Source organism: Erythrobacter crassostreae, from assembly GCF_019204045.1.
Taxonomy (GTDB): domain Bacteria; phylum Pseudomonadota; class Alphaproteobacteria; order Sphingomonadales; family Sphingomonadaceae; genus Erythrobacter; species Erythrobacter crassostreae.
On the sequence record NZ_JAGSPC010000001.1, the window covers coordinates 281695 to 338632 of the forward strand.

Consider the following 56938-nt stretch of genomic DNA (forward strand, 5'->3'; position numbering starts at 1 on the left):
ATGGTCGTGATCTGGCAGGCCATGCTCCGCCAGTTTCGCCCGCAGCAATTCGCGAAAGCGCCGTTTCATCCGGTTGCGCACCACTGCGTTGCCAATTTTCTTGGTGACCGTGATGCCGAAACGCAGGCCCTCCCCACCATTTGGGCGCGTGAGCAAAACAAACCCAGCCCTCGCATTGCGAAGACCTTTATTGGCCTGGAGAAAGTCAGACCGTTTGGTGAGGGTTCGAAGCATGAGCATCGCTGTTTAGCGGATCTTGAAAGAATCCAGAAATACAAACGGGCCCCCGAAAGGGAGCCCGCATAGGCCAAGTGGCCGCCTGCAGCGACGCGACCTGTAGGTCGCGTGCGCGAAGAAATCGCGCGCCGGATGGCGCGCGGCTTAGCTTAAGCCGAGAGGCTCTTACGGCCGCGTTTGCGACGTGCACGGATTACCTTGCGGCCACCCGGAGTTGCCTTGCGTGCGAAGAAACCGTGCCGACGGGCACGCACTAAGTTGCTGGGCTGAAAAGTCCGCTTCATATCGTCCTCGATAAATTAATCCGGCGAGCTACCCGTGCGAATGTCGTCCGCAGAATGCTCACCAATAAAAAAGCGGCCACCCACAAAGGCAGCCGGGTCAGGCGCGCGCTATTATGATGCCCCTGCGTATGAGTCAAGCAATCTCACGATGCAAAGAGCTCTGAATGTGCAGGCTTTGCGAAGGCAAAACGCGTTACGTCAGCATAGTCGATCACTGGGGCGATATCGAACGCAATCGCAAGTGTGACTGGTTCGACAATAATCTTGGGTGTGGCCAGCGGTGATGCCGTGACCATAAGCATCGCCGGTTCACGGATGATTGCAGGGGCGCGTTCCGGCGCGATCCAATTTTCCATTTCATTGGCACGAAGCCATAGAGCGCTCGAATGCGGCACAGAATTTGTCATCGCATAGAAGTCCTGGGCGCGCTCTTCGCTCATGCCCATCTCCTTATAATAGTCGAGGTACAGGCGGTTTGCCGGAGCGTCAGGCGCGAAATCTGCAGGCTCGCGGCCATAATTGTCGAGCCACGAATGCACCGCAAACTGTGCGCCCGATGCCATGGTGCGATTCTCCCCCGCAAGGAACAGTTCCACACCGCCGGAGCGAGCCGATCCTCCATCGGGGACATGGGTGGTAAGGCCCGCAGCGCGGATGCGGCGACCAACTTCGAGATTGGCGATGTCATGGCTTGTGCCGCCAGCATCGACCAGTTCGAGAACTTCAAGCTGCGGGAAATCGCGCATCATCGCATCGAAATGCTGCGGGGACTGCGGGCCAGTCGTTCCGACCACTACGGCGCGCTTTCCATCAACAACGCGAAACGGCCCGTAATGGGCAATTGCCAGCGATTCGGGCTGCGAACGCAGCGGCACAGCGTAACGTGTCGCGGCAGCTTTAGTCGTCTGGGATACCACTTCGCCGTTGACGATATGCGTGGTGACGGTTGTAACCGCCTCTGCGGCCCTTTCACCGCGATCCGCCACACGGACCCAGCTTTCGCTGGCAGAATCCCATTCCTCAACCCAACTGACGGTCGAAACCGAGCGCGCACTGGCATAGTCCTGAGCTTGCGCGGCGGCAGGCATCATCAGGAATTGCAGTAGGGCGAACAAGGCAGCGAGTTTTTTCATGCTGCATGGATTACAGGTCCAGCGCTTGAAAATTTGCCAAGGTTTATACTTGCGATTTTCTTTAGTAGTTGGACCTAGACGCTCGACAACTCGCTATTAACCTTGCACAATCGCGTTCCGAGCATGGTAAAAATGCGTCTGTTTCCAATAACTAGGGGCAATTAGGGATTGCCCCGTAGTTTGCGATAAATTTCGGCGGGGTGGCCGCCGGCTTCCGGGGGGATTGTAAATGGTCGCATTGGTGCGCACAGTTGCCTATCTCGGCCTCGAAGCGCGGCGCGTGGAAGTGCAATGCCAAGTCGCCTCTGGCCTGCCGCGATTTTCGATTGTCGGCCTTCCAGACAAAGCCGTCAGCGAAAGCCGCGAGCGGGTTCAGGCCGCTTTGTCCGCGATGGGTCTCGCGCTGCCGCCAAAGCGTATCACGATCAATATGTCGCCCGCCGACTTGCCAAAGGACGGATCGCATTTTGACCTTCCGATTGCATTGGCCTTGCTCGCTGCGATGGGCGTGACCGATGCAGAGCAGCTGGGCGATTGGATTGCGGTCGGAGAATTGTCTCTCGACGGCAGGATTGTTGCCAGTCCCGGTGTACTGATCGCCGCTTTGCACGCAAGCGAAGCCGAAGCAGGATTGATTTGTCCCGCCGAACAAGGGGCAGAGGCGAAATGGGCCAGCGGTGTGCCGGTGCTTGCCCCGCGTGATCTATCTGCGCTGCTTGCCCATCTGAAAGGCAGTCAAGTTCTGGGAGAGCCCGCGCGCGGTGATGTCGCCGAAGCACCGCCCGTGACCGACCTGAAACAGGTGAAGGGGCAGGAAACGGCCAAACGCGCGCTCGAAATCGCGGCGGCGGGCGGGCACAATCTTCTAATGGTTGGACCGCCGGGATCAGGCAAGAGCCTGCTAGCATCGTGTATGTCGGGCATCCTGCCTGAGCTCTCTCCTTCCGAAGCGCTTGAAGTCTCCATGGTCCAATCTGTCGCTGGAATGCTGGAGGCTGGACGGATCAGCCGCGCCCGGCCATTTCGTGCGCCGCACCATTCGGCCAGTATGGCTGCGCTGACCGGCGGAGGGCTGAAAGTTCGCCCTGGTGAGGTTAGCCTTGCTCACCTTGGCGTGCTGTTTCTGGATGAACTGCCTGAATTTCAACGCTCGGTGCTGGACTCTCTCAGGCAACCTCTGGAAACCGGCAAAGTCGATGTTGCGCGCGCCAATGCGCATGTCAGCTTTCCGGCCCGTGTACAGTTGATCGCAGCGATGAACCCATGCCGATGTGGTCACGCTGGGGAGCCTGGCCACACCTGTGCACGCGGGCCGCGCTGTGCGACCGAGTATCAGGCGCGGCTTTCCGGCCCCTTGCTCGACCGGATCGATCTGCATGTCGAAGTGGCCGCGGTTAGCGCAATGGACCTCGGCCTGCCGCCCTCCGCCGAAGGGAGCGAAGACGTGGCAAGACGGGTGGCAGGCGCACGGTCAATGTGCGAAGCGCGAGGAGTTAGGTCCAACGCGGAACTGGAGGGCGAGACGCTCGAACGCTTTGCCGCGCCTGACGATGCGGGACGCACACTCTTAATGCAGGCAGCTGAGAAACTGCGTCTTTCCGCACGCGGCTATACTCGCATGCTGCGCGTGGCCCGCACGATTGCCGATCTGGCCGGTTCAGACAATGTCGGGCGTGAACATATTGCAGAGGCGCTTTCTTACAGGCAAACGGTCGGAGTGCGGTAAGGCACCGCAATAGAAAGAAGTTTGCTCGATGCCGTTTGATCCATCATGGCTTATCCATATCGGCGCTGCGCTCCTGCTGCTCGCCTATGCGATCCGTGACGAGCTGAAGCTGCGGCTGCTCATCATCGTTTCGACATTTATCTACATCGCCTATTACTATTTGGCCGCCAATCCGCCGCTGTGGGATGCGATCATCACAAGCTCGCTGATGGTTGTAATCAACGTAATCGTCCTGACCCAAATCCTTCTGGAACGGACAACTTTTCGGATGACAGAAGATGAAAAGGCGCTTTTTGACGCGTTTGAAACACTCACCCCCGGCCAGTTCCGCCGAATTGCGAAACTGGCGGCTTGGCGAACATCGGGCGATACAGAAGGCGTCATTCTAACGCGCGAACAGGAACCTTCGGATTCGCTGTTCTATATCTTTGAAGGCAATATCTCGGTTGAGAAAGGCGGTCGCCGGTTTCGCCTGCCCGATGGCAATTTCGTAGGTGAGGTGGCTTTCGTTTTGAAACGCAAGACAACCGCCACCACCATCGCGCCAAAAGGCGTTCGTTTTGTCGAGTGGGACAGCACAGCATTGCGCAACCTCAGCGACAAGCACCCCAACCTTGGCAATGCCTTGAATGCGCTGCTCACCCGCGATCTCGCGCGAAAGATCGGTGCCAGCTATCGCCCACCAGACGATGCTATCCCGGCTGATAGCCAAGCCGAACGTTTATTGGAAAGCGCACAAGCAGCCGAATAAACTCGGCGTGATCGCCTCGCATTCATTGCAGTGCAAGCATCGGGCGGCTTACACAGCGCTACCCACGTCTATCCAAGGCCGCACCAAATTCCATGGCAGATACAGTCACGCCCACGCCTGCCATGGCACACGAACAGCGTGGCTGGTCAGCGCGTGTTTTTGACGAGAAGCTGGGCACGCGCGCGGTCAGCCTTATAATTGCAATCGCTTTAGAGGCGCTGATAATTCTTTTGCTGTTTCTGATTGGCTGGAACTGGCGTGAAGAAACCGACATTGCGGAAACTATCACGACATTAGAAGCTTCCGATTTTTCAGAGGATTCGCCCGAGCCCGAGGCACAGGCCCCGTCGCCCCCGGAAACTTCAACCCAGCCGGTCGCACCCAGCCCGATTGAGCCTGTGCCCTTGCCGCAACCGCTTCCCGACACACCGTTGCCAGTTCCCAATCCGCTGACCAACGAAACTGTATCGGTTCCACCTATTTCACCAGCGCCGACGCCATCGGCTGCGCCGCCTCAGAACCCTGCACCTGCGGGGCCGCCCGCGCGTACCTATGGCCCGCCCAATACAGGTGCGAGTTCCGGACGGAATGATAGCAAGCGTGTCGGAACCGCTCCCAATGGAGAGCCGCTTTATGCGGCGCGCTGGTACCGCGAGCCAACGCGTCAGGAGCTCGCCGGATACCTTTCTACGGCTTCGAACCCGAGCACAGCCTTGATTGCGTGCCGCACAGTGGCGAATTTCTATGTCGATAGCTGCGAGTTGATCGGGGAGAGCCCGCAAGGCTCCCAAATCGGGCGCGCGGTGCTCTCCGCAGCGTGGCAATTCCGGGTTCGGCCTGCGCGGGTCGGAGGGCGCTCTCAAGTCGGATCATGGGTGCGGATCAGGATCGACTACACCCGCGAAGTGCGCCGGTAATCAGTCTTCGAATTCGCGCACGACGGCGCAGAAGTCTTCGCCATATGTATCAAGCTTGCGCGCTCCGACCCCCTGAATACTGCCAAGGGCATCCAGCGTCATCGGCCGCTCATGCGCCATGGCGCGCAGCACGCTGTCGTGAAAGATAATGTAGGCAGGGATGCCGCGTTCGCTCGCGAGCTCTTTGCGCTTGTTACGAAGCGCTTCGAACAGGGGATTACCGACAGGATTGGCTTCGTTCGATTTGCGACCACGGCGCGCTTTCTTGGGCGGTTCGGCGATCAGAACCGCTCGTTCGTCTCGCAATACTTCCCGCGCGGTTGCGCCCAGTGCCAAGCCGCCATGATCAGTGGTCACCAGCATTTCATGCGCCATCAGATTGCGCATTACTGGGCGCAACATTGGCGCCTCTTCCTCACCCAAAATTCCGAACACAGACAGCTGATCATGCGCGCGCTGGGTCACGCGATCATCGTCGCGGCCAAGCAGCACTTTCTCGATATGACCAAGGCCATAGCTCTGGCCGGTGCGGTATACTGCTGACAGCAACTTGCGCGCGATCTCGGTCACGTCGATCACTTGCGGCGGGTTTTCGCAATTGTCACATGAACCGCATTCCCGATCAGGGCTTTCGCCAAAATGCCGGAGCAGAATTGCGCGGCGACAGCTCGGTGCCTCGACCAATGCCGCAAGCGAATTCAGCCTTGCACCTTCACTTACCAAGCGGTCTTGATCGACTTCGTCCAGTCGCTGACGTGCCTTGGCGAAATCGTTCGCGCTCCAAAACATATGCGCTTCTGCCGGATCACCATCGCGTCCTGCGCGGCCTGTTTCCTGATAATAGGCCTCAATTGATTTCGGCAGGCCCGCATGAACGACAAAACGCACATCGGGTTTATCGATGCCCATACCGAACGCGATGGTGGCAACCATGACCATGTCATCCGAGCGGACAAATTCTGCTTGCACAGCGGCGCGTTGTTCCGGGGGTAGGCCCGCATGATAATAGCCTGCTGATCGTCCAGTCGCGGCAATTGTCTCGGCAAGCTTTTCTGTCGCCGCGCGGCTCGTGGCGTAAACAATGCCCGCGCCCGGTGTTCGAGTGATGAAATCTGTAATCTGCTTACCAGCATTCTGCCGTGCACTGATGGCGTAGCGGATGTTTGGCCGATCGAATCCTGCGACGATCAAGCCGTCATCGGGAATGCCGAGTTGAAGCAGGATATCACGGCGGGTGGTTTCGTCCGCCGTCGCAGTCAAAGCGAGGCGCGGAACATGCTCGAACCGGTCCAGCATCGGGCGAAGCTGGCGGTAATCCGGGCGGAAATCATGCCCCCATTCGGACACGCAGTGCGCCTCATCAATCGCGAACAATGAAATGTCCGCCGCGGTCAGCAGTGACTGAAAACCGCCCGTGTTGGCACGCTCTGGCGCGACATAGAGCAGGTCGAGCTCACCGTTGCGCAGGGCTTCGGCTGTCGCGGCATTGTCACTATCCGCCGATGTCATCGAGGCGGCACGGATACCGACGGCAGTGGCCGCGCGGATTTGATCATGCATCAACGCGATGAGAGGCGAGACGACAATCGCCGTGCCTGATCGTGCGAGCGCGGGGATTTGATAACAAAGCGATTTACCTGCGCCGGTGGGCATCAGGGCGCAGGTGTTCTCTCCCGCCATGACGCGATCGATCACCTCTTCCTGACGGCCACGAAATCCGGAATATCCGAAGGTCGTGCGCAGGATGGAATGCAGATCGGCGCGGTCGGCGACCGTCATGATTGGGGTGACCCTTGGTGAATTGCGGTAAGCGGGCAACCTACCCGCAGGCGGAAAGCCTATCCAGCCGCCCGTTTCTTAGCTGCGTCGATATCAACAATATCGCCGGTGCCAAGCGCTTCGCCTGCTCTAGCCACAGTTCCATCAGCTCGTTTGCCAAGATCGTCGCGTTTCACCAGCCATAAATCCTCATGGCCCAGAATGCGTCCGTCATGCGCCAGCATGGATACCGGGCCGACCGGCAACCGGTCGCGCACGTCCACGAGCACGGGATCTTCGTTTACAAAATCGCTGCCATACTTCTGACCCCATTGGCGCAATGCAACCATGGCAGGCAAAAGGTCAAAACCCTTTTCAGTCAGGCGATATTCGATCTTGCGGCGATCATCTGCGCAGGGTTCACGCTTCAGAATTCCATGCTCGACCAATTTGGCAAGACGGTTGGAGAGAATATTGCGCGCAATACCAAGCTCGCTGAGGAATTCCTCAAAATGCTTAAGTCCGTTGAAGCTCGCGCGCAGGATCATGAATGACCAACGTTCGCCCATCACTTCAAGCGCTTGCGGCAGCCCGCAATCGATCAACTCGCGCAGTGGTTCTCTTAATTCGCCCATATCAGTCCCTTCCGTGAAACCTTTCTAGCGCGTTTTGTCCCAAGCGCAAATTTGGCGGTCAGGCGGTCGAAACCAACACCGAAAAATAATTTCAGTTTTAAGTTGCAACTTGAAATCTAATCACATAGGTAGTGATTCGCAACTGGTTTCGATCTGAAACTTAATGCCTCCAGATGCAAATGATTTTTGTAACCGCTCAAATAAGGATACCGACGATGACATTCTCTCTTCCCCGCACCAGTCGCCTCTCAATTTTCGTTGTAGCCCTCGCCTATACCGGCCTAACCTTTGGCGCTGCCACTGCGTCGGCTCCCCTCGCCGCCGCAAAGACCGGCCCATATTACTCGGCGACGTTCTCCGCTCCGGTTGATGACAACCGTGCAGTCGCCGGCGGTGTCGCCTGGGCATGCAAAGACACCAAATGTGTCGCCAACAAAGGGACCTCGCGCCCGGTGAACGTCTGCCGCGGCATTGCCCGCGAATTCGGCGAAGTCACCAGCTTCACTGCACGTGGCAAAGAACTGGACGAGAAGAAGCTGGCGAAATGCAACGGCAACTAAGCCGCTAACGGATACTGATACGCGGTCTATCCCCCGCGTCCCCGCCGTCCCGATACTCTCCACCAAGGGGCGGACCCTAAAAACCCCTCGAAGCCGCGTTCCCCAGCAAGGTTTCGAGGGGATTTTTGTGGCCTTAAAGTAAGCCTGACGCCTTCAATTGCGCTTCAAGCGAATCCGCATCGGTAAACAAATGCGCATCCCAGCCGCGCGCTTTTGCAGCAGCGATGTTGTCGGGATTGTCATCGGTGAAGAACAGCTGCGCACCTTCTCGGCCGCTACGCTCTTCAAGAATCTCGTATATACGCATTTCCGGTTTTGCGACCCGCTCAGTTCCAGACACGATGATGTCTTCAAAAACATCAAACACCGGCTGTGTTGGCCGGAAACCACCCCAAAACTCGTGCCCAAAGTTTGTCAGGCAGAACAGCGGAACACCCCGCGTATGAAGCCTCTCAACCAATTCATGCGAACCCTCAACTGGCCCGGGAATGCTCTCGTTGAATCGTTCGGCATAGGCTTGGATATGCTTCGCGTATTTCGGGAACTCAGCGATCCGCGCCGGCACCATGTCCGCCAATGGCACGCCGCGATCGTGAAGGAAGTGCCACTCTTCGGTCACCACATTGGCTAAAAACCAATCGAGCTCATCGGCATCGTCGATCAGTTTGGCGAACAGGTTGCGCAGATCCCACTGGAACAGCACCCGCCCTACATCGAAAACAACTGCTCTTGCGATGTCGCTCATAAATCACTCCGCTAGAAACGGCTGCGGCCCGCTCTCCACAATGGAGGCGGGCCGCAGCGTTTGCTCGATCACCTTGCAAGGTGACCGGCCAATCACATCAGTTAACCCTGGCGGGCTTTGAAACGACGGTTGGTCTTGTTGATGACATATGTGCGACCGCGACGGCGGATGACACGGCAGTCACGATGACGGTTTTTCAGCGACTTAAGGCTGTTGCGGACTTTCATTTCGGGTTCCTGCAAATAAATAGGGCATCGAAGATTGTCTCCGATGCCGGAATATCAAGGGGCGCGCCTAAGGGTATAGTCGCGATTCGTCAACGGCTTTGGCAATAAACCCGCCTTAGCCACCTCGGATTTCGGTCAGCTTGCGTTCCCAAGCGAGCGCATGGGCGATAATCTCGTCCAGATCAGCGTGTTTCGGTTCCCACGGCAGTGTCGCACGAATCCGCGAAGGGTCTGACACCAACGACGCGGAATCGCCTGCGCGGCGATCCTCGAAACGGCGATCAATTGTCATGTTGGTCACGCGGTCCACAGCATCGAGCACTTCGAGCACGGAGAAACCGCGACCGTAACCGCAATTCATTGTCAGGGACCGATCCGGTTGCTCGACTAAAGCCTCCAGCGCCAAAACGTGCGCAGCCGCCAGATCGCTGACATGGATATAATCGCGCACACCGGTGCCGTCCGGCGTGTCAAAATCGGTTCCGAACACGCCCACAAATTCGCGTTTGCCAAGTGCGGCCTCAACCGCGACCTTGATCAGGTGTGTCGCGCCAGCAGTCGATTGACCAGTGCGTGCACGCGGATCTGCTCCGGCCACATTAAAGTAACGCAGCGCGCAGTAATTTATGGCATGTGCCGCCGCCGTGTCTCCCAGCATCTGCTCGGTCATCAATTTGGACCAGCCATACGGGTTGATCGGAACCCGCGGTGTTTCCTCTGTCACCGGCGAAACATCCGGCGCGCCATAAGTCGCGGCTGTCGAGGAGAAAATGAAGTGCGGAACGCCTGATTTCACTGCAGCTTCGATCAAAGCGCGGCTTTTTACCGTATTGTTGTAATAATATTTGAGCGGATCAGACACGCTTTCGGGCACAACGATTGAGCCTGCAAAGTGCATGATCGCACCGATGCCCTGTTCAGCCACAATCCGGGCGACCAGACCCCCGTCCTCAATATCGCCTTCGTATAAAGGCACGTCGTCAGGAACCGCAAAACGGAACCCGGTTGTAAGATTGTCGATAACAGCGACCGGCCAGCCTGCATCTTTCAATGCGAGAACGGCGTGGCTACCGATGTATCCGGCGCCGCCAGTAACCAGGACGCAAGGTTTACCTGCTTGATGTGTTGCTTCAGACATGGCGCCGTCTTTAACAGAGAATGGCTGTAAGAAAATGAAGACATTGGGTCTCGTATGCAGGTTTTGGCCTCATTCGCACGTTAAGCAGCAATTCGAGCATTAGAGAGAGGATACCGTCATGACACGCACATACCACTCCATGAAATTGGCCTTAGTGCCGATTGCTGCACTGTCGCTTAGTGCATGCGTGACCCCTTACACTGGTCCGGTTGAGGTCACACGATTTGTCGCAGAGGATACCAGCGCGCTTGGTACCGGATCGATATCTGTCGCCATCAGAACAGGCGAAGATGATGGCGCTGAACGCCTCGATACCACATACCGCGATGCAATTATGAGAGAGCTTGAACGGTTGGGATACTCCGCAAGCGCTGCCGGTGAGCCTGATCAACAAGCCCTCGCCAACATTACGACAACCCCGATTGAAACAGTTCAAGGTCGGTCCGGCACCAGCGTGGGAGTCGGCGGAAGTACCGGCTCGTTCGGCGGCGGCGTGGGTCTTGGCATCGGTTTCTCGCTTGGCGGGAAAAACAAGAACCGCGAAGTGACCCAGATGGAAGTCCGCATAACATCGCAGAATACTGGCGAAACGCTGTGGGAAGGACGCGCAGAAATCGTCACCAGCACAGATTCGGCGTACAATCCGCCAGCCGAAAATGCCCGCGCGCTGGCCGCGGCACTGTTCAGGGATTTCCCCGGTGGCAATGGCGAGACAGTGCAGCTAACGGTCGATGAGCTTGAAAGGACACCATGACTTCTACCGGCAATTCAATTGGCATCGATTCCGCATTTGATAGCGGCAATATCAAAACCCTCTCGATCAACGGCAATTGCGCCCGGCTTGCGATCCCGAAGGATCATATGGCCGAGTTTGCGCAGTGGTTTCATTTCCGCGTGACCGGCGCGGCTGGTGAAGAGGTCGAGCTAAAAATTACCGGCCTTAGCGGGAGTGCATTTCCCGGCGGCTGGCCGAATTACGATGCCTGCGTTTCTGAAGACCGCGAGTTTTGGGCGCGCACGGCCAGTTCGTATGATCAAAACGAAGAAGGCGGCACGCTAACGATCCGCTACACATTGGCATCCAACACCGCATGGTTCGCTTACTTTGCGCCGTATTCGATGGAGCGCCATCACGATCTCTTGGCAGAGGCGGCCTCATGCGAAGGTGTTGAACTGAGCCGCCTGACGCAAACGCTGGATGGTCAGCCGCTCGATATGCTCGAAATGGGCGAAGGCGAGAAACAAGTTTGGCTCTATGCCCGCCAGCATCCCGGTGAAACCCAGGCCGAATGGTGGATGGAAGGCGCGCTCGAATGCCTGACTGATCCAACCGATCCAGTCGCGCGCGGTCTGCGCAAACGCTGCCGATTGCATATTGTACCAAACTGCAACCCCGATGGATCACGCCGGGGTCATTTGCGCACCAACGGTGTGGGCACAAACTTGAACCGCGAATGGTCCGAACCCAGTGCCGACAAATCGCCTGAAGTTCTCGCCATCCGCGCCAAGATGGACGAAACCGGCGTCGACTATGCGATGGATGTGCACGGTGATGAAGCGATCCCTGCTGTATTCCTTGCCGGATATGAAGGCATTCCAAGCTGGACCGATGCGCATGGCGAACAATTCTATCGCTACCAGCGCATCCTTGATCGCCGTACGCCCGATTTCCAGACTAAACTTGGCTATCCCAAGGCACCGGCGGGCAAAGCCAATCTCGGCATCAGCACCAATTTGGTCGCAGAACGGTATGGCGCCTGCGCAATGACGCTGGAAATGCCGTATAAGGATCTCGCGGATTTCCCTGAGCCTGAACAAGGTTGGTCACCCGAACGCTGCAAGCTGCTGGCCCGCGAATGCCTCGCGGCTCTGCTGGAATGGCTGGAGACCGAATAGCCGGTGGCCACGCGGGTCGCACCGCTATTCGATACAAAGTCTGCGGCGCAGGTCTATTTTGACCGGCACGCCGCCGAATGCGCTGAGCTGAATTGCAGTGCCTCCGATGTCGGCGCCGAAATTGCGATCAACCAGATTTTTACGCCTCTGGTCGTCTTGCTCGTTGCGCTAGCCTTGCACCGGTTGGGTTTCTGGCAAGCGAGCTATGGCAGGTTAAGCCGCTGGCTGCGCCGGTCGGTCCTCGCATCCGCTGCGTTCGGCGCGATGGTCATGGCGCTGTTTGTGGCCATGCTTTTGCCATTCAAATACTACATTGAAGTTTGGCTCGGAAAGACAAGCGGAAGTATAATCACCATTGTCAGCGACGATCCTCGCTTTGCGCCGCCCACTTTCTTGCAGCGGAACTTTTCGTTCTTTTGGGATCAGTTTGAACTGGCTTTGATGCTTGGATTAGTCGGAGCAATCATCGCTCCGCTCGCATTTTGGCTCTTTCGAACACGTCCCCGGACGCTGTTTGCTATTGCGGGGGCATTGTATCTGTCGTGGGTGTTGGTGCCGACAATCGATCCATGGGCGGAGACCTTTCCTCTGGCTGAAGGGAAATTGCGGGATGATGTCGAGCAAATTGCCGACCGCGCAGATATTGACATGGGCCGCATCCGGACAGGCAATAAAAATCGCCTTGGATTAGGCCAAAATGAAGCCCGCGCAGAATGGCATGATGGCGGGACCAAAGCGATCATGAACGAGGCGATGCTGAACATCATGCAGATTAACCCCAAGGCTTATTCTCCGCCATTCAAACCTTTCACGGCCAAAGAATTCCGCGCAGTTGTGGGGCATGAACTGGCGCATCTAAAACAGTACCATTGGCAATGGTTGATCGGATTCAGAGCCATTCTTGCATCGTTCTTAACTGCGCTCGCAGCTTGGATTGCCTTGCGCCTCAGCAGCCGGCCATTTCTGACAGGCCCGCAAGGGCAGCGACATGCTCCAACCGTCTTGGCTCTGTTTGCGGCAACGGGTTTCGCTTTCCATTTTGTGGCGCTCCCGCTCTTCAACAATGCGATCCGGTGGCAGGAAAACAGCGCGGATCAGGTAGCGCTTGATCTGGCGCGTGACCCCGATGGCGCGGCCGAGCTTGCCTATCGACTTGCTCGCGGTGGCCCCTTGGAACATCGCAGGTGGTATAACACGCTCTATCGCTCTCACCCCGACGCAAGAACGCGGATCGAACGGGCGATGAGGTGGAAAGCCAACAATGAACCGGCAAAATATACCGCAACGGGATGGTCAGGGCCGGTCCGCAACCGGTGGATGGATGATCTTGACCCGATTGATGGCTGGTCAGAGCACAGCGAATAGGCTCCGCCGCACACGATTTTACACCCGGTTCAGCAAACGCAGCGACCGGTTCATGTTACAGAGCCTCCAGCAAGAGAGAACGGGAGCTTATTCATGACGCAGCAAATCCAGTGGAACCGTCGCGGTATTTTGGCCGGCGCAGGCGCGCTTGGGATCGCGGGTTTTTTGCCCACCCAGGCTGCGGCGCAGGGTCTCAATCTTGGTCTGGGCAAAGGGCTTGGTCTCGGCTCACTCCTTGGCAAGGCCACCGACGGTGCGCTTGATAAGCTTGCGCAGCCCGGTGCGTTCTACGGCGATGAAGACATCCGTATCGGCCTGCCGATTGTCGGCAATCTGGGCGGGCGCAGCGGCGGATTGTTTGGCCGGTTGATGAATGCAGGCAATCGCTTAGGTGTCCTTGGCGATGTGACCCGCACTATCAACGACGCCGCCGGACTTGCCGCGGGCGAGGCCAAGCCAATTTTCCGTGACGCGATAAATGGCCTGTCATTCGAAGATGCGCCTAGCATCATAAAAGAGGACGATGGCGGCACGCAGTATCTGCGCAGTTCGTCGAATGAGAGGCTTCATTCGCGCTTTGAGCCGCTGGTCGATACCGCGCTTGAGAAGCTGGGCGTCTATAAGAGTTTTGACGGGCTTGCTGAAAAGCACAGCTTTATACGTCAGGCCGGATGGAACCGGCAGAGCATCAATCGCTCTGTGACGGACCAAGGCCTAGACGGCATCTTTTCCTATGTAGGACAGGAAGAGCGGGAATTTCGCAAGAACCCTGTCGGGAATATTGGCGGCGCGCTGGGCGACCTGCTCGGCAAATAGGCGTCAGCCCAAATGCTCTGGACCGAAAGCATGCGGAAGCAGCGCGGAAAGCGCCACTTCGCGGACCTCTTCGGCACCAACGCAGAGCACGCGCGGGTCTGTTCCGCCAAGCTGGGCAATCTCATTGAGCACCTGACGGCATCGGCCACACGGCGTGATGGGCGCACCATCGCCCTTATCCAAAGGGCCAACAACGGCGACTTCGACAAGGCCGCCGCGGCGCCCCTCGCCAAGCGCTTTGGCCACGGCGACAGTCTCAGCGCACAGAGCCAATCCATAGCTCGCATTCTCGATATTGGTGCCGGTTATAACAGCGCCATCGTCGAATTTGAGAGCCGCACCAACAGCGTAGTCGGAATAGGGTGACCAAGAATGTTTGGCGGCATCCCGGGCCGCTTGGATCAGGTTTTCATCGCTCATTTTTGTACCACTACCCATTCGATTGGCTCATCCGAGGCTTCGGAAACAAGTTGGCTATTGGCGCTCCATAGCAGCCATGGCCGTCCGGTATAATCCGGGCGCGCACGGTCACGTGACAGCCAAAGATCACGCTCCATGCTTCTCGCAGTGCCATAACGATTTTCAAAATCCTCGCCCAGCTTCAGAATGACAGGCTTGCCTGAATGCATTTCAATCTGGTTGATAAGGGTCAGCAGTTCACTCTCAACCGCCGCATCGCTGACAGGTTCAACGCAATTTTCACCGCTCGCCTCCAATTCAATGGCGGGCGGCAACAGATCTTCGCTGCGCGGTACCATGCGGGTAAAACGCTTTGATTGAAGACCGGCGCGAAGACACGGATCAAAGCGCAGAACAACGCCCATATTGATGCCCGACTGTTTCGCCTGCGCAAACCGGCTGCCGAAATCATCATCAAGAGCGCGCGAGGCCGGCTGCAGCTCCAGATAGGCGAACTGCCCGCCGATCGCTTTCAATGTGTCGAAATTCATCCCATTGATCTCGCTCGGGATGACGGCCCCCTGCTCGGGATAGAGCGCCTCATCGGGACGCCATTCGCGCATGTCCCACCAGAACCACGCCGTGAAGATGATCCCGACAAGAGCGAGCAAGGATATCAGCCGGAATGTCCAGCGCCCCATACTGCCTTTCTTGCGCCGCGAACGGCCGGAGGTTTTGGCACGCGCCATCTCTGCCATCAGCCCTTTATATGAAGCACGCAAATAAGCGTGAAAAGCCGCCGCGCGGTGGCAAAATCAGTCTCGACCTTGCCTTCGAGCCGCTCTTGCAAAAGCTCGGCTGCGTGGTTGTGCACTCCGCGGCGCGCCATATCGATAGTCTCGATTTCCGATGGCGTTGCCTTGCGGATCGCCTGATAATAGCTGTCGCAGATGGCGAAATATTCGCGAATCGGCCTGCGAAACCGGGCAAGCCCGATCATCAGAGTTTCGAGCTCTTGATCGCTTTCATCGCTGATTCGCATCATCAGCCGCCCATCCCGCACACCAAGGTTCAAACGATACGGACCCTTCGCGCCGCGTTCCAGGCTGCGAACCGGCTTAAAGGTGTTTTCCTCAATCAGATCGTAAATCGCTACGCGCCGTTCTTGTTCGACATCGGCGTTGCGCCATAGAATCGTCTCTTCATCGAGAGCGATATGGGCAATGCGAAACGTGGTCGCGGAATCGGGCGGCAAATCGGCCATGCGCAATGCCTTCGCAGATCGCGGGGGCCATGTTCAAGCACTTCGCGATTCCATCCCCGCTATCCACAAGCATGCGTGGTGATTTTACCGCTTTTTGCAGTTGCCGTTTGGGCCAGCCGCGCTCATCAAGCGGCTCATGGCTGATCCCACTCCTCTTTCACTTGTCGATTCAGAATCGGAAACCGCGCGCAAACTGCCTTCTAACCTAGAGGCGGAAGCTGCGTTTCTTGGCGCGATCCTAAGTGACAATCGAATACTCGAAGAACTCCAGGTCCCGATCCAACCCATTCATTTTTTCGAGCCGTTGCATGAACGGATATTCGAGCGGATCAAGACACTGATTGACCGCAATGCGACTGCTTCACCGGTTACCCTTCGCCCTCACTTCGAGGCAGATGAAGCCATGAAGGAGTTGGGCGGGCCAAAATATTTGGCTCAGCTATCTGCAAACGGTGCAGGTATTTTGATGCCGCGTGAGCTTGCGCAGCAGATATATGACCTAGCGCTATTGCGCGAACTCGTAAGCGTCGGGCGCGGCCTCGTCGAAGGGGCGTTGGACACCTCCGAAGAAACCGATCCGATGGACCGGATTTCTCAGGCCGAGGCGGACCTGTTCAAAGTGGCTGAGGGCGCTGCCACAGGCAACGAAGCCTCTAGCTTCCGCGATGCTGCGCTGACCGCGATCAAGATGGCCGAAGCCGCAATGAATTCGGGCGGCGGCCTGTCGGGCAAGACAACCGGCCTTTCGACCATGGACAGCAAAACCGCAGGCCTGCACGAATCCGATCTAATCATCCTCGCCGGGCGTCCGGGCATGGGCAAAACCTCGCTTGCGACCAACATCGCGTTCAATTGCGCCGAGGCGCATCTGGATTGGGAGCGCGATGGCGGCGAGTTCAACTATGGCGGGCCAGCTGCATTTTTCAGCCTTGAGATGAGCGCTGACCAGCTTGCCACGCGTATTCTCGCCGAGCAGGCCGAGATCAGTTCCGAGGCATTGCGGAGCGGTAAATTGAGCCGCGAAGATTTCCAGAAACTGAGTTTCGCCAGCCAGCGCCTCGCCGAGTTGCCTCTATACATTGACGATACGCCCGCCCTGACAATTGGCGGGTTGCGGACGCGTGCGCGGCGCCTGAAACGGCGGTATGATATTGGTCTGATTGTGGTCGACTATCTGCAACTCTTGCAGGGGTCAGGCCGCGCCAATGATAACCGCGTAAACGAAATTTCAGAGATCAGTCGCGGATTGAAGACGCTCGCGAAAGAGCTCTCCGTTCCAGTGATCGCGCTCTCGCAGCTCTCGCGTGCGGTCGAGCAACGCGAGGATAAACGTCCGATCCTTTCCGATCTCAGGGAGTCGGGCTCGATCGAGCAAGACGCCGATATGGTCTGGTTCGTTTACCGCGATGACTATTATCTCGAGGCGACCCGCCCAGACTTCCCGACAGAGAGCAGTCCGCCCGACGCGGTCGAAAAATATCGCGCATGGGAAGAGCAATACGAGCAGGTTCGTAACAAAGCGGCGGTGAATGTCGCCAAACAGCGTCACGGCTCCACCGGCATCGTCCCGCTTCACTTCCAGGCCGAGTTCACCAAGTTCACCTCGCCGAATATCAAAGATTATTCGGACTGGGGCGAAGGCTAGGGCGTAGAAGGCTTATTGAGGCTTCGCGCAACCCGGTAGTCGGCAAGCGCGATCCAGTAGCTCAATGTCCATCGCATCCGATTGAACAATCCGGCCTCTTGCGCATACCATTCTCGTGTGACCGGCATGCTCGCTGCTTCGAGGGTAGTGATGAAATCACGAAGTCGGTCGGCAAGGTCGCCATCTTCCACACGAACCATCAGCTCGACATTGATACGAACCGATCTTTTATCGAGATTGGCACTGCCAAAGTAGCTTACATTGTCGGCAATCAGCAGTTTCATATGCAGCTTGCACGGCTGAAATTCGAAAATCTTGGTCCCTGCCTTGAGCAGCTTGCGATAGAGCAATCGCGCAACATCAATCGTTGCGTCGATATCTGACTTGCCAGCCGTGATCATTCGCATACGGCCCCGCCGCGCTACACGCGCCATAAGGCGCCGCATACTGCTTGGCGGAGAGAAATAGGCGCTTACGGTATCAAGGCTTTGTGCATGCACCAGATCGGTTTTGAACTGCCAGGCCCAGTGGCTTTTTCGCACAAGCGGCCCGCCGACGAGCAACCGGACTGGACCTTCGCCCGCATCCCATTGCTTGACCATCCGGCGCATCCGGCGAAGCTGCGAGCCTTCGCTTTGAACCCAATCGCGCAAAAGGATGAACCAGTCAGCGAACTGATCAACCACTTTGCCTTCAATAGCGACGCCTAGGTCGCACCAGCCGTTATTCTCAGGCGTGTCGTAGTAATGATCGGAAACATTGTTACCTCCGGTCAGGACCCGCGCGTTGTCGGCAATAACGAATTTCTGATGGTTGCGGATCAGATAGCGGACGTTCCATTTGGCCGCGAACACGTCAAACCGGCCGCCCGCCTCTACCAGAGGATCAAAGAAATGATCCGGCGCATCGCTGCCAAATGCATCGATGATCAGGTGAACATCGACACCGCGCTCTACCGCTTTGACCAAAGCGGCGAGTATCTGGGCTCCCGCATGGTCATGTTGGAACATGTAGTAGAAGATCGCGAGCGACTTTTGCGCTTTGTCGATATGGTCAACGAGCGCCTCAAGACGGTCGGACCCGCGCGGATAAAACGTAAATGCGTGGCCTTGTGCCTTAACCTGAAAGCTATCGGCGTCCTGATAATCGCTGGTGGGCGTTTCGGAGGGATCGGGGCAATTGTTCTGAGTCACAACGGCCCCAATGCATCGCTGCGGTTTCAGTTGCAAATTCTTGACTCTTCGCCGCCGTGACCCTAGGTGAAGCGATCTTTCAGACAACCAGAATTTATGAGGCCCGCTGATGGCACGCGTTACCGTTGAAGATTGCGTCGACAAGATTCCAAACCGTTTCGACCTTGTATTGCTCGCTGCACAGCGCGCGCGCGAAGTTTCGGGCGGTAGCGAACTGACGCTTGAGCGTGACCGTGATAAGAACCCGGTTGTTGCCCTACGCGAGATCGCCGAACAGACGATCAAGCCGAAAGAGCTGAAAGAATCGCTGGTAACAAGCCTGCAGAAAATCCTGCCTGACGATGAAGATGATGCCGATGAAATCGGTTCGCTGAGCCAGTCGGCTGAAGCTTTGCGGATCACCGCGAGTGCGCCAACCCGTTCGACATCAATCGGTGCCGATTACGAAGGTTAAGGCCTACGGATAACGCAGGGACAAATTGTCCCGTATTGAGAAGGGCCGCCAGTTTGGCGGCCTTTTTCGTTTTGGTGCTGTATCCCAAATCACAGAACGGTAACTTACCCCGCCTAACAGCGGACCTTTGAAGCGAGACAACGGACAGCCATGGCATCGATTGCGGTTTACAGTGTCAAAGGCGGTGTTGGAAAAACGACATTCGCTGTAAACCTCGCATGGTGCGCCGCGACGGTCTCTCGGCGACAAACCCTGCTTTGGGATTTGGACGCGGCCAATGGCTCCGGCTTCCTGCTGGGTATCGACCCCAAGAAGAAACGCACGGCCGGTTCTGTTTTTACGGCGGATCGCAGTCCATCAAAACTGATCCAGAAAACCGCCTATCCCAATTTGCACCTGCTGCCTGCGGACGAGAGTATTCGTACACTCGATAGGCAGTTTGACCGGATCGGGAAGAAGAAGCGGCTTTCCAAACTGACCAGCGCGCTTGCCAAGAATTACGACCGGATCATCTTCGATTGCCCACCAGTTTTGAATGAAATCAGCGCGCAGGTCATGCGCGCAGCGGATATCGTGATTGTCCCGCTCCCCCCGTCCCCGCTTTCTTCAAGGGCATTCGATCAAGTGGTTGAGGAAGTGCGCGGCAGCGGCAAAGGCCATCCGCCAATCCTGCCAGTCCTGTCGATGCTCGATATGCGCCGGACGCTGCACAAGGAAGCACGCGCGGCCAATCCCAATTGGCCTGCTGTTCCGCTGGCCAGCGCGATTGAGCAATGCGCGGTCGAGCGCCAGCCGGTGGGCGCGTTTGCACCCCGCTCACCCGGTGCGCGCGCCTTTGCGCAAATGTGGACCGCGATCGAGCGCAAACTGGCTTCGAAAAAGAAACGATAGAGAGCTTTCCCACTAACCCCGCCTTCGCTTATAGCTTCGGCACCGAGACGGGGGACTCATGAGCGATATCACCGATGGCATTGGCGTAGCGATTGAAGGCGCGCTTTCAGGACGCGCTGTTGAACCCAAGCATGGCGAAGGAGCAGCGAAAAGCGACGCAGCTGATCGTTCATGTCTGAACTGCGGCGCACGGCCGACAGGTGATTTCTGCCAGAACTGCGGACAGAAATTGCACGTCCATCGTACCTTGTCCGCCATTGGGCACGATCTCGTCCACGGCGTGCTGCACCTCGATGGAAAGTTTTGGCGCACGATCCCGCTATTGTTGTTCAAACCGGGCAAACTCACGCGCCGTTACATCGATGGCGAACGCGCAAAGTTTGTCAGTCCGATGGCGATGTTTCTTTTTGGCGTCTTCGCAATGTTCGCCGCCTTCCAGTTTGCGGGTTTGAGCGTTCCGACCGATCTGGAAGGCGACACCGGAGCGCAATTGCGCGAATTGGCGGTGGCAGAGGTCGAAGGACTGCAAGCCACGCAGAAAGAATTGATTGCCGAGCTGGAAAAAGGCGATTTGGCCGCCGATGCACGTGATAAGCTTCAGGCAGAACTCAACGAAGCCAACGCCGCGCTAAAAGCGCTAGAGCAGGCTCAGGGGGAAGTTCCATTTCTTGAGGGATTGTTCGGCAGCGGGCCGGATACAGCAGAAGGTGGTCAGGGAACCGCTGATCAGACGGATGATGACACAACACAAATACCGCTGACAGAAGACGGGAAAAGCAATTTCAATCTCGCTATCAAAGACAACGGCATCTTCGATGTCGGGCTTGAGAAATGGCAAAAAGACCCCAGCCTTATGCTCTACAAGCTGCAGACGAATGCCTATAAATTCAGCTGGTTGCTAATCCCGATTTCCATCCCTTTTGTGTGGCTGCTGTTCGCGTTTCGCCGGCGGTTCAGAGCGTATGATCACGCGATCTTTGTGACATATTCGATCTCGTTCATGTCGCTGCTGTTTATCGCGCTGTCATTGGTGACAGCAGCGGGCATTGGCGGCGGCTGGGTGTTTACCGCGTTGGTCTTTATCCCCCCGCTTCACCTCTACAAACAACTTCGCGGCACTTACGAAGTCGGCCGCTTCGGTGCGACCTGGCGGTTGCTGGCTTTGAGCATTTTCATCTGGATTGTAATTGTACTGTTTCTGCAGGCCTTGCTGCTTCTGGGCGCGCTTTAGAACCTGCAAACAGAACGGGCGCAAAGACCAAACATCTTCGCGCCCGATTTATCGACAGTTGCAGTGGTTTAGATCAAGCGCCTTGCGGAGCCTCACCACCATTTGATCCGCCGAAACGCTTGCCCGCTTTCGGGATTGCGCTGCCGTGCGTTGGTACGACTTTCGCCGGGCCTTTCGGCTCATCAGGGCGATCCAGCTTACCGTCTTCAAGCAGCCGGGTGATCTCATCACCTGTTAGCGTTTCATATTCCAGCATGGCTTGCGCCAGCAGGTGCAGTTTGTCTTCCTGCTCGGTCAGAACATCGGTCGCACGCTTCAATCCGCCTTCGACAAGATCGCGGATTTCGGCGTCGATCAGCTTGTTGGTTTCAGCACCAGCCATCGTCCGGCTGGTTTGGCCCATACCAAGATAGCCTTCCTGTTGGTCTTCGTATTGAAGCGGGCCGAGCTTTTCGGACATGCCCCATTTGGTGACCATGTTGCGGGCCAGATCGGTCGCGTATTGGATATCGCCCGAAGCACCAGACGAGACTTTGTCATGACCAAAGATAATCTCTTCGGCCACACGTCCGCCCATCGCAACCGCTAGGTTGGCGTGCATTTTGTCGCGGTGATATGAATAATTGTCCCGCTCCGGCAGGCGCATCACCATACCCAGCGCACGTCCGCGTGGGATGATCGTTGCCTTGTGGATTGGATCAGATGCAGGCTCATTGACGCTGACGAGAGCGTGACCGGCTTCGTGATAGGCGGTCATTTTCTTCTCGTCGTCGGTCATCACCATGGAGCGGCGTTCCGCACCCATCATGACCTTGTCCTTGGCATCCTCAAATTCCTGCATCGCCACGAGGCGCTTGTTCCGGCGCGCAGCCAAAAGAGCTGCTTCGTTGACAAGGTTGGCGAGGTCCGCACCGGAGAAACCGGGCGTACCGCGCGCAATCGTGCGCGAGTTTACATCGGGTGCCAGCGGCACTTTCTTCATGTGAACGCCGAGGATTTTCTCGCGGCCATCAATATCGGGAATCGGAACGACAACCTGACGGTCAAACCGGCCCGGACGCAGCAGCGCAGGGTCAAGAACGTCAGGGCGGTTGGTCGCTGCAACGATGATGATGCCTTCATTGGCTTCAAAACCGTCCATCTCGACCAGCAATTGGTTCAGTGTCTGCTCGCGTTCATCGTTGGAGTTGCCAAGCCCGCCGCCACGTGAGCGGCCAACCGCGTCAATCTCATCGATGAAAACGATGCATGGAGCGTTTTTCTTGGCTTGTTCAAACATGTCGCGGACACGGCTTGCACCGACACCGACAAACATTTCGACAAAATCCGAGCCCGAAATTGTGAAGAACGGTACACCAGCCTCGCCAGCGATTGCGCGGGCGAGAAGCGTTTTACCCGTACCGGGCGAGCCAACCAGCAGCGCGCCTTTCGGGATTTGGCCACCAAGTTTGGAGAAACGCTGTGGGTCTTTCAGAAATTCGACAACTTCTTCCAGCTCTTCGCGCGCTTCATCAATACCTGCGACATCCTGAAATGTAACTTTGCCCGAACGCTCTGTGAGCATTTTGGCTTTCGATTTGCCGAAGCCCATCGCGCCGCCGCCGCCGCCTTTCTGCACCTGACGCAGCGCAAAAAACGCGATGCCAAGGATCAGCAAGAATGGGAGCGAATTAAGAAGAATATAGAGCAGCATATTAGGCTGCTCGCGCGGCTTACCAGTGAACTTGACCTCGTTCTCTTCAAGCAGGCGCGTAATGTCAGGATCATTCGGAACCGGGACAGTTTGGAACGCGTTGCCGTTCTTGAGTGTGCCAGTGATGACATCCTCACCCAGCGCAACCTCCGCAACCTGACCCTGTTCAACCTGATTGCGGAACTCCGAATACTGCACCGTGGTGCCAGCGGTTTGGCCCGCATTGTTGAACAGCGACACAACCAGAAGCAGGGCGAGGAAAATACCGCCCCAAATCATCAATTGTTTCACCCAGGGGTTCTGTCCCTCAGGTGGCTGCTGTTGCGGATCGTTCGGGTCACTCATCAGGGGAATCCTTTCTCGGTCCTACAATGTAGGGTTCGGGCGATGAATGACAAGATAATGTGGCGATTGGGCTTGCATGCTAATTTTCGAACACAGTGGTGCGTAAAATCGATCAAGAGTGCTCGACGCTTTTCGAACCATAGGCATTGAGAAACACGTCGACCGCACCGGCAATGCGGCGATCCCTATCAGACTTGGCAACATCTGCGCCGAATCGACGTTCAAGATCACCCATACCCTTGCACATCGAGACGAATTGCTCGGCCGCAAGATTTGGGTCTTCGACATTGAGCTCACCGCTCTGTGTCGCATGAGATAGAAACGCACTAAAGCTTTGTTTCATCTGCCACGGACCGGCCTCCAGAAAAGCCAAGCCAATCGCCGGCTCTGATTCTGTCTCCGCCGCAATCCGGCGCTCGAACTGGATCATCTCAGGGCGCGTAAGGAAAGCATCCATCGCTTGACCAATGGTGGTCAATCGCTCCCTGATCGAACCCTTCGGCATTTCATCGAGAGAGAAATAGCCGCGCATCTTTTCACATTCGACCTCAACCGCAGCCATGAACAGCGCGCGCTTGTCGCCGAAATGGTTATAAATTGTGACTTTGGAAACACCGGCGTGGCTTGCGATCTGTTCGATTGAACTCGCGGCAAATCCGACATCAAAAAAGCTCTGCGCGGCCGCGTCTATAATTGCCGCGCGCTTGGTGACATCAGAAGGTCGCCCCAACTTCTTTGCAGGCGTTCGGGAACGCTTATCTGTATTGGCAGTTGACAAAATGAACGGCTCCGTTCAATTAAACGCTACCGTTCAATAATGATCTGATTCCCTCACCGAAGCAACCCCCGCTTCCGACAAAGGTTCCGCCCCGATGCTCTGGATCGCCATCAGAATGCTCACCGGAGACGCACAGAAGTTCTACGGGCTTTTGTTCGGCATCGCGTTTTCGACCCTGCTCATCACGCAGCAGCTCACCATTTTCGTGAACCTGATAGAGCGCGGTGCAAGCGGCGTTTACAACGCTCCAGAAGCCGAGGTTTGGGTGATGGACCCCGTCAGCCGGACCACCGACGTAAACTACGCAATGCCTTCGACCGCGCTTGATGAAGTGCGCTCTGTGCCCGGCGTCGAATGGGCCGTTCCGCATCTTCGCGCTGTTGCTTCCGTTCGCACAGGCACAGGGGATCTCGAAGGGGTAGCGATCATCGGTGTCGACGACGCGACGCTGATCGGCATGCCCGAAAATATGGTCGCTGAAACGAAAGAAGTCCTGTCTCAGCCAGACGCCGTCGTCATTGACGATGGCGGCGTGTTCAACTTGTTTGAAAACGGTGAAGACCCGATTGGTCAGCGGCTTGAGCTGAATGACCAGCGTGCAGTAATCCGCGGCGTCGCGGACTCGATCCCAAGCTTCACCAGTCAGGTCGTGCTCTACACCAAGTATTCGCAGGCGCTGAACTACGTTCCCGGCACCCGCAACCGCCTCACGTTTGTGCTTGCAGGGGTTACCGAGGGTGAAACCGCAGCAGGCGTCGCTGACCGCATCGAAGAACAGACTGGCCTGAAAGCGGAAACGCGTGAAGAATTTGCTCAGGCGGGCGTTGATTTCATTGTGCAGAACACCGGTATCCCGACCAATTTCGGCATAACTGTGGTGCTCGGCTTCGTTGTAGGCGTGGCCATTGTGGGGCTGACATTCAGCCTGTTCATCCGCGACAACATCAAACAATTCGGCGCGCTCAAAGCCATCGGCGTTACCAATTCCAAAATTGTCGGGATGGTCAGCGCCCAGGCCGCGTTGGTCGGTGCGGTTGGCTACGCTCTAGGCGTGATAGGCACAGTGACATTCATCTGGGCCTTTAGCGGCAATCCCTTCTTCAAAGGGTTCTATATTCCCTGGCAGATACCGCTGATCAGCCTCGCTGCCGTTGTCGTTATCCTCGCCATCACGGGCTGGATCGCGCTGCGTAGCGTGCTGAACACTGAACCCGCGTCGGTGTTCCGGTGAACGCGGAGAGCGCGATCTGCGCACGCGGCATCATCCGCGATTTTCAAGCTGGCCAATCAACCATTCGCGTCCTGCACGGCATCGATACCGACATTCGCTCTGGCGAGATGACTTATGTTGTTGGCGAAAGCGGCTCCGGCAAAACCACGCTGATCTCGATCATGTGTGGGATCCTCTGGCCGACGGAGGGCGAAGTTCAGGTGTTCGGCACCGACATTTACAGCCTTTCTGACACAGAGCTGGTAAACTTCCGGCTGAACAATATCGGTTTCATTTTCCAACAGTACAATCTGATCCCTTCAATCGACGCCGCCGCAAACGCCGCCGTTCCGTTGATCGCGAAAGGCATGGCGATTGAACCGGCGCGCCAAAAAGCGATCGAACTGCTCGAAAAGCTGAATATCGGCGATCAGGCGAACAAACTGCCCAACCAGCTTTCGGGCGGTCAGCAACAGCGCGTCGCGATTGCCCGCGCGCTCGTTCACGAGCCGCGCCTGGTCGTCTGCGACGAGCCTACCGCGGCGCTTGATGCCAGTTCGGGCCGCCGCGTGATGGACCTGCTCCGCGAAGTTGCCGTTGCACCCGACCGCGCCTGCATCATCGTGACCCACGACAACCGTATTTTCGATCTCGCCGACCGCATTCTCGTGCTTGAGGATGGCCGCGTCACCCATGACGGCACTGACATGCCGGACGACCACTAAGAAACCCGACCGCCCGAGGAAATTATGGCCCTGCTTCCCCAAAATGTGAGCTTTTCACGGCAAATCCTGCCCATCCTTGCGCTGATCGGCATCGTGATCGCGGCGTTCTATATTTTCAGCGATCTACCCGATCGCTCGACCAGTGAGCCAGAACAGCAACCGCCGAAGGCAACTGGCGCGCTTGCCGATAGCGCGCGCGTCGCGGGCACAGGGCTCGTCGAACCGGCGAGCGAAATTATCGACATCGGCTCAGCATTATCCGGCCTCGTCACCGATCTGCGTGTCCAGCCGGGCGACCGCGTCGAAAAGGGTCAACCGCTGTTCCTCGTCGACAGCCGCGCTGCCCGTGCGCGTCTGACCGAAGCGAACGCCGCCATTGCCGAAGCGCGCGCGGCGATCAACGAAGCAAGAACAGCGCAATCGACCGCCAGCCAGCAGCTCGCGCTGTTCCGCAGCATAGATGATCCGGCAGCCGTAAGCCGCAGCGAAGTGATCCGCGCCGAAGGCGAAGCCGCCGCAGCCAAAAGCCGGCTTAACGTCGCCCGCGCGCGCCTGTCCGCTGCGCAAGCCTCTGCCTCCAGCGCAAACACAGAAATCGGACGGTTGACCGTACGCGCTCCGATCAGCGGTGAAATCTTGGCGGTGAACATCCGTCCGGGCGAGTTTGTCGCCACGCAAGGCGGCGGTGGCGGATTGCCCTTCATCCAGATGGGCGAAACCAACCCGCTGCATGTGCGAATCGATATTGATGAAAACGAGGCTGTGCGTCTGCAGATGGGGGCGGAAGCAACCGTATCGCCGCGCGGGGCCGCAGAATTGCAAGTGAAGGCGAAGTTTGTCCGCGCAGAACCGCAAGTCGTGCCCAAACGACAGCTTACCAACAGCGCAGCGGAACGCGTCGATGTGCGCGTTTTGCAGGTGATCTATGCTTTGCCGGAAAGCGACGATTTCCGCGTCGGCCAACAGGTTGATGCGTTTATTCCGGCGGTTGACAATGGTCCGCGTGCGCCAGTCCAAAGCACCGAAGTCGAAGAGCAGGAGTAAGCCAGATGCGCAGACTTCTAGTCCTTTCTCTGGCAGTATCGCTGGGCGCGTGTGTCGCAGGCCCGCCGCCTGAAATCGCAACACCGGTGCCGCAATTGCCGCAAGAATTCGCCTATAAGGGCGATGCAGCGACCAACACTTCGGTGGCTGACCTGCTGCCTGAGAGCGACCCCGCTTTCCAGGCGCTTTCAAGCGCCGCCCTTGCCGAAGGCCCCACACTTGCCGAGGCCATAGCCCGCGTTGAGGCCGCCCGTGCCGGTGCACGCGGCGCTGGTGCGCAGCGCCTCCCGAATGTCAGTGCAGAAGGATCGGTCACAGGCACGCGCACCAACCCCAATCAATTTGGCGATTTCGGTGCAACCGGCCTGATCGATACCGAGCAAGTCGCCTACGGCGCGAACCTTGTCGCCAGTTGGGACCCGGACCTGTTCGGCCGGTTGAAAGCGCAGGAGCGAGCCGCCCTTGCCCGGATCGACAGCGCGAGCGCCTCGGCAAACGCGGTGCGGATCGCCCTGCTCGCGGAAATCGCAGGCAGCGTAACCGATTGGCGCGTTCTCGAAGCGCGCGGCGAAGCTATTCAAAGCGATGTAGATGCAGCAACGCAGCTCGCCGGATTGGCCAAACAGCGCGAAGATGCCGGGATTGCCCCAGGTTTTGACCGGGTGCGCGCGGAAGCCACCGCGAGCGCGTCGCGGTCTCGGCTCGCTGCGCTCAACAGCGAACGTGTGCGCATCGTGGGCCGTTTGATCACCTTAACCGGACAAAGCGCCGCGCAAGTGAACGCTGCGCTTTCCCGAACAGGCTCTGGCCTCCGCCAGACCGCAGCGCCCGCTTCACTGCCTTCCGATCTCCTCACCAACCGGCCCGATGTTCTGGCCGCCGCAAGCGAGCTTGCCGCGACCGATGCAGAACTGGCCGCCGCTGCACGCGCGCGTTTCCCGAGCATCACGCTTTCGGGAGTGATCGGCCTGCTCGCGTTCAATCCGGGCAGTATCTTCGATGAAGACTCGATTGTCGGGACACTGGCTGCGAGTGTTGCCGCGCCTTTGCTCGACTTTGGCCGGATCGAAGCGGAAATTGACGGCGCAGCGGCGAACAAGAAAATCGCCTTTGCGGCCTATCGCGGCGCCGTGTTTCAGGCGCTTGGCGATGCGGAAGCCGCCTATGGCTTGATCGAAGCGAGCGACGCCGAAGCGGCATTGGCCGTGCAGGAGCAGAGCGAATTGGAACGCGCCGCAAGGCTGGCCGATACGCGGTTTCGCGCTGGTCTTTCTAACTTCCTCGAAGTGCTTGAAGCCCGCCGTGCAGCCGATGCCAGCGGTGAACGAGCAGCCGCAGCGTTGGGCCGTGCCCAACGCGCCCGTATCCTGCTGTGGCAGGCATTGGGCGGCGACAGTTCCGAGAGCTAGCCCAGCAGCCTTTCAAACAGCCAGAAACTGCCAGTGATACCGATTGCGTAAGTCGCAAAACGGATCGCAGGTGTCTCGGCCATTGGCACCGCGCGTTTGAGCACAGCGAGCAACGCCATAAGTGCCGCGATGACGATCAACTGCCCTGCCTCGACGCCAACATTGAACGCCAACAGCGCGCTTGCAATCTCGCCTTGCGGCAGACCGATATCGGCGAGCGCACCGGCAAAGCCGAAGCCGTGGAGCAGACCGAATGCAAAGGCGACCAGCCACGGCATCCGCCGCGTCCATGTGTGATGGTTCGGTTCACGAATGGCGCGGATCACTTCGACCGCCAGAAACACAATCGAAAGCGCAATCAAGGCCTCGACCGGTCGGCTTGGCATGCCCGCATAGCCTAAAGTTGTCGCAACCAGAGTGATGGAGTGGGCCACCGTGAACGCTGTTGCCGCTTTGACAACCGCCCATCCGCTACGGACAAGAAACACAAGCGCGATCACAAACAGCAAGTGATCCCAGCCGAACAGGATATGTTCCGCGCCGATCACGAAATAATCGCGAGCGACGGCCCATGTATCGGGTTTCGCAGCGATGGTGGCTGTGGGTGTATCGCTGGTGAGCCGGAATGTCTGGGTGGGCCGTTCCAACGGCGAAACGCGCGCAATTGCGTCTGCATTTCCGATAAGGTCGCTTAAGCCGAAGGTCTCTTCCGCTAGATCGCCTTTACAAAGGAGCGTGGCACTCCCGAGCAATGCCAGCGGCGCGGCTCGCTGCACGGCATCGCCATGCATTTCGCAGCTTTTGGGAATGACGGGCTGCGCCAGTATTCGCGGCCCGCCGCGGGTGTTTGCGGCTACGGGGATCTTCCATTCGAGCGACCACTGCCCTGCACTGCGCTCGGTCAATTCCACCACTGCGGGACGCAGTTCATCGGCGGCGAGGGGCGCAGCGAAAGCCGCGAGCACTGATATCAGCAAAGCCCGCAGCGGTAGTTTCACCGGTCAATCTCGATGCGGTATGCATCGCGGAGTAGGTCGAAAGCGCGCTCTTTCCGCTCGGCTACCTGCGCGCTTCTCCAGTCGTTTGAGAGTTGCTGGCGCAGCGCATCAAAGCCGGTTTCGCCCGCGCTGCGTTCACGCAGGCGCACAATGTGCCAGCCAAATCCGGATCGCAGAGGCCCCCGCCAGTCCTCGCCTGTTTCCAGCGCGGCCAATACTCCGCTAAATTCCTCGCCAAACTGCGCGCGAATGTCCCGCTGCGAGGCTGATTTCATGGTGGGAGGCAGGCTGATCGCCTCTCCAATGCCCTGCCAGCCGTCCGACCCTAAAACCCGCCCCAAAGCAGCTTCAGCGGCAGTCTTGTCCGTGAAATAGAGCTGATCAAAGCTGGAATTGAGCGCGGTTTGATACCGCTCTTTGTTGTCGTCCAAAAACGCCTGCAGCGTCGCGTCGTCAGGCTCCGCCATTTCGGCGGCGGCGCCCGCAGCCATATCCATCTTGCTAACCAGCCGCCGCCGGACAATTGCGTCGTCTTGATCCAGTCCAAGCCGCAACGCTTCTCGGTAGAGAACTTCATCACGCACATATTGCTCAATCTGCGCGTCAAGCTCGGCATCTGTTGGCGAGCGGCCCATCGTCCGCTCAAATTGCAGCGCAAGCTCCGCCTGAGCATTTCGATCCACGTCGATCACGCGCGATGAAGGATCGACTGCCGTGCCGCCCGTCCACGCGAAAAATGCATAGACCAGTGCGCCTGCGATCAGGAAATGGACCAGAGGTTCACGGGTCCAGCGCGGCATTGTCATGGGGCCGGCCTCAGGCGCTTGGTCTGAGCCAGATCGGCGACGTATATGCCCGTTCCTGAGCAACGCTATCGGCCATTGCCTCGTCGCTCAATGTGATCCCGAAACGCACCGCATCGAACAGCGACCAGCGCGGCGTCGGGATCTCCAGAACGCGAACATAATAAAACGCACGCTGACCTTCCGCAAAGTCGGGATCGGTCCAGACACTGCGCAATTCCGCCGCGCCAATATCATTGGTGTATGTCGCCGCTTCGCGGTCCACTGTGTCGCCTACTGCGGGAACTTTGCCGCCAAAAACAGCGCGGCTTTCCATGTCGCTCCACACGACATCGTAAACCTGTTCCTGCATTTCGCCTGCGCTATCGAGATAGCCTTTGACGATCTGAACGCGGTCGAGATTGGCACCATCTGGGTCCTTCAGCGCGCTGATCATAAAGCGCGGTGCATCTGCTCCGCTGGTCAGTTCGCCGCCCATCGGCACGCCCTCGCTGTAGCCTTTGCGCACCCAGTCGCCGTCCCAATCCGCGTCTTCAAATCCGAAACCGCCGAACACTCGCACGCTCATGCGCGGGCCGGTGGTGGCGTAGACCTCCCGGCGCTGGAACGCGTCGAAGATTTCGGCCCGTGTGTTGCCCCGTGCCCAAGCCGCAGCATAGCCGCCAGCCAGATAATTCCAGCCGAAACGGCCAACGCGCGTGCCAAGGTTCTGCGCAGCGACCGCCCGATCTTCGGATGCTGGTTCGTTGCCGGTATGCTTGCCCCAGAAATTGTCCTCATCGCCGGTCGCCAGTGATGTGTGGCTGTCGGTCGATCCGACCATGCCGAACGCATAAGGGTTCGCGCCCAGTTGCTCTTCGAGCGAAAGCCCGCGCTTCAACGCTTCGCGGACATAGGAGCCTGCGAGCATATCGTCGGTGGTTTTGGCGGTTAGAGGCAGGTTGCCCAGTTCCCAGCCCTTCACGCCAAATCCGGCCATCTCATCATTGGGCGAAAGGAACGGATGTGTTTCGCTGTCACCCTTGATCTGGGTTACCTCCACAACCGGCTCGGCAGCGGCCCGCTTTGCGGCATAAGCAGCCGTCATCGGCGATCCATCCGGCATTGTCATTTCAAACATCAACCCATTGGACAGGTTGGAATTGTGCGGAATGGCGAGCGCCTGTCCGCCAGTGTCTTTCGCGTAAGCTGCCATGTAATCCCACAGCTGCTCTGCCGTCGTGCTCAGGCCGGGAAACGGCAAAACCTGACTGGTTCTGTCGCTGCCATCGCGGAACATCACCACACGGTGGAGATTGTTTCCGTCCGGCATCAGAGTCCATTCAAAGCCCGCAATTGCGCTGAATTCGCCCGGAGTGTTGTAACGATCAAGCGTGCCCAGATGCGTGGTCCAGATGTCCCGTGTGTTCTCTTCGCTTGCCTCGGGATCGCGCAGGGCCTCGGGCAAATCACCATTCGCCGCTGCGGTAATCAGTTCGGCAATGGCGAGCTGTGACTGCTCGGGGCTTTCATGCATCATGTCATGCCAGCGCAGCAGCGTTTCGTCCTGAATCAGAAAGCGCGGTGCATCATAAAGCCGGCGCGTGGCACCAAGACCGTCAGAATGGTCGGCGATCACAAGAAAATCGAGCGGCCGCGCGAGCTTCGCCTCCGCACCGGTTGTCGCCGTAACAGTGTCACCGCGCGCGAACTGCAAGGCTTCTTCAGGGCCAAGCCGTACGCCGAAACCAAATGCGTCAATCGAGTTATCAGTATGGAGGTGGGTATCGCCCCAATATGGACGGTCAGGAAACTCGGCGAGTTCAATCGTGCCCTCACCATCGCCGCTTTGCGCTTCATCGACCGGCATCAGGCTGTCACAAGCAGATAGAGCCAACGCAGAAATGCCCGCTAGCGCGAATTTCGTCCAATTGCGCATCATGCGCTCCTCCCTCTCAAATCCCTCCAATCAACCCTGCGCCCGAAACTTACCGTTCGTCAAGTAGAGCGGCGAAGCAAAGCTGATCTCTCGCAGCGGCACACCACCTCATCGCGCTGGTTCAACAACTCATGCGTGAAGGTGACGATGCCCGCTTCAGGACGCGATTTGCTTTCCCTGAGCTCCTTCACCTCGCTTTGCGCGTGCATGGTATCCCCGATGAACACCGGTTTCGGCGTCACAACTTTATCAAAGCCAAGATTGGCGACCAGCGTGCCCAGCGTCGTATCGCCGACCGACAGACCGACCAGCAATGAAAACGTGAAAGTCGAATTCACAAGGATCTGGCCAAAGCCGCTTTCTTTCGCAGCTTCGACATCCAAATGGAGCGGCTGCGGGTTGTGGGTCATGGTCGAGAACAGAAGATTATCCGTCTCGGTCACCGTGCGGCGGATTTCGTGCTCGATCCGGTCACCCACCTGCCATTCGTCAAAGAATTTGCCTGCCATGGTTCAGCCTTTCGTCCAGCCAGCAACGGTTTGCGCGCCATCATCCGCACTGGACCGCACGGCTCCCGGCGTCCGGCTGAAACGCGGCGCCGGAGCTGTGTGCCATGCGCCGTCATGTTCGACGAATGCGCCCCGCGCTTTCATATGCGGGTGCTCACGCGCTTCATCTAGGCCCATGACAGGCGCGAAACACGCGTCGCTTCCTTCTAACAATTCGCACCACTCATCGCGGGTTTTGGTGACGAACAAGGCCGCCATTTTTTCAGCGTAGTCATCCCAATTCGCGGGGTTCATCTGGCCTTCGGCAAGCTCTGCCGGAGCGCCCGATTTGGCTAGCAATTCAGCGTAAAATTGCGGCTCAATCGCGCCGAGCGAAACCTCTTTCCCATCTGCACATTTGAAGCAGCGATAGAAGTGCGATGCTCCGCCCAACAGACCTTTTCCGCGCTCTGTCGTGCGAACCGCCGATTTGGGTAAGCCGAAGAAAAAACTCATCAGGCTGGTCGTGCCATCAATGATAGCCGCATCAACAACCTGACCTTTGCCGGAGCGTTCGCGTTCATACAAAGCGGCCATGATGCCGAACGCGCAGTACATTGATCCTCCGCCAAAATCGCCGACAAGGTTTTGGGGTGGTACGGCGGTTTCGCCTGCTTTCCCGATGGCGTCGAGCGCGCCGGTAAGCGCGATATAGTTGATGTCGTGCCCGGCCGTCTGAGCCAGCGGCCCGTCCTGCCCCCAGCCGGTCATCCGGGCATAAATGAGCCGCGGGTTATCAGCGAGCAGCTCGTCCGGCCCTAGGCCAAGCCGCTCCATTACGCCCGGTCGCAGACCTTCGATCAAAACATCAGCCTTGCTCGCGGCCTCGCGGCAAAAGGCCTTGCCCTCTTCGCTTTTCAAATCAGCCGTCACACGGTTTCGCGCGCGTTCGACAACAGGGTTCATCACGCCGCCGCCGGGCCGATCAATCCGCACAACTTCCGCGCCGAGATCGGCGAGCAGCATGGCCACATGCGGGCCCGGGCCAATGCCTGCAAATTCGATCACTTTGAGGCCGGTAAGCGGGCCGGTGGGGTTGGTCATGAAAAGCTCTCCTCTTGGGCCGGACTTCTGACGCGAGACGCCGATGAGAGCAAGAGGCCGCACGACATTCGCGCGCGATTGACAGCGAAGCCTCGCGCGCAATACTGCCTGCAAAGCGCAATTGTGCGGGCAAGCTGACAGGTGTTGGATAGTGGGCAGAGCCACAAAACGGGTCTTGGCCGCAGCATCAGGCGGCGGACATTTCGAACAGCTAATGCTGCTGCGAAAGACGCTGGAACTGCACGATATCCACTTTGCCACGACAGACCGCGATGTGGCCGTCCAGCACGGAATTACAGGCGCGGCGATCTTGCCCGATTGCAACAAAAACCGCCCTTTTCGCTCGGCTTGGTGCGGGATTGTCGCGCTCTGGCTAGTAATAAAACTGCGACCCGATATTGTCATTTCGACCGGAGCAGCGCCCGGTTTTTTCTGTATTCTCGCGGGCCGTTTGGTTGGAGCGAGAACGCTCTGGATCGATAGCGTTGCCAACGCAGACAAACTCTCGATGTGCGGGCGGCTCTCTTTGACGTTTGCCCATAAATGCCTGACCCAGTGGGAACACCTTGCCGGCGATCCAGAACCGGTATTCCGCGGGGCCCTGCTGTGATCCTCGTCACCGTTGGAATGCAGCTCGGTTTTGACCGGCTGATATCGGCGATGGATGCCCTTGCCCCGACGCTTGGGATGCCGGTTGTCGCACAAACCGGGCCAAGCAGATTTACGCCTACTAACATGGATGCGCACAACCGGATCGCGCCGGACAAATTTGAAAAACTTGTCCAGCAGTCGCGGCTGATCGTAAGTCATGCCGGGATTGGCACGGTGCTGACCGCGCAACGGTTTGGAAAGCCGATCATCCTGATGCCGCGCCGCGCCGAATTGGGCGAGCATCGTAATGATCATCAGTTGGCGACGGCGAACAAATTGGATGGCCGATCAGGCATTCTAGTAGCCATGGATCAGACCGAATTGGCCGACCGGATAGCAGATGGTTTGGCGCTGAAAGCCTTCCGGTCAAATCCCGATTCCGGATCGCGGCAATTACGTTCTACAGTCGCGCGGTTCATCGAAACCGGGCATTTATGACCCTTTCGGCCGCTTTAGGTGCCTTTCTGCCCCTTTTGTAAAAACGGTAAAAATCGCATCAAGGATAACGTGATTTTAAGGGCTTTGAACGCATGAAACCCGCGTAATTTCGGGAAATTCGAGTTCATGAACGCACCTTTTGATACTTCTACCGCCATCGGCCTTGATGCGGTCAGTCAGCCAGCGCCAGATCATCAGATCGCGGTAATCGGGCTGGGCTATATCGGCCTGCCGACCGCCGCCGTCCTTGCCAGCTATGGCTGGAACGTATGCGGTGTCGATGTCTCTGAAAAAGTTGTTAAAACTGTCAATGCTGGCGGTGTTCACATCGAAGAGCGTGATCTCGATCAGCTCGTACAAACCGCGACAGATACGGGCCGCCTTACAGCATCCACATCGGTGCCAACCGCGCATTATTACATGATTGCTGTCCCAACCCCGTTGGGCGAGGATAACACCCCCGATATCGCCTATGTAGAGGCCGCCGCACGCTCCATCGCACCGCAAATTCTGCCGGGTGCCTGTGTGATCGTGGAAAGCACTTCGCCGGTTGGAACGATGGAGAAAGTCGCTGATATTATTGCCGAATTGCGGCCAGACCTAAAAGTACCGCGCTTTGGAGATCATGAAGGCGGCGACATTGCTCTGGCCTATTGCCCAGAGCGCGTTCTTCCCGGCAAAATCGTGCATGAACTCGTCGCCAATGACCGGGTTATCGGCGGGGTAACACCTGCCTGCGCAGAACGGGCGGTCAACCTCTATGCAAGTTTCGTAAAAGGCGATTGCCTCAGCACAAATTCGCGCATCGCAGAAACAGTCAAGTTAGTCGAAAACAGCTTCCGCGATGTGAACATCGCCTTCGCAAACGAGCTGTCGATGATCGCCGACGAAATCGGTGTCGATGTCTGGGATGTCATCCGCCTCGCCAACCGGCACCCGCGCGTTAACATCCTGCAGCCCGGCCCCGGCGTCGGCGGACATTGCATCGCAGTCGATCCTTGGTTCCTAGTCGCAGGCGCCCCTAAAGCGGCACGGCTTGTCCGCACCGCCCGCGAGGTCAATGACCATAAAGCTATCCATACCGAACAACGGATTCGCGGCCTCCTGCAGGTCGCTCCGCAGGCTAAAGTCGCGGTGTTAGGGTTGGCATTCAAGCCGGACATCGATGATTTCCGGGAGAGCCCCGCCCTCGAAATCGCCGAGGCGCTGGCAAAAGATTGCGGCGACCGGATGCTCATTGTCGAACCCTTCGCCGAAGAACTGACAGAAGAGCTATCGAGCGCCGGAGCAAAGCTGACCACCCTTGACGAGGCGCTTGCTAAGGCGGAAATCGTCGTTGTGCTAGTCGATCACACCGCTTTCAAACATCTCACCCAGGCAGACCTGTCAGGAAAGATCACATTCGACACGCGAGGAATGCTCAAACAATGAGCCAAGCGAGGTCACGCCCCAAGATCATGGTCACATTTGGGACCCGACCCGAGGCGATCAAGATGTTTCCCGTGGTGCAGGCGCTGCGCGAGGCAGGTCGTTCCGACGTATGCGTCGCGGTAACCGCACAGCATCGCGAAATGCTCGATCAGGTAATGGATATTGCGGGCATTGAGCCTGACATCGATCTCGATCTGATGCAGCCAGGGCAGAGCCTCGATGCCCTGTCGGCGAGAATTATCACGCGCTTTGGCGAGGCTCTTGATGCGGAAAAACCCGACCGCGTTCTGGTCCACGGCGACACCCTAACAACAATGATGGCAACGCTCGCCTGCTATTTCCGCCGCATTCCTGTTGGTCATGTCGAAGCGGGCCTTCGCAGCGGCGATATCTATTCACCGTGGCCGGAAGAGGTGAATCGCAAGGTTACTGGCGCGGTGGCCGATTTGCACTTCGCTCCGACGGCGAACGCCGCCGCCGCATTGCGCGCAGAAAACGTGCCCGAAAGCGCTATCCACATCACCGGCAACACGGTGATCGACGCATTGCTGGTCGCTCGCGCGAAAGTCGCGGCAGATCCGTCGCTCGCGCCTGCCCTTGCGCCTTTGAAAGAGCGTTTTGCGGGCAAGCGTATCGTAGCTGTTACAGCCCACCGCCGCGAGAATTTTGGCGATGGCATGCAGCAAATCGCAGCCGCGTTGAAAAGGCTCGCAGGCCGGGAAGATATCGCAATCATCTATCCCATGCATCCGAACCCGAATGTTGTTGAAGTGATGCGTCCGGAACTCTCCGGTATTGATAATATCGCATTGATCGAACCGCTCGATTATCTTGGCTTTGTCGCGATGATGGAGGTTTCCGACATTGTGCTGACAGATAGCGGCGGCATTCAGGAAGAAGCGCCAAGCCTTGGCAAGCCGGTTCTGGTCATGCGTGATACGACCGAGAGGCCCGAAGGCGTTTCTGCCGGGACAGCGTTACTGACGGGTGCGAACACCAATGCGATTGTCCGCGAAGTGAGCAAATTGCTAAACGATCCGATCGCCTATGATGCAATGTCAAAAGCGCACAACCCCTATGGCGACGGCACTGCAAGCCGCCAAATCGCCGAGATCATCGCAAAAGCGCACTAACTTAGCGCGCGAACCACTTTGACGTAATAAACCGCAGCCGCGCCGACCGCCAAACTCAGGCCGAGATCTCCGATCCAGTTCAGTTTTAGCGGTCCGTAAAGCAACGCATCGATCGAATGGAGTGAGATCAATCGGAGCGCGACAAGTACGATCATCGCTCCGCATGCTGCAACGGCTGCGCTCAATGCCAAATCGCGCCGACCGCGCTCAGCGCGCAAACGTCTGAAAAAGATGACTGAGGCGCCCACCAAACTTAGCGCAAAAACTCCGGCTGCGATCATTCTCTGAAAGTCCCTGCGATCACCATACTTCGCGTCGTCTACCAGCAGGGCCCGCAGTTCATCTCTCACTATATTTTCGATGTCGAATACCCGCAAGGCGATCAGTGCCGCGAAAAGAAGAGCGATCCCAAACCAAACACGGCAATGCAATGCCGCTTGTGAGAACTTTACCGCAGTGATCGCTGCGAAAACGGCCATCGCGACTACAGGCGCATATATTCCAGCGGCGAATAGGCTCAACCATGTCGGTCCGGCGGACATATCAGATGCTCCCTGAAACTGTAGATCGCTGCAACAAGCCTGCCTTAGCTTTGTTGGCGCACGTTGCCGAGCGCACATTCTAGTGCACCGCGACAAAAGGTTAGATTAGCGGGGCGCAGACACGAGAGTTTACCATAAGCTGTATTGCTCCCGCCAAACCAAGCCCCTAAACCGGTCATCTTCGGGAAAAGGGACAGCTGCAATGGGCAGTTCGGGATCAATTGCGAAAACTGCCTTAGCTGCGCTCAGCCTGTTCATGTTGAGCGCCTGCGCCTCCACGCCCGGTCCCCGGATAGGATTGGCTGCATCGGACCCGATCAGCGAGCTCGGTCAGGATGAGTTTTCGAATTCGCGCGCGGTAATTTACCTGCTGCGTCCGTCAGACAAAATTTCAGTCAATGTCTACCGCGAGCCGGACTTGACGATGGAAGCGGTGCAGATCGGCGTCGAAGGCAATGTGTCTTTGCCGCTGCTCGGATCGATCAAGGCTGCGGGGATGACCGCCGAGCAATTTGAAGACGACGTGACCCAGCGGCTGGCAGCGGTTGGCCTTAGGCAACCAATGGTTAGCGTCAATATCGCAGAATATGCCTCGCATCTTGTGACGGTAGAAGGCGCCATTGGACAGGCCGGTGTCTACCCATTCCAGCCGGGCGCACGATTATCTTCAGCCATTGCGATGGCCCGCGGCCCCAGCCGCACAGCCAATACGCAGCAGGTCGCCGTGTTCCGGGAAACCGATGACGGCGTGACAGTGGCAAAGTTCGACTACCAGCAAGTGAGTCAGGGCGTCATGCTTGACCCTGTGCTGGAGCCAGGTGACAGGGTTGTGGTGGGAACCGATGGCCTTTCCGTTTTTTGGCAGGATTTCCTTCGCGCGCTTCCTGCCTTTGGCATTTTTGCCAGCCCATCGAATTTCTGATTTAGACCATGAGTGATCAAGCTATAACCAACCCTCCAGAGCCCGAAAATCGCGGAACGTGGCTTGATAAATACATGCCCGAAAATCGAATGGCTACGCAGTCGCAGCAAGGCAAATTGATCAGTCTACCTACGATCCGCGGAATTTTGTTCCGCCAACGTTGGCTGATTGCCGGAATCATGGTCGCTGCTGCAATCGCGGGCCTGATCGTCACTCTTCTGGCAACGCCGATGTACGAAGCACGATCGAGCGTCAGGATCGAACCTTATGGTTCCTACATTGTCGAAGGCCAAAATGTAGAACAGGGCATCTCCTCAAATCAGGTCTATGACCTGCTCTCGACCCAGATCAGCATCATCAACAGTCGTAGCCTCGCCCAGACTGTCGCTGAGAATTTAAATCTCGGCGAGCGCTACGATTTGCTCGGCGGTGATATCGATGAGAACCGCCCGCCGAACCTCTCAGATGAGGCTTGGGCTGAATCCAAGCAGGGGATGGCCGCCTCGATCCTTTACGGTTCTGTCGGAGCCGAATTGCCTTCGGACAACTGGATTATCGAGATCATCTACCGCTCCGAAAATCCAGTTCTCGCGGCCGAAATGGCCAACGCTTACGCAGAAGCATTCGCTGCGTTTGAAACGCGCGACACGCTCGACGGCAATGAATACGCCCAGACCGTGCTACGCGAGCGGATTGAAACTGTGCGGCAGCGGCTGAAAGATGCCGAAGACAACGCCAACACGTATGCCCGCAAGAACGGCATTGTTGTTCAAGCCACTCCCCGGGAAGATGGTGAAGGTACGGTGACCGTCACATCCAGCAATCTGGCCAGCATCAATGCCAGCGCCTCCGCCGCGACAGCAAACCGTATCGCAGCGGAGCAACGCTGGCGGTCCGTTCAAGGTCTGCCCGCAAGCCAGCTTCCCGAAGTACAGGGAAATCCGGTTCTTCAAGAATTGATCGCAGAGCGCACGAACAAGCAGGCCGAACTTGTCGACCTGAGACAGCGCTACACCGACGAATTTCCGCGCGTTCAAAACTTGCTCGGCCAAATTTCAGCGCTTGATGCACAGATCGATCAAAGCAGCGGTGCGATCAAAGCCGCCGTGCGCAATGCCTATATTGTCGCGAGAAATCAGGAACAGGCGCTGCAGCGTGAACTGAATTCTGCGACCGGCGACACGTTGGCCGAACAAGATCGGCAAGTTCAATACAGCGTACTGGAGCGCGAAGCGCAGGCATTGCGGGATCAGTTGCAGGCTTTGCTGACCCGGTTCAATGAAGTCAGCACTGCTGCCAACGTACAGTCCGGTTTGATCAATCCGCTTGATATGGCGGTGGTGCCGGGATCACCCTATGCGCCCAGTTTGATGCGCAATTTGGGGCTGTCGCTTGTTTTAGGAGCGGCGTTTGCCGCGGGCCTTGCGGTGCTGCGTGAAACGCTGGACGATTTGGTTCGCTCTTTCGAAGAGGTCGAAGACAAGCTCGGTCTCCCCCTGCTTGGGCATACGCCATTTGTTGCCGAAGCCGATTTGGATACGGAGGGGGAAAACCGGTTCAGTGCTCTCATTGAGGCCTATGCCTCCATCAGGTCCACAATCGACTTTGCGATTCCGCGCGATAAGAACGTCATCCAGCTAACCAGCAGCCAAGCCGCTGAAGGTAAATCGACGACCGCTGTCATTCTAGCCGAACTTTTTGCCGGTGTCGGACGAAAAACTTTGCTGATCGATGGCGATCTCCGCCACCCGACAGTTGCCCAGCTTGTGGGCAAGGAGCGTCCCGAAATCGGATTTGTTGAGGTTTTACTCGGTCAAGCCGATCTCAAATCGGCAATTATCAGCGGCGTTCACGAGAACCTGGATATTTTGCCGGTTGGCAAAGTTCCGGGCAATCCGACTGAGCTTTTCGCGTCCAAACAGCTTGATGATTTCATCGCGAAGTATCGCCAAGAATATTCTTTGATCGTGTTCGATTCCTCCCCAATTCTGGGTCTGGCTGATGCGCCAATGCTTGCGCGCAAAGTCGATGCCACGATTTTCGTGATGGAGGCCAACCGCGTTAACTTCGGTCAGGCTCGCTCCGCCATTAAGCGGCTATCGGCAAATGGCGGCAATCCGGTCGGCGCGATCCTTACAAAGTACCGCGCGTTGGAGGCAGGCCAAGACTATAATTATCAGTACGGTTATTACGAGTATGAAAGCTCGAAATAGGCTGTCTGTCAGGAACGACAATGTTGAACCTAGACAAGCACTGCACGGTAATCATCCCGGCCTTCAATGAAGAAGCAGTGATCGCGCGCTGCCTCTCAAGCCTTTTGGATACCGCGCCGCCTGATCATAAAATGGAAGTCATTGTCGCAGCGAATGGATGCGTGGATTCGACTGTCCAGATCGCTGCGGAGACTGCGCTTGACGCCACCATACTGGACATCAAAAAACCGTCCAAAACAGGTGCGATCAATGCCGCCAACGCGCAGGCCAATCACTATCCGCGGATATATCTCGATGCTGATATCGAATGCAGCTACTCGGTCATTGTCGCATTGGTGAACGCGCTTGGCGAGAGTGGGACCATGGCAGCGGCGCCGGCCATTCGTTTGGACACCGATCACTCCGATCTGCTTGTAAAAGCCTATTACCGAGTGTGGTTGAAACAACCTTATGCCAGCAGTGGAAATGGCGGTGCAGGTTGTTATGCGCTGTCGCGAACTGCCATCAATGAGGCGGGAGAATTCCCGGATATCATCGGTGACGACATATGGATTCACACTCGTTTCGAGCAGGCTCAAAAACGCTATGTCAGCGAAGACAAGTCGGGCAACCCGGTCTTCACTATTGTCCGCCCGCCCAAAAATGTGTTGGATCTGATCAAAGTCGAGGCCCGGAAACAAGTTGGAAATGCCGAGATCACCCGGCTCTTCCCGAGCCCGCATGGGGCCCAACTTAGAGGTACTGGAGGGATCAGTGCTGCATTCAGAAGTGGCAACCGACTGCTCGATATTTTCGTGTTTTTCGCCATCAAGCTAAGCGCGCGATTGCTTGCGCAAGTAAACAGGTTGCTCGGGCGAGGCTCTGCGTGGTCACGAGATGTGAGCGCTCGCCAACCATGACCAAGCCCGAAACTTCGTCGCCTCGGATTAGCATTCTGATCGTCGGCTATAATTCAGCCGCGCTTATTGCGGTCTGCATAGGCTCGATTGCTGAAGCTAACACGAAAACCGCCTGCGAAATCCTGTTTATTGACAATGGAGACGGGTCAACGGAGTCGCTTGTTGCCGCGACATTTCCCAACGTCATTATTCTACCAAGTCGAGGGAATATTGGGTTCGCCGCAGCCAACAACCTGCTCGCAAAGCAAGCAAAGGGAGACTTCTTGCTGCTGCTGAACCCAGATGTTGAACTGCAACCTTGCGCGATTGACGCATTGATGCAGGCCACATTGGATCACAGCGCAGCATCAGCATGGGGCGGCGTAACGCTGGACGCAAACGGAGCTCCTGACCTAGGCAATCGAGTGCATATCCCATCGATAAGCGAATTGGCGAGTCGGCTGACGGGCAAGTCACAGGCCAGCATCGGCGAGGCAAGAGGCTGCATTTCGGACGCCCGTGTGGAAGTTTTAAGCGGCAGCTTTGTTATGCTTGCGCGGGAAGCATGGGACCAGGCAGGCGGGCTGGATGAGCGTTACTTCCTGTATTGCGAGGAAGTGGATTTGTTCGTCCGCCTTGCATCCAAGGGCCACTCATTCTGGCGCGTTGCAGCAGCGCAGTGTTATCACAACATCGGCCATGGAGAGGTCATCTCCCCAATACGAATGCTCTATCGCGCGGCGGGAACGATGCAGTTTGCTCGGATTCATTGGAGCCGTTGGAGGCAGGAACTAGCGTTCTTGTTACTATGGGCTGGTGCGCTGCAGCGTTTCCTAATCGGTCGAATGCTCGGTCGCTGGCGCCCGAAATGGCCAAGAGTGGCAAAAGGGCACAGGGACATCGCCTTGCGCCCTTCATCTTGGCGATACGGCTATGATCCGGAGCGCGGGTTGCTCTCCAAGGTTAATCCTGAACGGCCAGCGAACGCGAAGAACGCCGCGCAAAAGAGCGACACAGTATGACCGCAGTTCTAGACCCCTCAAATGTTCTCGAGGGCAAATATGTAATTTCCAAGTCGCGTGATTGGCCCGAGGGGCTAAAGGAAACTCGGCTAACTCCTATTTGGTCTTTGGCGACCGATGATGATCTGAACATCGTGGAGATTCAAAGCGGCGGGCAGCGCCGGGGCTGGCTTATCGGCGTTGTGGTGGATCTCGACGCGAAGTCGGTGTGTATGAATAGCCTTGTGCTTGAGACAGGCGAAAGCCTCGAATCTATCTGGGAAGCGATCTGCAGGCGATGCGCAGGCAGTTGGCTATGCATTCTGGATCACGGTCACGAGATCGAGGTCCGACCGGACGCGAGCGCAACCATTGGCGCGGTCTACGACCCGGACAAGCGGCGCATCGCGTCGCATGCCTTTCTCCTCACAGGTGACGCATATTCGGCGCGCCTCAAAGAAAGTGAGCGCAGTGTCAACGGAGTAGACCGCGATGGCTGGTTCACAGGCGGATTGACCGCGCATTCAGGCATCATGCGCTTACTTCCAAACCACTGCTTGGGCACAATTGATTTCGTCCCGGTCCGTGTGCCTCAGAACATGCCGGACTATCAAATTGATGTTGGCGCAATTCTTGATGAAATTGCATCAGAGATCAGCGACACCGTCACTGCTTTGGCGTCTGATAAACCGACGACAGTCTGCCTTACAGGCGGAAATGAAACGCGCGCATTGCTTGCATCATTGCGTTGTTCGGCCAAGTCACTTCCGTTCATGACAATCGACTACCCGCAATCAATCGATGCTGTGTTAGCGGGAAGACTGGCAGTGATCGCCAATCTGGATCACTCAACGAGATCTCGCATCGAGGCCACAGAGCAAGAGAAGCAGGAATGGCGCATCGGTGCTGGTCATGCGATGGCTGGTGCGAACAAAGATTACTTCCCATCAGTATCACCTCTAGCAGGTCAATATCTGGTCGGTGGATTGGGCGGTGAAGTCGGTCGCGGTTTCCTGTGGCCAACTGAGCTTGAAGCCGACGACAACGTTTCGACCGACCTTATTCTTGCGCGTCTCAAAATGCCGCGAAGCCAATCAAATTTCGATGTGGTGCGAAACTGGCATGCGAACCTACCGTCAGGGCTCGACGCTTTTCAGGTGCTCGATCTGGCATATCTGGAATTGAGAATGGGGCCATGGGCGTTTGGTCAGCCCAGAATGCGCGCAGCACCTCGATCGATCCATCCGCTAATCTCTTACACGCAATTTTCTCGGATGTTTTCAATTTCGCCTGCAATCCGGGCACGCGACCAGATGCTCTTGGAAATTACCAAGCGACAATGGCCGGAATTGCTGGATATCCCGATCAACAAGCACGGCGATTGGCGAGATTTTTGGAATGATTTTGTGCGGGCGGTGTCGAGCCCGTCGCGGGTTCTGCGAAAGATCAAGCACGTATTGCTGTCTAAGCTTTAGCTCAATTTAGCCTCAGTGCGGATGGGTCTGATCACCACCCCTCCCAAGCTGACGGCGATGCCCAGCAACACGAAAAACCAAACTAGCGCAGACAACCAGAGCGACACAGAATTCACGCCCAGCGCAAAGATAGCGAGCGAAATCGCTACTCCGCGCATCAGGCGCGCATCATCGGGAGCCATGTTCCGGGAATTCAAAGCTACCGTAATGATCCCGATCAGCGTGGCTGAAATTAACAGAATGGCTTCAGGCAAACCAAATCGCAGCGCCATAATCAGCCAAAAATGATCGAAGGAATCGGACCGCATCCAAGACGGCCGGTCCCAATTGGCATACCCGATCCCGAACCACGGATTGTTTGCGATATTCTCTGTGCCATACTGCCAGATCAATACGCGGTTATACGCCGATACCGTATTGAGCGAAGCATAGCGAACGAGAAGCCCATAGGTTCCTGTGTTGCTGGTCAGCTCAACAAGCACATAGACAATGGCGGCGACGGCTAGAAACACTCGCCAAGTGAGGTTGATGATCTGTTCCGCTAACCAGTCATAGGCGCGCAAGAACGCCCCGGCCAAAACGCCGAGCAGGGCAGCCGAACTCATTGTAAAAATACCGCCGAACGATGCACCAACACCAAGATATTTGGGCCAACCGCGAATTCCCGACATCAAGAAAAGCGGGAGGAAACTCGCCAGAAAAATTCCCGCCAGAATCGGGTGGGGGAACGAGGCCGCGCCGCGCATCAAGCCCAATCGAATATCATCGCGCAAAGGGTTTGGTGCGCCCGTTAATGACGAAGCCAATGGCTGCAAAATGCGCACGTGAGTCACAGATTCCGCCACAATGATCGCGCTGATGAAGGCGATCCCTGGCGAGATCAGGATCAGGAGCATGCGAAAGTCGCGCGGCGTTTGAATGCAGACACGCGCCAAGAAATAAGCGAGCGCCATATCGACGGTGTGCGCCCCGCCTTGCACCATAGAAGTTAGCGCCGATCCGCTCGTCATATAGGACGCAAGCCAGATCCAAGCAGCTGCGAGAACAACCAGCAAATCGGGCAGCGTGAACCGCAAGCTGCCGCGCAATCCGCGGGCCGTTAAAAACAAGGCAGCTCCCATCAGGAAGATGCGGAATGGCGAAAGATATATCCCGGCCAGCGTCACATTGAATTGAGCGGGAATCAGCAGCGCGTAAATCAAGCTTGTTAGCAGAGCCACTGGCAACAGATCGGAACTGCCTTGACGCACCGCGGGTCCTGGCGGGACTATTTCAGTGGCAGATGAGGAGATAGATTGCACACCGATTGCGTATCGGTGTTTCCCTCATTTTCATAGCGTGTTCTCTGGCAGGCAAGATCATTCTTGGCCTTGATCCGACAAAAGAAGCACCACAATCGCGCAGAAAGCATTTTCCTACATATAACCCATATGGTTCATAAGACTAGAAATCTCTCACCCGAAAGGCCTTTCTATGTCTGACGAATTCGCTACTCTCGCGCAGTCTCCTCTCACCCCCAGTGAACACGCATTTGCGGTCACACCCGATGATGTCGTTGCGCTGCCAACCATTCCAAAATATCTCTATGTCGGCACTGGCGGCTCCATTGCCTTGCGGACAAAAGATGCATCGGCAGATGTGTCCTTTCTGAATGTGCCGGATGGCGGGTACCTCTACGTTCGCGCCGAATTTGTTCGCGCCAGCGGCACCACCGCAACCGACATCGTGGCCTGCGCTTAATGATTGGCCGCGCTCTTATTCAAGAAGCCCACCGAGGGGCACGCATGGCCAATGCGGCCACGCTGTTCTCAGGCATAGTCTACGGGCAAGTCGCAAGCCATGATGCGGGCACAGACGGTGATTGGTTTGTAGACGGCGACAACGGTGATGATACGAATACCGGCACATCGACCAGCAGCGCATTTGAGACAGTCGGAGCCGCAATTGGCGCCGCTGACGCCAGCAACGGCGATCAGACGGTCCGCATCATGGGGCACAATGTCCGCTACCGTGAAGAAGTTGATTATATCTGGAACGGAGGCGGACCAACTAGCCTTTCGATCAAAGCTTATGGATCAGATCGCCCTGTTATTTCTGGCGCAGAGCCGCTGACAGGCTGGACAAACTGCGGTGCCAGTGATGCAAACACAGTCGGTCCGAACTGGCCGGAAATCCACAAAGTCACCGTGAATACCGCTGATTTCCCGGCTCCTAAATATTGGCGCACTCTGATGACTGAGTCAGGATCCGCGCTAAAGATTTGCGGGCTGCGCCGCGCTGATCGCTCATTCCCAGACTTCTTCTTTGATAACATCGATCAAACGATCAGCGAGGCTGATGAAACGGATCTAACCTTCGGGCTTCGCGAAGCGACGTACTACGATACGATCGCGCACCCTTCACTGCTTGGAGGCTTCACGGATACACAGCTCGAGCAGACCACGGCCATCATGTATGCCTTTCCGAACATCGCGTACTTTCAGGAAGTGACCAGTGTCTTTGGCCAAGTCTTGCAATTGGAACAGCGAGACTTCCGCCCTAACTCAGCCGGAGAAAACGGGGCCTACGCCCTTCTCAATGTGCTGCCAGCAATGCAGCGGGGCGAGTGGGGATACCAAGATCACGGTAACGGTACGGTCACCTTCTACGTTTGGCCGCGCAAAGCAAACAATCTGACCGGCCGCATGGAACTTGCTGTCCGGACCCGCGGCCTTCGGATCTATCGCTCGCTGTCTGACACTCCTTGCGCGATTGAGGGCATAAATTTTGAGATGTTCGCAGGCGAAGAGAATGGCGGCCTCCCCCTCGGTCTAGACGGCCTCAGCGATCTCACAGGAAACACGGCCACCATCAAGCATTGCCAGCTGCGCCTGTTCGCTGGTGAAAAAGGCATGGAGATCAAATTTCAGGAACAGGGCGTCGAGATTGAGAACGTCACCTTCCGCGACGGAATTGGTTTCGGCATGCAGACGATTGCTGCGACCGATAAGCCGCTGTTCAACTATCGGATCCGAAACTGTCAGGCGCAGGATTTGTCTCAAACAGGCTTTAGGATGTTCGGTGTCCGCGATTGTGTGATGACCGACATTCGCTCCCAGCGAACAAGCGGGGGCGGCCATGCCAATGCAATCAATTTTTATAGCGGCTGCGACAAATGCGTGGTCCTAAATTATCAAGGAGGCGTGCAGGAACGCGACCGCCTCTATGAGGGATACGGTACAAACCAGCGTTCTTCGAATATCTATTTCCTACACAGCACTTTTAGCCCGGCAAGCGACGGCCGCGGCTACGTAGATCAATCTAACGCCGGCGGCATCGACCAGCCCAATATTGGCGAAGGCGGCGGTCTGATAAATTGCTGGGTGCCTGACATGCCCGACCGTCGCGGATCGCAGGGCAATGGAGGGATCGCGGTCGGCAGAGATATTATGCCATGGGCAATTTACAACTGCGTCGCCCCGGCAATCGTCAACACGGGCGGTACGGTAGAGCGCAAGGGCAACATTCTGACCAACTCCAGTGTGACCGGTGATCCAAGCGAAGCGCTGGGCGCCGCATCAGGCGAGAACGCGATTTATGCAGATGTGGCCGCATCAAACTGGCGTTCGCGGGCGGGGTCACCGCTCACGTCGGCGACAGGCACAGATGCAAGCGCAATAATATTGTCGCTTGAAGGATGGTTTCCAAACGAGGATTTCCGCCGGGACGCCAATGGTAAGGTTTGGAACCCAGCCAATCCCGGTGTCGGCCCGTTCGGTACGGCTTGGCCAGAGACTCGCGAGCAATATGCTGCGCCGCAGGTTTCGCTCGTACCGACGGAGTACCTGGTTCAGGGCTCTACGGCAGGGTACTTTGTCGATCCATCAAACGTTCCGTCTGGCACCGCACGCTTAACCTTTCGCGGAAGGTTCAGGTTTCCGACCGCATCACTCTCAGGAGGTCGTCTGTTTTCGCAGGAAAGCACAGGGTGCGATTTCAATCTGCAGAATGATGGCAGCGTGCGCGCCGGTGTCGAGGACGGCACTGGTGCGAAAATGTTGAACAATGACTTGATCCTGCCCGCAGGCACTATTGTAGCCAACCAATGGCTCGATATTGAATTCGATGTCGATCAGCTCGCGGGACAGGCCATTGTTTCCGTGAACGGATCAACGACGACAACCGCGTTCACCGGAGCGGGCAGCAATGGGCTCTTCCAAAGCAGCAGAGAGGTTTCATTCCTCGCCACGTCGGGTGGCGGTGGTGCAGTCCCCCAAGGAACCGAGATTGCCGATCTGGAAGTCGATTTCGATGGGGTCTTGCACAAAGCGATCTCAAACGCTGCGGTGAACGCCAATTCTGACAATTGGCACCGCGGCGGAGAATTTGCCGGCCAACCTTAAACGGTAGCGGCAAGCCAGCCCATTAGCTGTCGAGGTGACGAACCAGTTCGCGCGGGTCAATCGAGGGATCGGTAGCCCGCGCGAGCCTACGCCGAAGCGAGCGCCATATCCGCCACTTGCCGCGTAGGATTGGCAGGATTGAACGGGTCAACGGCGTGGTCATCGTTCTGACAGGCAAAGTGCCGCTCCATTTGTTCCGCATGTAATTCCAGGCGTCTGTGTATCCGCCACTATAGGATTGCACCGGCCTGCTGTTATGGATCACCGGGATGTCGGCGACATAGACCTTCATCCCGGCGGCGCGGGCGGTGAGAACGATGTCGGCCGCATAGAAATGGAAATGCGGCAGACCTTCATCGAATTTCAGTCCGCTTGCGCATCTTAGAATGATAACAAATTCGTCGATACACTTGGCCTCAATAGGGTGATCGAAAGGGCCACCCAACCGCTGGCTCAATCCAGAAGACCATGCGTGACCGACATATTCGCCCGATTGTCCAACTCCCCAAGCGCCGATCACGCCCCAGTCGGGATCTTCTCGCTCAATGGCAGATACAGCGCGATGCAGATTCTTTTCCCAGCCGTCCGGCAAGAATACATCTTGATGAGCGAAAACCACTATATCAGCCGAGCAATCGTCGAGACCCTGATTGTAGGCTTTCGACGCGCAAGCCGCGCCGCGATAACAGCTTAATGAAGCACCCCCACCGGAGATAATCGGCGAGCGAACCAAGTTATTGGCGAGAACGGCATCATCATTGACTGCCGCCACAAAGTGCAAGTCCAAGGCAATCTCAGGACCGTGAGTCACGCTTTGCGCCCGATGATGCAAATCTGGACCATTGTCAGGTGCTTAAACCGGTTCAAAGTCAGCAAATTGAACAGCCGCCCAGCTCTGCCTGGACGGCCCATCGGCTGCAGACTGTCAACGCGGATGCCTGCATCCTCGAACATGCTGCGATAGCTGTTCTGAGTAAACCATCGCAAATGGGTTCGATCCATCACTCCGGTATCGGTAAGCTCCCAGCGGTCAGCAATCAGCTCGCGAACAATCTTCATCTGCGCAACATTCGGCGAGCTGGCGAGGACTATAGCGCCCGGTTTAAGCTTCGCGGCGACGCTCTGCACCGCTGACCAAGGATCGACCAGATGTTCGAGCACTTCGCTCATCAAGACGGCATCAAAATACCCGTCAGGCCATGGCAATTCCAGTCGCTCAACGTCGCCTTTAATCACTTCGGTAAGACGCGTTTGAGCGAGGTCAGCCGCAGCCGTTGCGATCTCCACTCCGAAATATCTATCGCAGCGTCCTTCTGCGAGAGCAGCAGCCCCCGTCTCGCCCGATCCACACCCAATCTCAAGCACGTGCGGGGTCGCATCGCGCGAAAGAAGGTCAACAAAGTCCCTCCGCACACCGCCAAAATATTGTGGCGCTTTGCGCGCGTATGCATCGCTGCTTGAACGGCTCTGCGCCGGTGTTGAATTGGAGTTTCTAACCATCAAGCGTGCCATAGACCTTTGATACGATATTCGCGATCAATGACCGACACCTTACTCGCAAATCTTGCGAGATCAGCAAGGCAACGAAGATACCGGGAAGACTGGTAACGGCGGCTGCAGCAACGGTAAGCCCTAAATGCGCGAACGGATCAAAGCTCGCATTGAGAACGATCAGCGCAGCGGACAAGATCACGAAAATCAGCCCGAAAGTAAGGCTAGATCGTGCCGCCGCTGGCGCTCTTCGGCTCACCTGAAACAGGGCCAACATTGTGGCAGCAACATCGCCGGCACACATACAGGCCGCCACACAGACAATTCCGTATCCCCAAGACAGCGCGAAGAATGCTGCCACTAGCCCGCTAACCCGAAGGATATTTGCGGCTAAGATATCGCTCGTCCCGCCGCGGCTCAAAGAAATCACAACACACCACGATCGCAGCACAGTTGCACCAGCCAATATGGCAAGGAAGGTGACCAGCAGCGGCGGAACGGCATAATCTGCACCGAACAGCACAGCGACCAAAGGCGCTCCCAATGTGGCGAGCGGAAACAGCACTGAGGACAGCAGCACCAGGCAGGCTGCCCCGGTGGTTTTGCATCGCTCAGCATACAGTTCTGCATCATCGCGCGCTTCGGACAACAGGGGCAAGAAAAGGTTGCCGCACAGGCGAGCGAAGAACACGCTGATGCCGCCGGTAAGCGCAGCAACCGCGGCATAACCCGCTAGCTCGCGCATGCCGCTCATTGTGCCGATGATGATCCGGTCACCTTGGGTTGCAAGAAAGATGACGATACCGTTGAGCAAAAGCGGCCAGCCGTAAACGAGCACCGCGCGCATTGCTCCACCATCAAAGCCAAGCCGATATGGCGTCTTAGCAAGGACATGCGACAACACCACCGAGACAATCGAGGTCAGGACGCATCCCGCTGCGATTGCAACGTAGTTTTGTGTCGCATAAGCGAGCACAATCGTGAGCAGCACGCCAGGCACTAAGCCGCCCAATTGAACTTTTACATATGCGCCAAAATGCATTGAACGCTGCCGTGCGAGTGGGTCGAGGTGTCGGAAACCCTCGATCACAGGAATGATAGCCGCACAGGCGTAAAACCAGCCGAGTTCCGGATTGCCGAACTTTGCAGCAATCCAATGTGCGAGTAGCAATATCGCCGCCCCCATCAAAATGCCGCGCGCCGCCAGTACGGTCGCAAGCGTTGGCATTGTGTCAGCCAATTCGCGCTCTCGCGCCTGAATAAGGTACTTCTCGATCCCAAGATCGCTGATCAATGCAAATGTGCTGACCACCAATAAGAATGTGACGCTGATACCGAAAAACTCCGGACCCAAAAAACGGGCGACCAGCAAGATGCGCACGAATACGAGCGCATGTTCGGCGATGTAACCGAGCCCAAGCGTCGAGCCTGCTTTCAAGAAGCGATCTTGCGCCAAGCTGTCAGCCAGCCTCCTGTTTTGAAAGCAGTCTGCGCAAGGTACCGAGCATACTGCGTAGATTGCCGATTAGCCCGAGCAAGCGGGCGTTCTGCGCCAATTCCAGATTTTCGAAGCGCGGCGTCCGCCTGCCGCTGACGACCATTGCCGCCAGCCGTGATAGCACAAGCCCTTTCCGCCGCGCCTGATAAGGCTGCATGTTTGCGATCTCCTCAACCGTGACATGCTCGGCGATCAAATGGCCTTCGTCGATGGCACGGCTGACCAATGCCTCCCCGCGTTTGGTTCGGGTCATGACGATGCTTCTGCCCTCCGACTCTTCAAAAACAGGCTCACCACTCTCGTCGCAATACCACCCGTCTGCGCAAACTATATCGGCGAATTCTCCGACCCCGTCAGGGCAAATCTTGCATCGGAATTGCAGATGCCGGTTCAGAATGCTGCCCCAGCTTGTGTCGTAATCCATCGAAAGCTTGCTACCGCCGGACATCTGAGCGGTGGCATATCCAGGCCAGCCGTCACCGCGATACCGAAACTCTTTGATATCGCTTTCATCCTCCACACCCATCTCGCGAAGCAATTGAGAGGTTCCGTGATGGCTCGGCACGCCAGCACACATGAAGGCAATCATGTATGGAACTTTCTCATCGACACGTGGATCATGTCTGGCGAGCTGCCGCAAGGCCGCCACGTCACACGGTTTCCCAACAAACGCGAAGCGTTTTGGTCCATCCAGCCGAGCGCCGATGTCTTCCAATGGTGATGACGGCGCGTAACGTGATCCCGCCGCGTGAAAAACGTCATCCCGTCCGGTACTGATGGCAAGAGAATTTCGGATCGGGGAATGCTCCGAGACTGATGTGTGGAGCACGTAGTCGACTTCGCCATGCTCAAGCAAATGGAGCAGAATTGCCGAAAGCCCGCCACCTGATGACGCTCTATGGCGGAGTGAAACATCGCTGCTCCACCCCAATCGCGCCTTGATCAGGGGCCCCCAAATTGCATGGTATTCTGCTTCATGTTCGGCGGGCTCATGCCGGATATTCACGCCTGGGCAAGCCTGATCGATCAGGCTTGCCTGAATGGCACTGATCTCAGTCCGCTGCTCCGGACGTCTAAATCCGTTTTCGGCGTCGATCATGCGAATTGACGGGGGCTCGGTGGCGCAAAGACCGGCACACAATCCGCAACCAGAACACAGTCCGTCAGATTTGATCCGGTCGATATCAAACACCACGCGCCACCAAATCCGCTGCGACATGGTCTAGAAAGATCTGATACGTTCGAAGTCTGCCCTGCGCCTCTTTATTGGCTGCGGCCGTCTGCGTTTGAAGCGCGGGCAGATCGGCAAGCGCGGCATCGAAGCGATCAAGTACAGTTTCATTCGTTTCTGTCGTGAGATCAGAATTCCAACGGTAGCCAAGCGAGCCAAATAGCCCGCTAAACTTTCGACTATACCCAAGCGGCAAGACTGCGGTCCCAGATGAAAGCGCCGCAATGGTCGAATGCATACGGCTACCAGCGAACAGATCGAGCCCGGCAATATAACTCTTCGCTTGCGATGGCCCCGAAAAGCGCGGCGGCAGGATGACGCTTGGGAAACGGTCTCTCAGCATTTCTGCCAGCGCATAGTCATCTTCATGAGGCGTTGCCGCGGCCAGCACATGCGGGACCAAATGCAGCTCGATCCGCGGGGCATTCACAAGGCGGCTCATAATTCCATCGACCAGCGCCGGATAGTCGACTGAAAGGCGAATGCGGTCACCGGTCGCAATATCACGGCGGTACAACAAGGCGGAGACATTGAGGCCCGCCCTGATCGGACCACTTGCGAGACTTCGGGCGTCCTTGTCCGGATCGGATGTGAACGGCAGCGCGAACGCCACATCGGTCGTTAGCGACGAAGCGGAAGCAATGCCCAATTCGCCAAGCAAATCGAATGACGGCTCGTCCCGGGCAAATACGTGCTTGGCAAGCTTTAGGACACCGACCGCCTCAGCCCGCGCAGTCGCTGTATGAAATGGGCCGATTGTCTGGGGGCTAAGCACAAGGGGAACGCCGTGCAATCGAGCTGCCACCTTAGATGCAATTATCAGTTGAAACCGCCGCGCCGAATAGATGTCCGAAAAGCTATCACCGCCGCCGATATCGAAGATGATATCGCACCGCCTAAAAGCCTTGTGAAGTGCCGAAAACGGGTTCGCCAAAGCTTTGTAGCCGACATTCGTGAAGTCGGTCTCATAAGCGATTTCATGGCTGTAATCGAAGGCGCCGCGCATGCCCAGACAATGAAAAACTGGACGCCGCCCAGTCTTCTCGACTGCCGCTGCGATCAAGTTGGCGTTCGCCACTGTGAGCGCCCCAACACCAAGATTTTCGTTGAAACAGGAATGCCAGAGCAAACCGATATGAAGCGGCTTTTGCTGCAACGGGATGTCAGCCTTTCATTCGATCAGGCAAAGCCCCGGCCGCAGGATCGCTATTGCGCAATTCGCGCTCGGTAACGTCTGCATCCATGAAACGGCCAAATGCACCGACTTCGATATCGCTTTGGATGATCTTTGCAGGGTTGCCCGCCACAATCGAACGGGCAGGCACATTGCGGGTCACAACGCTGCCCGCACCAATCACGCAATTGTCGCCGATTTCGACACCTGGGAGGATCAGGCTTTCGCCGCCTATAAAGCAGTTCTTACCAATTCTAGTGTGAACATAGAGCCCTCGGGTCCGGTCGTGAGTCATAATGCGCGCATTGAATGCGACATATGTCTTTTCACCAATATGGACGCCGCGCGGAAATGTGTAATCCGGCTTTGCGCTCAGCGACATTTCCACCGAAGGATGAATGTCCATCTTCATGACTGCGCGAAATAATTTCAGGCGCGCTCCGGTGAGCAGCCTGCGAAGGAAAGAAAGCCTGCTGAGGCTAAAGCTCATCGTTTCTCTCCATTCAGGTTCAATGCTGGATCGGCATACACGATTGGATCGGGTTGGCCGATCGGGATCACTCTAGCGCGCTAGGAGCGGTCTCCACCAGTCTTCATGATCGAGATACCAACGCAAGGTTTGCCGTAAACCTGCATCGAAACCATGCCGGGCAGAATAGCCAAGCTCGGCCCGAGCCTTGGTCTCATCGATCGCATAGCGCCGATCATGTCCGGCTCTATCGGTAACGAATGCCTTCAGACTGTCGCTCTTTCCACCTTTTGCGGCTGGCGCATCCGGATAGCGAGCGTCGAGCCCTTCCACTTCCTCAAATGCGAGATCAACCTCGCGGCAGATGGCATCAATCACTGCCATATTGGGAAGCTCCGCTCCGCCACCGATATTGTAAGTTTCGCCGGGCTGTCCATCTTTCAAACACGCCTCGATCCCGCGGCAATGGTCTTCGACGTGAAGCCAGTCGCGCACGTTCATCCCATCACCATAAATCGGCAGTGGCCTGCCAGAAAGTGCATTGAGAAAGAACAGAGGGATTAGTTTTTCCGGATACTGATAGGGGCCGTAATTGTTGGAGCAATTGCTGGTCGTAACATTGAGCCCAAACGTGTGATGGTAAGCGCGAACCAGGTGATCGGAGGCTGCCTTTGATGCGGAATAGGGAGAATTTGGCGCATATGGCGTCATTTCGCTGAATGCTGGATCATTCGGACCAAGCGATCCGAAAACCTCATCGGTAGAGATGTGGTGAAACCGGTGATCTTTGCCCGCGCCGTCCAGCCACACGGCACGCGCCGCTTTGAGCAAACTGTTGGTGCCGAGTATGTTGGTGTCGATAAACTCGTCCGGTCCAGTAATGGATCGATCAACATGGCTTTCCGCTGCAAAATGAACGATCGTATCGCACTTACGCTCGTGCAGCAGCTTCTCTACCAACGCGGTATCGCGAATATCGCCTTCGACCAGTTCACATGACGGCGCGCCGTCGAGAGTTGATCGATTCCCAGCATAGGTCAGCGCATCGAGAACGATGACCGTGTCATCGGGATGGTTCGCATTCCAATAATGGACAAAGTTGCCGCCGATAAAGCCGGCACCGCCGGTAACAAGCAAGTTAGCCAAGGGCCTTTTCCTCTTTCAGCATCCTGCGAAGATTCTCCCGCCAATGGACGGGCTCGTCCGCCAAAACCATGCGTGTCTTGCTGCAATCAAGCAACGAAAAAGCCGGACGCTGCGCCGGTGTTGGGTACTCTTCAGTAGCAATCGGGCGGATGCGCGGTTTCGTATCAATCAATCCCAAAGCAAGCGCTTCTTCGGATATTGCGACCGCAAAATCATACCAGCTGGCAACTCCGGCATCGCTGTGGTGATATGTACCCTCTGCCCCTCGCCCAACCAAAGCCCAGATTGTCTGGGCCAGCCCGGTCGCGAGCGTAGGCGCGCCGATCTGATCGACGACAACATTCAGTTCATCTCTCTCCTTCATCAAACGTATCATGGTCCGGACAAAGTTTGCGCCGCCTGCTTCATAAACCCATGCGGTCCGCACCAAAAGGTCGCCTGCGCGAAGATGGCCTTCGCCCTCGGCTTTTGTCCGGCCGTAAGCGGAAACGGGCGCTTTTTGATCTTCCGGTTGGTAGGCGAGCGGCGATGTTCCATCGAACACGAAATCCGTCGAAACATGGACAAGTTTGCCGCCGGATTGGTCCAAGGCATTGGCCATCACGCCAACGGCATCGGCATTGATAGACCGGGCCAGCTCCTCTTCGCTCTCAGCCTTGTCTACCGCCGTATAAGCGGCAGCATTGATCAATATATCGGGATTTTCCGAAGCCACTTTCTCGCGCAGCGCCCCGCTATCAGTCAGATCGCACTGTTCGGCATCAAGAGCGGTGATCAGGGTACTATCAGGAGCCGTACGCCTCAACGCGCCGCCCAATTGCCCCTTGGCTCCGGTGATCAGGACCTTCATGTGAAAGCCGCGATGTTGCCGAGTGCTTGTCCGCCACGATCCTTGTCCGAGATGATCGGCTTCAAGCCATCGAGCGGCCATGCGACACCAACCGCCGGATCATCCCAAGCCAAAGTATGCTCAGCCTGAGGCGCATAGGGAGCGGTGCATTTGTACAAGAAGTCAGTGTCGTCTTCGAGGGTCAGGAAACCATGTGCGAACCCTTCAGGCACCCATAGCTGCCGCTTATTTGC

At 57.0% G+C, this 56938-nt stretch carries 57 protein-coding genes (2 of these 57 running past the window's edge); 27 read left to right on the plus strand and 30 right to left on the minus strand.

What is annotated here, in order from left to right; translation table 11 throughout:
* The 3 genes from rnpA to KCG46_RS01430 form a co-directional block, all read right to left on the minus strand.
* Positions 1 to 234 carry the 5' portion of a ribonuclease P protein component gene (gene rnpA, locus KCG46_RS01420; RefSeq protein WP_218403577.1) on the minus strand. The gene continues 153 nt to the left of window position 1, outside the view, so the window shows 234 of its 387 coding nt (coding positions 1–234); the start codon lies at positions 232 to 234; its stop codon lies off the left edge, out of view.
* 152 nt (positions 235 to 386) lie between these two features.
* Positions 387 to 521: a 50S ribosomal protein L34 gene (rpmH, locus tag KCG46_RS01425; RefSeq protein WP_142787977.1), complete on the minus strand. Its 135-nt coding sequence runs from the start codon at positions 519 to 521 to the stop codon at positions 387 to 389.
* Positions 522 to 664: 143 nt separating this feature from the next.
* Positions 665 to 1654 carry an alpha/beta hydrolase gene (locus tag KCG46_RS01430; RefSeq protein WP_218403578.1) on the minus strand — a complete coding sequence of 330 codons (990 nt, stop codon included), beginning with the start codon at positions 1652 to 1654 and terminating at the stop codon, positions 665 to 667.
* Positions 1655 to 1883: 229 nt separating this feature from the next.
* Between KCG46_RS01430 and KCG46_RS01435 the strand changes: the two genes are divergently transcribed.
* From KCG46_RS01435 to KCG46_RS01445, 3 genes are all read left to right on the plus strand, one after another.
* Complete coding sequence (locus KCG46_RS01435; RefSeq protein WP_218403579.1) at positions 1884 to 3380, plus strand: YifB family Mg chelatase-like AAA ATPase; 1497 nt, start codon at positions 1884 to 1886, stop codon at positions 3378 to 3380.
* 28 nt (positions 3381 to 3408) lie between these two features.
* Complete coding sequence (locus KCG46_RS01440) at positions 3409 to 4131, plus strand: cyclic nucleotide-binding domain-containing protein (protein WP_218403580.1); 723 nt, start codon at positions 3409 to 3411, stop codon at positions 4129 to 4131.
* 92 nt (positions 4132 to 4223) lie between these two features.
* Positions 4224 to 5048: a hypothetical protein gene (locus tag KCG46_RS01445; RefSeq protein ID WP_255551712.1), complete on the plus strand. Its 825-nt coding sequence runs from the start codon at positions 4224 to 4226 to the stop codon at positions 5046 to 5048.
* Here the strand turns inward: KCG46_RS01445 and recQ are convergent, their stop codons facing one another.
* Both recQ and KCG46_RS01455 read right to left on the minus strand, forming a co-directional pair.
* Positions 5049 to 6827, minus strand: a complete 1779-nt coding sequence (gene recQ, locus KCG46_RS01450) for a DNA helicase RecQ (protein WP_218403581.1) — start codon at positions 6825 to 6827, stop codon at positions 5049 to 5051.
* Positions 6828 to 6886: 59 nt separating this feature from the next.
* Positions 6887 to 7441: a winged helix-turn-helix transcriptional regulator gene (locus KCG46_RS01455; protein WP_218403582.1), complete on the minus strand. Its 555-nt coding sequence runs from the start codon at positions 7439 to 7441 to the stop codon at positions 6887 to 6889.
* A 215-nt stretch (positions 7442 to 7656) separates the two neighbouring features.
* Between KCG46_RS01455 and KCG46_RS01460 the strand changes: the two genes are divergently transcribed.
* Positions 7657 to 8001, plus strand: a complete 345-nt coding sequence (locus tag KCG46_RS01460) for a CC_3452 family protein (RefSeq protein WP_218403583.1) — start codon at positions 7657 to 7659, stop codon at positions 7999 to 8001.
* 133 nt (positions 8002 to 8134) lie between these two features.
* Here the strand turns inward: KCG46_RS01460 and KCG46_RS01465 are convergent, their stop codons facing one another.
* The 3 genes from KCG46_RS01465 to galE form a co-directional block, all read right to left on the minus strand.
* Entirely contained in the window at positions 8135 to 8746 is a 612-nt protein-coding gene (locus tag KCG46_RS01465) for an HAD-IA family hydrolase (protein ID WP_218403584.1), read from the minus strand.
* A 101-nt stretch (positions 8747 to 8847) separates the two neighbouring features.
* A complete protein-coding gene (gene ykgO / locus KCG46_RS01470) occupies positions 8848 to 8973 on the minus strand; it encodes a type B 50S ribosomal protein L36 (protein ID WP_011415100.1) in 126 nt (41 codons plus the stop codon).
* Between the two features lie 115 nt (positions 8974 to 9088).
* Positions 9089 to 10111, minus strand: coding sequence for a UDP-glucose 4-epimerase GalE (galE, locus tag KCG46_RS01475; RefSeq protein WP_218403585.1), 1023 nt, complete (start codon positions 10109 to 10111; stop codon positions 9089 to 9091).
* Positions 10112 to 10229: 118 nt separating this feature from the next.
* Here galE and KCG46_RS01480 point away from each other — a divergent pair, with 118 nt between their 5' ends.
* From KCG46_RS01480 to KCG46_RS01495, 4 genes are all read left to right on the plus strand, one after another.
* The gene (locus tag KCG46_RS01480) at positions 10230 to 10865 is read left to right on the plus strand and encodes a DUF4136 domain-containing protein (RefSeq protein WP_218403586.1); all 636 of its coding nucleotides are present in this window, start codon (positions 10230 to 10232) and stop codon (positions 10863 to 10865) included.
* The gene (locus tag KCG46_RS01485) at positions 10862 to 12007 is read left to right on the plus strand and encodes a M14 family metallopeptidase (protein ID WP_218403587.1); all 1146 of its coding nucleotides are present in this window, start codon (positions 10862 to 10864) and stop codon (positions 12005 to 12007) included. Before KCG46_RS01480 ends, KCG46_RS01485 begins: the two co-directional genes overlap by 4 nt.
* A 3-nt stretch (positions 12008 to 12010) precedes the next feature.
* Positions 12011 to 13372: a M48 family metalloprotease gene (locus KCG46_RS12705; RefSeq protein WP_218403588.1), complete on the plus strand. Its 1362-nt coding sequence runs from the start codon at positions 12011 to 12013 to the stop codon at positions 13370 to 13372.
* A gap of 93 nt (positions 13373 to 13465) precedes the next feature.
* Positions 13466 to 14188 carry a DUF4197 domain-containing protein gene (locus tag KCG46_RS01495; protein WP_218403589.1) on the plus strand — a complete coding sequence of 241 codons (723 nt, stop codon included), beginning with the start codon at positions 13466 to 13468 and terminating at the stop codon, positions 14186 to 14188.
* A gap of 3 nt (positions 14189 to 14191) precedes the next feature.
* Here the strand turns inward: KCG46_RS01495 and KCG46_RS01500 are convergent, their stop codons facing one another.
* From KCG46_RS01500 to KCG46_RS01510, 3 genes are read right to left on the minus strand one after another with little or no spacing between them, the layout of a single operon-like run.
* Positions 14192 to 14608, minus strand: a complete 417-nt coding sequence (locus KCG46_RS01500) for a cytidine deaminase (protein WP_218403590.1) — start codon at positions 14606 to 14608, stop codon at positions 14192 to 14194.
* Complete coding sequence (locus KCG46_RS01505) at positions 14605 to 15345, minus strand: glycoside hydrolase family 25 protein (RefSeq protein ID WP_255551713.1); 741 nt, start codon at positions 15343 to 15345, stop codon at positions 14605 to 14607. Before KCG46_RS01505 ends, KCG46_RS01500 begins: the two co-directional genes overlap by 4 nt.
* The gene (locus tag KCG46_RS01510) at positions 15345 to 15851 is read right to left on the minus strand and encodes a UPF0262 family protein (RefSeq protein WP_218403591.1); all 507 of its coding nucleotides are present in this window, start codon (positions 15849 to 15851) and stop codon (positions 15345 to 15347) included. Before KCG46_RS01510 ends, KCG46_RS01505 begins: the two co-directional genes overlap by 1 nt.
* 136 nt (positions 15852 to 15987) lie before the next feature.
* Here KCG46_RS01510 and KCG46_RS01515 point away from each other — a divergent pair, with 136 nt between their 5' ends.
* The gene (locus tag KCG46_RS01515) at positions 15988 to 17496 is read left to right on the plus strand and encodes a replicative DNA helicase (protein WP_218403592.1); all 1509 of its coding nucleotides are present in this window, start codon (positions 15988 to 15990) and stop codon (positions 17494 to 17496) included.
* Here the strand turns inward: KCG46_RS01515 and KCG46_RS01520 are convergent.
* Positions 17493 to 18689, minus strand: coding sequence for a phospholipase D-like domain-containing protein (locus KCG46_RS01520; protein ID WP_218403593.1), 1197 nt, complete (start codon positions 18687 to 18689; stop codon positions 17493 to 17495). The two genes, KCG46_RS01515 and KCG46_RS01520, sit on opposite strands and share 4 nt — an antisense overlap.
* A gap of 109 nt (positions 18690 to 18798) precedes the next feature.
* On the opposite strand from KCG46_RS01520, the gene rpoZ reads away from it, so the two are divergent.
* The 3 genes from rpoZ (at position 18799) to KCG46_RS01535 (ending at position 21265) form a co-directional block, all read left to right on the plus strand.
* Complete coding sequence (gene rpoZ, locus KCG46_RS01525) at positions 18799 to 19143, plus strand: DNA-directed RNA polymerase subunit omega (RefSeq protein ID WP_218403594.1); 345 nt, start codon at positions 18799 to 18801, stop codon at positions 19141 to 19143.
* Between the two features lie 150 nt (positions 19144 to 19293).
* Positions 19294 to 20034 carry a ParA family protein gene (locus KCG46_RS01530; protein WP_218403595.1) on the plus strand — a complete coding sequence of 247 codons (741 nt, stop codon included), beginning with the start codon at positions 19294 to 19296 and terminating at the stop codon, positions 20032 to 20034.
* A gap of 58 nt (positions 20035 to 20092) precedes the next feature.
* Positions 20093 to 21265 (plus strand): DUF3667 domain-containing protein, encoded by a 1173-nt coding sequence (locus tag KCG46_RS01535; RefSeq protein ID WP_218403596.1) that lies wholly within the window; start codon positions 20093 to 20095, stop codon positions 21263 to 21265.
* A 73-nt stretch (positions 21266 to 21338) separates the two neighbouring features.
* Here the strand turns inward: KCG46_RS01535 and ftsH are convergent, their stop codons facing one another.
* Complete coding sequence (gene ftsH / locus KCG46_RS01540) at positions 21339 to 23303, minus strand: ATP-dependent zinc metalloprotease FtsH (RefSeq protein WP_255551715.1); 1965 nt, start codon at positions 23301 to 23303, stop codon at positions 21339 to 21341.
* A 112-nt stretch (positions 23304 to 23415) separates the two neighbouring features.
* Positions 23416 to 24081, minus strand: coding sequence for a TetR/AcrR family transcriptional regulator (locus tag KCG46_RS01545; protein ID WP_255551716.1), 666 nt, complete (start codon positions 24079 to 24081; stop codon positions 23416 to 23418).
* A gap of 94 nt (positions 24082 to 24175) precedes the next feature.
* Here KCG46_RS01545 and KCG46_RS01550 point away from each other — a divergent pair, with 94 nt between their 5' ends.
* Genes KCG46_RS01550 through KCG46_RS01565 form a run of 4 tightly spaced genes read left to right on the plus strand, consistent with a single transcriptional unit; the run spans position 24176 to position 28469 of the window.
* Positions 24176 to 25312, plus strand: coding sequence for an ABC transporter permease (locus tag KCG46_RS01550; protein ID WP_218403597.1), 1137 nt, complete (start codon positions 24176 to 24178; stop codon positions 25310 to 25312).
* Positions 25309 to 26016, plus strand: coding sequence for an ABC transporter ATP-binding protein (locus KCG46_RS01555; protein WP_218403598.1), 708 nt, complete (start codon positions 25309 to 25311; stop codon positions 26014 to 26016). The genes KCG46_RS01550 and KCG46_RS01555 overlap by 4 nt, the downstream gene beginning before the upstream one ends.
* A gap of 24 nt (positions 26017 to 26040) precedes the next feature.
* On the plus strand, positions 26041 to 27060 hold the full coding sequence (locus KCG46_RS01560; RefSeq protein WP_218403599.1) for an efflux RND transporter periplasmic adaptor subunit: 1020 nt from the start codon (positions 26041 to 26043) through the stop codon (positions 27058 to 27060).
* A gap of 5 nt (positions 27061 to 27065) precedes the next feature.
* Positions 27066 to 28469, plus strand: a complete 1404-nt coding sequence (locus KCG46_RS01565) for an efflux transporter outer membrane subunit (protein WP_218403600.1) — start codon at positions 27066 to 27068, stop codon at positions 28467 to 28469.
* On the opposite strand, the gene KCG46_RS01570 is transcribed toward KCG46_RS01565, so the two are convergent.
* Genes KCG46_RS01570 through KCG46_RS01590 form a run of 5 tightly spaced genes read right to left on the minus strand, consistent with a single transcriptional unit; the run spans position 28466 to position 33780 of the window.
* Positions 28466 to 29467, minus strand: a complete 1002-nt coding sequence (locus KCG46_RS01570) for a HupE/UreJ family protein (protein WP_369410148.1) — start codon at positions 29465 to 29467, stop codon at positions 28466 to 28468. The genes KCG46_RS01565 and KCG46_RS01570 overlap by 4 nt on opposite strands.
* Positions 29464 to 30273, minus strand: a complete 810-nt coding sequence (locus KCG46_RS01575; protein ID WP_218403601.1) for a peptidylprolyl isomerase — start codon at positions 30271 to 30273, stop codon at positions 29464 to 29466. Before KCG46_RS01575 ends, KCG46_RS01570 begins: the two co-directional genes overlap by 4 nt.
* Positions 30274 to 30283: 10 nt before the next feature.
* Positions 30284 to 32191: a DUF3604 domain-containing protein gene (locus KCG46_RS01580; protein WP_255551717.1), complete on the minus strand. Its 1908-nt coding sequence runs from the start codon at positions 32189 to 32191 to the stop codon at positions 30284 to 30286.
* A 56-nt stretch (positions 32192 to 32247) separates the two neighbouring features.
* Complete coding sequence (locus tag KCG46_RS01585) at positions 32248 to 32697, minus strand: MaoC family dehydratase (protein WP_218403602.1); 450 nt, start codon at positions 32695 to 32697, stop codon at positions 32248 to 32250.
* Positions 32698 to 32700: 3 nt separating this feature from the next.
* Complete coding sequence (locus tag KCG46_RS01590) at positions 32701 to 33780, minus strand: CaiB/BaiF CoA transferase family protein (RefSeq protein ID WP_218403603.1); 1080 nt, start codon at positions 33778 to 33780, stop codon at positions 32701 to 32703.
* 151 nt (positions 33781 to 33931) lie between these two features.
* Here KCG46_RS01590 and KCG46_RS01595 point away from each other — a divergent pair, with 151 nt between their 5' ends.
* The 4 genes from KCG46_RS01595 (at position 33932) to wecB (ending at position 37433) form a co-directional block, all read left to right on the plus strand.
* A complete protein-coding gene (locus tag KCG46_RS01595) occupies positions 33932 to 34390 on the plus strand; it encodes a glucuronosyltransferase (RefSeq protein WP_369410149.1) in 459 nt (152 codons plus the stop codon).
* Positions 34387 to 34869, plus strand: a complete 483-nt coding sequence (locus KCG46_RS01600) for a glycosyltransferase (RefSeq protein WP_218403604.1) — start codon at positions 34387 to 34389, stop codon at positions 34867 to 34869. The genes KCG46_RS01595 and KCG46_RS01600 overlap by 4 nt, the downstream gene beginning before the upstream one ends.
* Positions 34870 to 34995: 126 nt before the next feature.
* Complete coding sequence (gene wecC, locus KCG46_RS01605; RefSeq protein ID WP_218403605.1) at positions 34996 to 36300, plus strand: UDP-N-acetyl-D-mannosamine dehydrogenase; 1305 nt, start codon at positions 34996 to 34998, stop codon at positions 36298 to 36300.
* A 26-nt stretch (positions 36301 to 36326) separates the two neighbouring features.
* Entirely contained in the window at positions 36327 to 37433 is a 1107-nt protein-coding gene (gene wecB, locus KCG46_RS01610) for a non-hydrolyzing UDP-N-acetylglucosamine 2-epimerase (protein WP_305040797.1), read from the plus strand.
* On the opposite strand, the gene KCG46_RS01615 is transcribed toward wecB, so the two are convergent.
* Positions 37430 to 37975, minus strand: a complete 546-nt coding sequence (locus tag KCG46_RS01615; protein WP_218403607.1) for a hypothetical protein — start codon at positions 37973 to 37975, stop codon at positions 37430 to 37432. The genes wecB and KCG46_RS01615 overlap by 4 nt on opposite strands.
* A 298-nt stretch (positions 37976 to 38273) precedes the next feature.
* Between KCG46_RS01615 and KCG46_RS01620 the strand changes: the two genes are divergently transcribed.
* The 5 genes from KCG46_RS01620 to KCG46_RS01640 are packed head-to-tail and all read left to right on the plus strand — an operon-like array spanning position 38274 to position 44464.
* Complete coding sequence (locus KCG46_RS01620; protein WP_255551718.1) at positions 38274 to 38897, plus strand: polysaccharide biosynthesis/export family protein; 624 nt, start codon at positions 38274 to 38276, stop codon at positions 38895 to 38897.
* Positions 38898 to 38905: 8 nt separating this feature from the next.
* Positions 38906 to 41110 (plus strand): GumC family protein, encoded by a 2205-nt coding sequence (locus tag KCG46_RS01625; protein WP_218403608.1) that lies wholly within the window; start codon positions 38906 to 38908, stop codon positions 41108 to 41110.
* A gap of 20 nt (positions 41111 to 41130) precedes the next feature.
* Positions 41131 to 42009, plus strand: a complete 879-nt coding sequence (locus KCG46_RS01630; RefSeq protein ID WP_218403609.1) for a glycosyltransferase family 2 protein — start codon at positions 41131 to 41133, stop codon at positions 42007 to 42009.
* Positions 42006 to 43010, plus strand: coding sequence for a glycosyltransferase family 2 protein (locus KCG46_RS01635; protein WP_218403610.1), 1005 nt, complete (start codon positions 42006 to 42008; stop codon positions 43008 to 43010). Before KCG46_RS01630 ends, KCG46_RS01635 begins: the two co-directional genes overlap by 4 nt.
* Entirely contained in the window at positions 43007 to 44464 is a 1458-nt protein-coding gene (locus KCG46_RS01640; protein WP_218403611.1) for a hypothetical protein, read from the plus strand. The genes KCG46_RS01635 and KCG46_RS01640 overlap by 4 nt, the downstream gene beginning before the upstream one ends.
* Here KCG46_RS01640 and KCG46_RS01645 read toward each other — a convergent pair.
* Positions 44461 to 45684: an O-antigen ligase family protein gene (locus KCG46_RS01645; protein WP_218403612.1), complete on the minus strand. Its 1224-nt coding sequence runs from the start codon at positions 45682 to 45684 to the stop codon at positions 44461 to 44463. The two genes, KCG46_RS01640 and KCG46_RS01645, sit on opposite strands and share 4 nt — an antisense overlap.
* 253 nt (positions 45685 to 45937) lie before the next feature.
* Between KCG46_RS01645 and KCG46_RS01650 the strand changes: the two genes are divergently transcribed.
* Together KCG46_RS01650 and KCG46_RS01655 are read left to right on the plus strand one after the other, a co-directional pair.
* A complete protein-coding gene (locus KCG46_RS01650; protein ID WP_218403613.1) occupies positions 45938 to 46204 on the plus strand; it encodes a spike base protein, RCAP_Rcc01079 family in 267 nt (88 codons plus the stop codon).
* A gap of 44 nt (positions 46205 to 46248) precedes the next feature.
* On the plus strand, positions 46249 to 48846 hold the full coding sequence (locus KCG46_RS01655) for a hypothetical protein (protein ID WP_218403614.1): 2598 nt from the start codon (positions 46249 to 46251) through the stop codon (positions 48844 to 48846).
* Positions 48847 to 48868: 22 nt separating this feature from the next.
* On the opposite strand, the gene KCG46_RS01660 is transcribed toward KCG46_RS01655, so the two are convergent.
* From KCG46_RS01660 to rfbC, 9 genes are all read right to left on the minus strand, one after another.
* On the minus strand, positions 48869 to 49657 hold the full coding sequence (locus tag KCG46_RS01660; RefSeq protein ID WP_218403615.1) for a glycosyltransferase: 789 nt from the start codon (positions 49655 to 49657) through the stop codon (positions 48869 to 48871).
* Complete coding sequence (locus KCG46_RS01665; RefSeq protein WP_218403616.1) at positions 49654 to 50346, minus strand: class I SAM-dependent methyltransferase; 693 nt, start codon at positions 50344 to 50346, stop codon at positions 49654 to 49656. The genes KCG46_RS01660 and KCG46_RS01665 overlap by 4 nt, the downstream gene beginning before the upstream one ends.
* Positions 50339 to 51793, minus strand: coding sequence for an oligosaccharide flippase family protein (locus tag KCG46_RS01670; RefSeq protein WP_218403617.1), 1455 nt, complete (start codon positions 51791 to 51793; stop codon positions 50339 to 50341). The genes KCG46_RS01665 and KCG46_RS01670 overlap by 8 nt, the downstream gene beginning before the upstream one ends.
* A 4-nt stretch (positions 51794 to 51797) precedes the next feature.
* Complete coding sequence (locus tag KCG46_RS01675) at positions 51798 to 52934, minus strand: Coenzyme F420 hydrogenase/dehydrogenase, beta subunit C-terminal domain (RefSeq protein WP_255551719.1); 1137 nt, start codon at positions 52932 to 52934, stop codon at positions 51798 to 51800.
* An 85-nt stretch (positions 52935 to 53019) separates the two neighbouring features.
* Positions 53020 to 54144, minus strand: a complete 1125-nt coding sequence (locus KCG46_RS01680) for a polysaccharide pyruvyl transferase family protein (RefSeq protein WP_369410150.1) — start codon at positions 54142 to 54144, stop codon at positions 53020 to 53022.
* Between the two features lie 85 nt (positions 54145 to 54229).
* Positions 54230 to 54730, minus strand: a complete 501-nt coding sequence (locus KCG46_RS12690; protein ID WP_218403618.1) for an acyltransferase — start codon at positions 54728 to 54730, stop codon at positions 54230 to 54232.
* A 72-nt stretch (positions 54731 to 54802) separates the two neighbouring features.
* The gene (gene rfbB, locus KCG46_RS01690) at positions 54803 to 55855 is read right to left on the minus strand and encodes a dTDP-glucose 4,6-dehydratase (RefSeq protein ID WP_218403619.1); all 1053 of its coding nucleotides are present in this window, start codon (positions 55853 to 55855) and stop codon (positions 54803 to 54805) included.
* Positions 55848 to 56705 carry a dTDP-4-dehydrorhamnose reductase gene (rfbD, locus tag KCG46_RS01695; RefSeq protein WP_218403620.1) on the minus strand — a complete coding sequence of 286 codons (858 nt, stop codon included), beginning with the start codon at positions 56703 to 56705 and terminating at the stop codon, positions 55848 to 55850. Before rfbD ends, rfbB begins: the two co-directional genes overlap by 8 nt.
* Positions 56702 to 56938, minus strand: the end of a protein-coding gene (rfbC, locus tag KCG46_RS01700) for a dTDP-4-dehydrorhamnose 3,5-epimerase (protein WP_218403621.1). Its footprint extends 309 nt past the window's final position; 237 of the gene's 546 nt are visible here — the last part of the coding sequence; its start codon lies beyond the right edge, outside the window — the gene reads right to left on this strand; the stop codon is at positions 56702 to 56704. Before rfbC ends, rfbD begins: the two co-directional genes overlap by 4 nt.

Bases quoted from the DNA above. Each gene is read 5' to 3' on its own strand.
- KCG46_RS01650 (WP_218403613.1), top strand. From the start codon at position 45,938: ATGTCTGACGAATTCGCTACTCTCGCGCAGTCTCCTCTCACCCCCAGT.
- KCG46_RS12690 (WP_218403618.1), bottom strand. From the start codon at position 54,730: ATGAGCTTTAGCCTCAGCAGGCTTTCTTTCCTTCGCAGGCTGCTCACC.
- KCG46_RS01495 (WP_218403589.1), top strand. From the start codon at position 13,466: ATGACGCAGCAAATCCAGTGGAACCGTCGCGGTATTTTGGCCGGCGCA.
- KCG46_RS01640 (WP_218403611.1), top strand. From the start codon at position 43,007: ATGACCGCAGTTCTAGACCCCTCAAATGTTCTCGAGGGCAAATATGTA.
- rpmH (WP_142787977.1), bottom strand. From the start codon at position 521: ATGAAGCGGACTTTTCAGCCCAGCAACTTAGTGCGTGCCCGTCGGCAC.
- KCG46_RS01630 (WP_218403609.1), top strand. From the start codon at position 41,131: ATGTTGAACCTAGACAAGCACTGCACGGTAATCATCCCGGCCTTCAAT.
- KCG46_RS01440 (WP_218403580.1), top strand. From the start codon at position 3,409: ATGCCGTTTGATCCATCATGGCTTATCCATATCGGCGCTGCGCTCCTG.
- wecB (WP_305040797.1), top strand. From the start codon at position 36,327: ATGGTCACATTTGGGACCCGACCCGAGGCGATCAAGATGTTTCCCGTG.
- KCG46_RS01435 (WP_218403579.1), top strand. From the start codon at position 1,884: ATGGTCGCATTGGTGCGCACAGTTGCCTATCTCGGCCTCGAAGCGCGG.
- KCG46_RS01460 (WP_218403583.1), top strand. From the start codon at position 7,657: ATGACATTCTCTCTTCCCCGCACCAGTCGCCTCTCAATTTTCGTTGTA.
- KCG46_RS01665 (WP_218403616.1), bottom strand. From the start codon at position 50,346: ATGGTTAGAAACTCCAATTCAACACCGGCGCAGAGCCGTTCAAGCAGC.
- ftsH (WP_255551715.1), bottom strand. From the start codon at position 23,303: ATGAGTGACCCGAACGATCCGCAACAGCAGCCACCTGAGGGACAGAAC.
- KCG46_RS01500 (WP_218403590.1), bottom strand. From the start codon at position 14,608: ATGAGCGATGAAAACCTGATCCAAGCGGCCCGGGATGCCGCCAAACAT.
- KCG46_RS01580 (WP_255551717.1), bottom strand. From the start codon at position 32,191: ATGATGCGCAATTGGACGAAATTCGCGCTAGCGGGCATTTCTGCGTTG.
- KCG46_RS01675 (WP_255551719.1), bottom strand. From the start codon at position 52,934: ATGATCGACGCCGAAAACGGATTTAGACGTCCGGAGCAGCGGACTGAG.
- wecC (WP_218403605.1), top strand. From the start codon at position 34,996: ATGAACGCACCTTTTGATACTTCTACCGCCATCGGCCTTGATGCGGTC.
- KCG46_RS01445 (WP_255551712.1), top strand. From the start codon at position 4,224: ATGGCAGATACAGTCACGCCCACGCCTGCCATGGCACACGAACAGCGT.
- KCG46_RS01515 (WP_218403592.1), top strand. From the start codon at position 15,988: ATGGCTGATCCCACTCCTCTTTCACTTGTCGATTCAGAATCGGAAACC.
- KCG46_RS01565 (WP_218403600.1), top strand. From the start codon at position 27,066: ATGCGCAGACTTCTAGTCCTTTCTCTGGCAGTATCGCTGGGCGCGTGT.
- KCG46_RS01655 (WP_218403614.1), top strand. From the start codon at position 46,249: ATGGCCAATGCGGCCACGCTGTTCTCAGGCATAGTCTACGGGCAAGTC.
- KCG46_RS01480 (WP_218403586.1), top strand. From the start codon at position 10,230: ATGACACGCACATACCACTCCATGAAATTGGCCTTAGTGCCGATTGCT.
- galE (WP_218403585.1), bottom strand. From the start codon at position 10,111: ATGTCTGAAGCAACACATCAAGCAGGTAAACCTTGCGTCCTGGTTACT.
- KCG46_RS01590 (WP_218403603.1), bottom strand. From the start codon at position 33,780: ATGACCAACCCCACCGGCCCGCTTACCGGCCTCAAAGTGATCGAATTT.
- KCG46_RS01485 (WP_218403587.1), top strand. From the start codon at position 10,862: ATGACTTCTACCGGCAATTCAATTGGCATCGATTCCGCATTTGATAGC.
- KCG46_RS01550 (WP_218403597.1), top strand. From the start codon at position 24,176: ATGCTCTGGATCGCCATCAGAATGCTCACCGGAGACGCACAGAAGTTC.
- KCG46_RS01585 (WP_218403602.1), bottom strand. From the start codon at position 32,697: ATGGCAGGCAAATTCTTTGACGAATGGCAGGTGGGTGACCGGATCGAG.
- KCG46_RS01560 (WP_218403599.1), top strand. From the start codon at position 26,041: ATGGCCCTGCTTCCCCAAAATGTGAGCTTTTCACGGCAAATCCTGCCC.
- KCG46_RS01430 (WP_218403578.1), bottom strand. From the start codon at position 1,654: ATGAAAAAACTCGCTGCCTTGTTCGCCCTACTGCAATTCCTGATGATG.
- ykgO (WP_011415100.1), bottom strand. From the start codon at position 8,973: ATGAAAGTCCGCAACAGCCTTAAGTCGCTGAAAAACCGTCATCGTGAC.
- KCG46_RS01465 (WP_218403584.1), bottom strand. From the start codon at position 8,746: ATGAGCGACATCGCAAGAGCAGTTGTTTTCGATGTAGGGCGGGTGCTG.
- KCG46_RS01575 (WP_218403601.1), bottom strand. From the start codon at position 30,273: ATGACAATGCCGCGCTGGACCCGTGAACCTCTGGTCCATTTCCTGATC.
- KCG46_RS01635 (WP_218403610.1), top strand. From the start codon at position 42,006: ATGACCAAGCCCGAAACTTCGTCGCCTCGGATTAGCATTCTGATCGTC.
- KCG46_RS01535 (WP_218403596.1), top strand. From the start codon at position 20,093: ATGAGCGATATCACCGATGGCATTGGCGTAGCGATTGAAGGCGCGCTT.
- recQ (WP_218403581.1), bottom strand. From the start codon at position 6,827: ATGACGGTCGCCGACCGCGCCGATCTGCATTCCATCCTGCGCACGACC.
- KCG46_RS01505 (WP_255551713.1), bottom strand. From the start codon at position 15,345: ATGGCAGAGATGGCGCGTGCCAAAACCTCCGGCCGTTCGCGGCGCAAG.
- rpoZ (WP_218403594.1), top strand. From the start codon at position 18,799: ATGGCACGCGTTACCGTTGAAGATTGCGTCGACAAGATTCCAAACCGT.
- KCG46_RS01510 (WP_218403591.1), bottom strand. From the start codon at position 15,851: ATGGCCGATTTGCCGCCCGATTCCGCGACCACGTTTCGCATTGCCCAT.
- KCG46_RS01615 (WP_218403607.1), bottom strand. From the start codon at position 37,975: ATGTCCGCCGGACCGACATGGTTGAGCCTATTCGCCGCTGGAATATAT.
- rfbD (WP_218403620.1), bottom strand. From the start codon at position 56,705: ATGAAGGTCCTGATCACCGGAGCCAAGGGGCAATTGGGCGGCGCGTTG.
- KCG46_RS01530 (WP_218403595.1), top strand. From the start codon at position 19,294: ATGGCATCGATTGCGGTTTACAGTGTCAAAGGCGGTGTTGGAAAAACG.
- KCG46_RS01625 (WP_218403608.1), top strand. From the start codon at position 38,906: ATGAGTGATCAAGCTATAACCAACCCTCCAGAGCCCGAAAATCGCGGA.
- KCG46_RS01455 (WP_218403582.1), bottom strand. From the start codon at position 7,441: ATGGGCGAATTAAGAGAACCACTGCGCGAGTTGATCGATTGCGGGCTG.